Origin of the sequence: Klebsiella sp. CN_Kp066, from assembly GCF_040065135.1 — a bacterium.
GTDB lineage: Bacteria > Pseudomonadota > Gammaproteobacteria > Enterobacterales > Enterobacteriaceae > Klebsiella > Klebsiella oxytoca.
Genome location: NZ_JBEAIU010000023.1, coordinates 112243 through 167805 on the forward strand (window position 1 = coordinate 112243; position 55563 = coordinate 167805).

58 protein-coding genes and 3 pseudogenes (2 of these 61 cut by a window edge) are annotated in these 55563 nt (G+C 52.2%); 33 read left to right on the forward strand and 28 right to left on the reverse strand.

The genetic code is table 11. The annotated features are described in order from the left end of the window. A protein-coding gene (gene asr, locus ABLV75_RS03435) for an acid resistance repetitive basic protein Asr (RefSeq protein WP_023329776.1) crosses the window boundary here: on the reverse strand, window positions 1–326 show its 5' portion. 43 nt of this gene lie to the left of the window's left edge; only the first 326 of its 369 coding nucleotides appear in the window; the start codon lies at window positions 324–326; the stop codon falls past the left edge of the window. 173 nt (window positions 327–499) lie between these two features. After that, window positions 500–1987 carry a carboxypeptidase M32 gene (locus tag ABLV75_RS03440; RefSeq protein ID WP_017145780.1) on the reverse strand — a complete coding sequence of 496 codons (1488 nt, stop codon included), beginning with the start codon at window positions 1985–1987 and terminating at the stop codon, window positions 500–502. Between the two features lie 336 nt (window positions 1988–2323). Here ABLV75_RS03440 and ABLV75_RS03445 point away from each other — a divergent pair, with 336 nt between their 5' ends. Next, window positions 2324–2416: a hypothetical protein gene (locus ABLV75_RS03445; RefSeq protein WP_004102479.1), complete on the forward strand. Its 93-nt coding sequence runs from the start codon at window positions 2324–2326 to the stop codon at window positions 2414–2416. A 35-nt stretch (window positions 2417–2451) separates the two neighbouring features. Here ABLV75_RS03445 and ABLV75_RS03450 read toward each other — a convergent pair whose 3' ends face one another. Further along, window positions 2452–3702: an MFS transporter gene (locus tag ABLV75_RS03450; RefSeq protein WP_348854888.1), complete on the reverse strand. Its 1251-nt coding sequence runs from the start codon at window positions 3700–3702 to the stop codon at window positions 2452–2454. A 116-nt stretch (window positions 3703–3818) separates the two neighbouring features. On the opposite strand from ABLV75_RS03450, the gene ABLV75_RS03455 reads away from it, so the two are divergent. From ABLV75_RS03455 to bioD, 3 genes are all read left to right on the forward strand, one after another. Then, on the forward strand, window positions 3819–4712 hold the full coding sequence (locus ABLV75_RS03455; RefSeq protein WP_004102475.1) for a LysR family transcriptional regulator: 894 nt from the start codon (window positions 3819–3821) through the stop codon (window positions 4710–4712). Window positions 4713–4845: 133 nt separating this feature from the next. Beyond that, on the forward strand, window positions 4846–6066 hold the full coding sequence (gene mlc / locus ABLV75_RS03460; RefSeq protein ID WP_004102473.1) for a sugar metabolism global transcriptional regulator Mlc: 1221 nt from the start codon (window positions 4846–4848) through the stop codon (window positions 6064–6066). 127 nt (window positions 6067–6193) lie between these two features. After that, on the forward strand, window positions 6194–6889 hold the full coding sequence (bioD, locus tag ABLV75_RS03465; RefSeq protein ID WP_004102470.1) for a dethiobiotin synthase: 696 nt from the start codon (window positions 6194–6196) through the stop codon (window positions 6887–6889). Here the strand turns inward: bioD and clcB are convergent. The 6 genes from clcB to ABLV75_RS03495 all read right to left on the reverse strand — a co-directional run bounded on the left by clcB (window position 6842) and on the right by ABLV75_RS03495 (window position 13249). Then, a complete protein-coding gene (gene clcB, locus ABLV75_RS03470; RefSeq protein WP_049101156.1) occupies window positions 6842–8137 on the reverse strand; it encodes a voltage-gated ClC-type chloride channel ClcB in 1296 nt (431 codons plus the stop codon). The genes bioD and clcB overlap by 48 nt on opposite strands. A gap of 141 nt (window positions 8138–8278) precedes the next feature. Then, window positions 8279–8887, reverse strand: coding sequence for a Tat proofreading chaperone DmsD (gene dmsD / locus ABLV75_RS03475; RefSeq protein ID WP_049095544.1), 609 nt, complete (start codon window positions 8885–8887; stop codon window positions 8279–8281). A gap of 39 nt (window positions 8888–8926) precedes the next feature. Further along, on the reverse strand, window positions 8927–9784 hold the full coding sequence (locus tag ABLV75_RS03480) for a DmsC/YnfH family molybdoenzyme membrane anchor subunit (RefSeq protein ID WP_004113347.1): 858 nt from the start codon (window positions 9782–9784) through the stop codon (window positions 8927–8929). A 1-nt stretch (window position 9785) separates the two neighbouring features. Continuing rightward, window positions 9786–10403 (reverse strand): DMSO/selenate family reductase complex B subunit, encoded by a 618-nt coding sequence (locus ABLV75_RS03485; RefSeq protein ID WP_004102463.1) that lies wholly within the window; start codon window positions 10401–10403, stop codon window positions 9786–9788. A 10-nt stretch (window positions 10404–10413) separates the two neighbouring features. After that, entirely contained in the window at window positions 10414–12849 is a 2436-nt protein-coding gene (gene ynfE, locus ABLV75_RS03490) for a selenate/tellurate reductase subunit YnfE (protein ID WP_348854889.1), read from the reverse strand. Window positions 12850–12997: 148 nt separating this feature from the next. After that, window positions 12998–13249 carry a DUF1161 domain-containing protein gene (locus tag ABLV75_RS03495; protein WP_004102460.1) on the reverse strand — a complete coding sequence of 84 codons (252 nt, stop codon included), beginning with the start codon at window positions 13247–13249 and terminating at the stop codon, window positions 12998–13000. A gap of 102 nt (window positions 13250–13351) precedes the next feature. Between ABLV75_RS03495 and ABLV75_RS03500 the strand changes: the two genes are divergently transcribed. After that, complete coding sequence (locus ABLV75_RS03500; RefSeq protein WP_004102453.1) at window positions 13352–14062, forward strand: YnfC family lipoprotein; 711 nt, start codon at window positions 13352–13354, stop codon at window positions 14060–14062. Here the strand turns inward: ABLV75_RS03500 and speG are convergent. Together speG and ABLV75_RS03510 are read right to left on the reverse strand one after the other, a co-directional pair. Continuing rightward, on the reverse strand, window positions 14056–14616 hold the full coding sequence (speG, locus tag ABLV75_RS03505) for a spermidine N1-acetyltransferase (protein ID WP_004102449.1): 561 nt from the start codon (window positions 14614–14616) through the stop codon (window positions 14056–14058). The genes ABLV75_RS03500 and speG overlap by 7 nt on opposite strands. A gap of 60 nt (window positions 14617–14676) precedes the next feature. Further along, a complete protein-coding gene (locus ABLV75_RS03510; protein WP_004102447.1) occupies window positions 14677–15018 on the reverse strand; it encodes a DUF1283 family protein in 342 nt (113 codons plus the stop codon). Between the two features lie 136 nt (window positions 15019–15154). Here ABLV75_RS03510 and ABLV75_RS03515 point away from each other — a divergent pair, with 136 nt between their 5' ends. From ABLV75_RS03515 to ABLV75_RS03540, 6 genes are all read left to right on the forward strand, one after another. Then, window positions 15155–15481 (forward strand): YnfA family protein, encoded by a 327-nt coding sequence (locus ABLV75_RS03515; protein ID WP_004102445.1) that lies wholly within the window; start codon window positions 15155–15157, stop codon window positions 15479–15481. 210 nt (window positions 15482–15691) lie between these two features. After that, window positions 15692–16906: a starvation-sensing protein RspA gene (gene rspA / locus ABLV75_RS03520; protein WP_004113339.1), complete on the forward strand. Its 1215-nt coding sequence runs from the start codon at window positions 15692–15694 to the stop codon at window positions 16904–16906. Between the two features lie 15 nt (window positions 16907–16921). Further along, window positions 16922–17941, forward strand: coding sequence for a Zn-dependent oxidoreductase (locus ABLV75_RS03525; RefSeq protein WP_064356525.1), 1020 nt, complete (start codon window positions 16922–16924; stop codon window positions 17939–17941). Window positions 17942–17984: 43 nt separating this feature from the next. After that, window positions 17985–19361, forward strand: a complete 1377-nt coding sequence (locus ABLV75_RS03530) for an MFS transporter (protein ID WP_004102438.1) — start codon at window positions 17985–17987, stop codon at window positions 19359–19361. Between the two features lie 234 nt (window positions 19362–19595). Then, on the forward strand, window positions 19596–21059 hold the full coding sequence (locus tag ABLV75_RS03535) for a mannitol dehydrogenase family protein (protein ID WP_004113336.1): 1464 nt from the start codon (window positions 19596–19598) through the stop codon (window positions 21057–21059). Between the two features lie 268 nt (window positions 21060–21327). Then, window positions 21328–21759 carry a universal stress protein gene (locus ABLV75_RS03540; protein ID WP_004102436.1) on the forward strand — a complete coding sequence of 144 codons (432 nt, stop codon included), beginning with the start codon at window positions 21328–21330 and terminating at the stop codon, window positions 21757–21759. A gap of 51 nt (window positions 21760–21810) precedes the next feature. Here the strand turns inward: ABLV75_RS03540 and ABLV75_RS03545 are convergent, their stop codons facing one another. Together ABLV75_RS03545 and ydfG are read right to left on the reverse strand one after the other, a co-directional pair. After that, window positions 21811–22497, reverse strand: a complete 687-nt coding sequence (locus tag ABLV75_RS03545; RefSeq protein ID WP_004102435.1) for a GntR family transcriptional regulator — start codon at window positions 22495–22497, stop codon at window positions 21811–21813. An 89-nt stretch (window positions 22498–22586) separates the two neighbouring features. Further along, the gene (gene ydfG / locus ABLV75_RS03550) at window positions 22587–23336 is read right to left on the reverse strand and encodes a bifunctional NADP-dependent 3-hydroxy acid dehydrogenase/3-hydroxypropionate dehydrogenase YdfG (protein WP_004102434.1); all 750 of its coding nucleotides are present in this window, start codon (window positions 23334–23336) and stop codon (window positions 22587–22589) included. A 172-nt stretch (window positions 23337–23508) separates the two neighbouring features. On the opposite strand from ydfG, the gene dcp reads away from it, so the two are divergent. Further along, on the forward strand, window positions 23509–25551 hold the full coding sequence (gene dcp, locus ABLV75_RS03555) for a peptidyl-dipeptidase Dcp (RefSeq protein WP_004102433.1): 2043 nt from the start codon (window positions 23509–23511) through the stop codon (window positions 25549–25551). A gap of 274 nt (window positions 25552–25825) precedes the next feature. Here dcp and ABLV75_RS03560 read toward each other — a convergent pair. Beyond that, window positions 25826–26017 (reverse strand): annotated as a pseudogene (locus ABLV75_RS03560) (colicin-like pore-forming protein); the annotation flags it as partial. Window positions 26018–26479: 462 nt separating this feature from the next. Here ABLV75_RS03560 and ABLV75_RS03565 point away from each other — a divergent pair. The 4 genes and pseudogenes from ABLV75_RS03565 to ABLV75_RS03580 all read left to right on the forward strand — a co-directional run bounded on the left by ABLV75_RS03565 (window position 26480) and on the right by ABLV75_RS03580 (window position 28986). Continuing rightward, on the forward strand, window positions 26480–26926 hold the full coding sequence (locus ABLV75_RS03565; protein ID WP_348854890.1) for a DUF3290 domain-containing protein: 447 nt from the start codon (window positions 26480–26482) through the stop codon (window positions 26924–26926). 9 nt (window positions 26927–26935) lie between these two features. Then, on the forward strand, window positions 26936–27571 hold the full coding sequence (locus ABLV75_RS03570; protein WP_004102429.1) for a DUF421 domain-containing protein: 636 nt from the start codon (window positions 26936–26938) through the stop codon (window positions 27569–27571). Between the two features lie 362 nt (window positions 27572–27933). Further along, window positions 27934–28213, forward strand: a pseudogene (locus ABLV75_RS03575) (SAM-dependent methyltransferase); the annotation flags it as partial. A 419-nt stretch (window positions 28214–28632) separates the two neighbouring features. Beyond that, the gene (locus ABLV75_RS03580; RefSeq protein ID WP_004102427.1) at window positions 28633–28986 is read left to right on the forward strand and encodes a nuclear transport factor 2 family protein; all 354 of its coding nucleotides are present in this window, start codon (window positions 28633–28635) and stop codon (window positions 28984–28986) included. Window positions 28987–29341: 355 nt separating this feature from the next. On the opposite strand, the gene ABLV75_RS03585 is transcribed toward ABLV75_RS03580, so the two are convergent. After that, window positions 29342–29701 carry a hypothetical protein gene (locus ABLV75_RS03585; RefSeq protein ID WP_004102425.1) on the reverse strand — a complete coding sequence of 120 codons (360 nt, stop codon included), beginning with the start codon at window positions 29699–29701 and terminating at the stop codon, window positions 29342–29344. 524 nt (window positions 29702–30225) lie between these two features. Between ABLV75_RS03585 and ABLV75_RS03590 the strand changes: the two genes are divergently transcribed. After that, entirely contained in the window at window positions 30226–30633 is a 408-nt protein-coding gene (locus ABLV75_RS03590; RefSeq protein ID WP_004102423.1) for a DUF4354 family protein, read from the forward strand. Window positions 30634–31123: 490 nt separating this feature from the next. Here ABLV75_RS03590 and ABLV75_RS03595 read toward each other — a convergent pair whose 3' ends face one another. Continuing rightward, window positions 31124–31384 carry a hypothetical protein gene (locus ABLV75_RS03595; RefSeq protein WP_004102419.1) on the reverse strand — a complete coding sequence of 87 codons (261 nt, stop codon included), beginning with the start codon at window positions 31382–31384 and terminating at the stop codon, window positions 31124–31126. A gap of 136 nt (window positions 31385–31520) precedes the next feature. On the opposite strand from ABLV75_RS03595, the pseudogene ABLV75_RS03600 reads away from it, so the two are divergent. The 3 genes and pseudogenes from ABLV75_RS03600 to ABLV75_RS03610 form a co-directional block, all read left to right on the forward strand. Then, a pseudogene (locus ABLV75_RS03600) lies at window positions 31521–31652 on the forward strand (terminase small subunit); the annotation flags it as partial. Window positions 31653–31936: 284 nt separating this feature from the next. After that, entirely contained in the window at window positions 31937–32356 is a 420-nt protein-coding gene (locus tag ABLV75_RS03605; protein WP_004102417.1) for a translesion error-prone DNA polymerase V autoproteolytic subunit, read from the forward strand. Between the two features lies 1 nt (window position 32357). Next, a complete protein-coding gene (locus tag ABLV75_RS03610) occupies window positions 32358–33626 on the forward strand; it encodes a Y-family DNA polymerase (RefSeq protein ID WP_032728336.1) in 1269 nt (422 codons plus the stop codon). A gap of 94 nt (window positions 33627–33720) precedes the next feature. Here the strand turns inward: ABLV75_RS03610 and ABLV75_RS03615 are convergent, their stop codons facing one another. Both ABLV75_RS03615 and ABLV75_RS03620 read right to left on the reverse strand, forming a co-directional pair. Next, window positions 33721–34332: a hypothetical protein gene (locus tag ABLV75_RS03615; RefSeq protein ID WP_004102413.1), complete on the reverse strand. Its 612-nt coding sequence runs from the start codon at window positions 34330–34332 to the stop codon at window positions 33721–33723. 176 nt (window positions 34333–34508) lie between these two features. Next, window positions 34509–35180: an SOS response-associated peptidase gene (locus ABLV75_RS03620; RefSeq protein ID WP_004102410.1), complete on the reverse strand. Its 672-nt coding sequence runs from the start codon at window positions 35178–35180 to the stop codon at window positions 34509–34511. Between the two features lie 405 nt (window positions 35181–35585). Here ABLV75_RS03620 and ABLV75_RS03625 point away from each other — a divergent pair, with 405 nt between their 5' ends. Continuing rightward, window positions 35586–36146 carry a UDP-N-acetylglucosamine acyltransferase gene (locus ABLV75_RS03625; protein WP_004102408.1) on the forward strand — a complete coding sequence of 187 codons (561 nt, stop codon included), beginning with the start codon at window positions 35586–35588 and terminating at the stop codon, window positions 36144–36146. After that, a complete protein-coding gene (locus ABLV75_RS03630) occupies window positions 36143–36595 on the forward strand; it encodes a hypothetical protein (protein ID WP_004102406.1) in 453 nt (150 codons plus the stop codon). The genes ABLV75_RS03625 and ABLV75_RS03630 overlap by 4 nt, the downstream gene beginning before the upstream one ends. A gap of 226 nt (window positions 36596–36821) precedes the next feature. On the opposite strand, the gene ABLV75_RS03635 is transcribed toward ABLV75_RS03630, so the two are convergent. Both ABLV75_RS03635 and ABLV75_RS03640 read right to left on the reverse strand, forming a co-directional pair. Beyond that, a complete protein-coding gene (locus tag ABLV75_RS03635; protein ID WP_004102404.1) occupies window positions 36822–37304 on the reverse strand; it encodes a cold shock domain-containing protein in 483 nt (160 codons plus the stop codon). A 109-nt stretch (window positions 37305–37413) separates the two neighbouring features. Beyond that, on the reverse strand, window positions 37414–37953 hold the full coding sequence (locus tag ABLV75_RS03640) for a DUF2058 domain-containing protein (RefSeq protein ID WP_004102402.1): 540 nt from the start codon (window positions 37951–37953) through the stop codon (window positions 37414–37416). A 208-nt stretch (window positions 37954–38161) separates the two neighbouring features. On the opposite strand from ABLV75_RS03640, the gene ABLV75_RS03645 reads away from it, so the two are divergent. After that, window positions 38162–38473, forward strand: coding sequence for a hypothetical protein (locus ABLV75_RS03645; RefSeq protein WP_004102400.1), 312 nt, complete (start codon window positions 38162–38164; stop codon window positions 38471–38473). 233 nt (window positions 38474–38706) lie between these two features. Here the strand turns inward: ABLV75_RS03645 and ABLV75_RS03650 are convergent, their stop codons facing one another. Then, a complete protein-coding gene (locus ABLV75_RS03650) occupies window positions 38707–38979 on the reverse strand; it encodes a DUF883 family protein (protein WP_004102398.1) in 273 nt (90 codons plus the stop codon). Window positions 38980–39087: 108 nt separating this feature from the next. Then, window positions 39088–39414, reverse strand: coding sequence for a hypothetical protein (locus ABLV75_RS03655; RefSeq protein WP_004102397.1), 327 nt, complete (start codon window positions 39412–39414; stop codon window positions 39088–39090). A 275-nt stretch (window positions 39415–39689) separates the two neighbouring features. Here ABLV75_RS03655 and ABLV75_RS03660 point away from each other — a divergent pair, with 275 nt between their 5' ends. From ABLV75_RS03660 to ABLV75_RS03670, 3 genes are all read left to right on the forward strand, one after another. Further along, complete coding sequence (locus ABLV75_RS03660; protein ID WP_004102396.1) at window positions 39690–39944, forward strand: hypothetical protein; 255 nt, start codon at window positions 39690–39692, stop codon at window positions 39942–39944. Window positions 39945–39972: 28 nt separating this feature from the next. After that, window positions 39973–40233 carry a hypothetical protein gene (locus ABLV75_RS03665; protein WP_024274240.1) on the forward strand — a complete coding sequence of 87 codons (261 nt, stop codon included), beginning with the start codon at window positions 39973–39975 and terminating at the stop codon, window positions 40231–40233. 102 nt (window positions 40234–40335) lie between these two features. Further along, complete coding sequence (locus ABLV75_RS03670; protein WP_004102394.1) at window positions 40336–41424, forward strand: AAA family ATPase; 1089 nt, start codon at window positions 40336–40338, stop codon at window positions 41422–41424. A 73-nt stretch (window positions 41425–41497) separates the two neighbouring features. On the opposite strand, the gene ABLV75_RS03675 is transcribed toward ABLV75_RS03670, so the two are convergent. Further along, complete coding sequence (locus ABLV75_RS03675) at window positions 41498–42748, reverse strand: MFS transporter (protein ID WP_004102393.1); 1251 nt, start codon at window positions 42746–42748, stop codon at window positions 41498–41500. 55 nt (window positions 42749–42803) lie between these two features. Then, window positions 42804–45911, reverse strand: a complete 3108-nt coding sequence (locus ABLV75_RS03680) for a beta-galactosidase (RefSeq protein ID WP_032734536.1) — start codon at window positions 45909–45911, stop codon at window positions 42804–42806. A gap of 207 nt (window positions 45912–46118) precedes the next feature. Between ABLV75_RS03680 and ABLV75_RS03685 the strand changes: the two genes are divergently transcribed. From ABLV75_RS03685 to ABLV75_RS03705, 5 genes are all read left to right on the forward strand, one after another. After that, a complete protein-coding gene (locus ABLV75_RS03685) occupies window positions 46119–47189 on the forward strand; it encodes a LacI family DNA-binding transcriptional regulator (protein ID WP_004102389.1) in 1071 nt (356 codons plus the stop codon). A 389-nt stretch (window positions 47190–47578) separates the two neighbouring features. After that, complete coding sequence (locus ABLV75_RS03690) at window positions 47579–48037, forward strand: GNAT family N-acetyltransferase (RefSeq protein WP_004102387.1); 459 nt, start codon at window positions 47579–47581, stop codon at window positions 48035–48037. Between the two features lie 295 nt (window positions 48038–48332). Next, entirely contained in the window at window positions 48333–49562 is a 1230-nt protein-coding gene (locus tag ABLV75_RS03695; protein ID WP_004102385.1) for a diguanylate phosphodiesterase, read from the forward strand. Between the two features lie 320 nt (window positions 49563–49882). Then, window positions 49883–50860 carry a DUF1852 domain-containing protein gene (locus ABLV75_RS03700; protein WP_004102383.1) on the forward strand — a complete coding sequence of 326 codons (978 nt, stop codon included), beginning with the start codon at window positions 49883–49885 and terminating at the stop codon, window positions 50858–50860. A 27-nt stretch (window positions 50861–50887) separates the two neighbouring features. Next, window positions 50888–51919 (forward strand): methionine synthase, encoded by a 1032-nt coding sequence (locus tag ABLV75_RS03705; RefSeq protein ID WP_004102381.1) that lies wholly within the window; start codon window positions 50888–50890, stop codon window positions 51917–51919. Between the two features lie 237 nt (window positions 51920–52156). On the opposite strand, the gene ABLV75_RS03710 is transcribed toward ABLV75_RS03705, so the two are convergent. The 3 genes from ABLV75_RS03710 to ABLV75_RS03720 form a co-directional block, all read right to left on the reverse strand. Next, entirely contained in the window at window positions 52157–52435 is a 279-nt protein-coding gene (locus ABLV75_RS03710) for a hypothetical protein (protein ID WP_004102379.1), read from the reverse strand. A 606-nt stretch (window positions 52436–53041) separates the two neighbouring features. Beyond that, on the reverse strand, window positions 53042–53137 hold the full coding sequence (gene mgtS, locus ABLV75_RS03715) for a protein MgtS (RefSeq protein WP_004102377.1): 96 nt from the start codon (window positions 53135–53137) through the stop codon (window positions 53042–53044). Window positions 53138–53328: 191 nt separating this feature from the next. Continuing rightward, a complete protein-coding gene (locus tag ABLV75_RS03720) occupies window positions 53329–53463 on the reverse strand; it encodes a hypothetical protein (RefSeq protein WP_254925826.1) in 135 nt (44 codons plus the stop codon). A 242-nt stretch (window positions 53464–53705) separates the two neighbouring features. Between ABLV75_RS03720 and ABLV75_RS03725 the strand changes: the two genes are divergently transcribed. Then, window positions 53706–53831, forward strand: coding sequence for a hypothetical protein (locus ABLV75_RS03725; protein ID WP_004102372.1), 126 nt, complete (start codon window positions 53706–53708; stop codon window positions 53829–53831). Between the two features lie 339 nt (window positions 53832–54170). On the opposite strand, the gene ftrA is transcribed toward ABLV75_RS03725, so the two are convergent. After that, window positions 54171–55181 carry a transcriptional regulator FtrA gene (gene ftrA, locus ABLV75_RS03730; RefSeq protein ID WP_004102371.1) on the reverse strand — a complete coding sequence of 337 codons (1011 nt, stop codon included), beginning with the start codon at window positions 55179–55181 and terminating at the stop codon, window positions 54171–54173. Window positions 55182–55248: 67 nt separating this feature from the next. Here ftrA and ABLV75_RS03735 point away from each other — a divergent pair, with 67 nt between their 5' ends. Further along, on the forward strand, window positions 55249–55563 hold the 5' portion of the coding sequence (locus ABLV75_RS03735) for a rhodanese-like domain-containing protein (RefSeq protein ID WP_004102369.1). The gene runs 78 nt beyond the window's last position; 315 of the gene's 393 nt are visible here — the first part of the coding sequence; it begins with the start codon at window positions 55249–55251; its stop codon lies off the right edge, out of view.

Genomic DNA, 55563 nt, shown 5'->3' on the forward strand with positions numbered 1-55563 from the left:
GTGGTTTTGTGGTGCTTTTTCGCAGCCTGGGCTTTCTGAGCTACCGGTTTAGCGGCGGCCTTTTTGTGTTTTTTGGCGGCCTGAGCCTTCTGGGTGGCAGCCGGTTTAGCTTCTGCTTTCTTGTGCTTTTTAGCCGCCTGCGCTTTCTGCTCTGCAGCCGGTTTAACAGCGGCTTTATGGTGTTTCTTGTGATGGGTCGCTTTAGCGGTGGTGCTGTGAGTTGCAGCAGCCGGAGCCGGAGTGGCGGTGGTGGCGGCATCGGCAGCGAAAGCGACAGAAGACAGACCCATAGCAGCGGCAACGACCAGAGCTAATACTTTTTTCATTCTGATATCCTCGAAAAGGTTTCTTGTTTCAACCCCACTGCGGGGCCGTTGAAAGAACTATATGCTTGTCTTATCGAGGTTTCCGTGAGTGTTTGGTATCGGCGTGTAACCGTATGTACAACCTGCTCTCACCGGGGATAATTGGGCGCCGGGAGCGGCCCGACGCCCGTAGCTTACAGATACCGCGAGGTGAGGTGCTGGCGGAAAAAGTCGCTGTTAAGGTCTTCCCCGGTCGCATGCTGTATCAGCTGCGAGGTGGTGAAACGGCTGCCGTGCTGCCAGATATTCTGCCGCAGCCAATCGAAGAGGGCGGTAAAGTTACCGTTGGCGATATCGCTTTCTAGCTGCGGTAGCGCCCGTCTGGCGGAAGCCATCAGCTGAGCGGCGTACATAGCGCCCAGCGTGTAGGACGGGAAGTAGCCAAAACCGCCATCGGTCCAGTGGATATCCTGCATACAGCCGTCCCGATAGTTGCCGGTAGTAGACAGTCCCAGCCAGTGCTGCATTTTTTCATCCCACAGCGCCGGAATATCATCAACCTCGATATCGCCATCAATCAACGCACGTTCAATTTCGTAGCGCAGAATGACGTGCGCCGGATAGCTCACCTCGTCGGCGTCGACGCGGATAAAGCCCGGTTTGACGCGTTGATTCCAGGCGATAAAGTTGTCGCGGCTAAAGGCCGGCTGCTCGCCAAAGTACCGGCGTACCGTTGGCAGCAGGCGTTGCAGAAAGGCTTCGCTGCGGCCGAGCTGCATTTCGAAAAACAGGCTTTGCGACTCGTGGATTGCGGTAGAGCGGGCGAGAGCGATGGGCTGATCGATCCAGTTACGCGGTAGATTTTGTTCGTAGCGTGCGTGACCGGTTTCATGAATCACGCCAAACAGCGCGCTGAGCAGATCGTTCTCGTTGTAGCGCGTGGTGATACGCACGTCCTGGGGCACGCCGCCGCAGAAAGGGTGGGCGCTGATATCCAGCCGTCCGCCATCAAAATCAAAGCCCAGCACGCGCATCGCTTCCAGCCCCAGTTCGCGCTGGTCAGCAATCGGAAACGGCCCTTGAGGTTCGATGAGCGGCGTTTGCGCCTGCTTTTCAACCACTTTCTCCAGCAGCGTGGGAAGCCATGACTTGAGGTCAGCGAACAGCACATCAAGACGCGTACTGGTCATATCCGGTTCAAAAATATCCAGCAGCGCGTCATAGCGGGAGCAGCCTTTTGCCGCGGCGCGAATCTGCGCCTCTTCGCGGCTCAGCTTGACCACTTCCCGCAGGTTTTCAGCAAAACCCTGCCAGTCGTTCGCCGGACGCTGGCTGCGCCAGGCGTGCTCGCAGCGGCTACCCGCCAGCGATTTCGCTTCCACCAGGCTTTCCGGCAGCAGCGCCGCCTGCTCGTACTGGCGGGTCATCTCGCGCAGGTTTGCCTGCTCAGCATCGTTCAGCTCTTCCTGAAGCGCATTGCGCAGCCATTCGCCCACTTTTTTATCGGTCAGAATCTGATGTTGCAAAACGCCAAGCTCAGCCAGCGCTTCGCCGCGGGCCGCGCTGCCGCCGGGCGGCATCATGGTGAACATGTCCCAGCCGGCGATGGCGGAGAGATGCGAAAAGCGGGAAAGGCGCTGAAAGGTCTTTACAAGTGACTGATACGGCGAGCTTTTTTCCATATTGTCGGATCCTGTTGGCTGCGTTTGCATAGGTGAGAATGAGGAGTATTCCATCACAATTCCTTTACCTTTCCCACAATGAAAAACCGGGGTGATGCTGACCTGGACGTCAGGCAGCGCTGGAATTGACCATCTGACCACAGCTACCCTAATGGAGTAAGGTGGTACAGACGGGTAAGTGATTGCCCGGACGGTTCATCAGCATAATGTCATGATTAATCGATTGCGTATTTTATGTTTGGCTCGAAATAATCCGGATGTGCGCAAAATAGCAGTTTCTTTCTCTGTGGTCGGCTAAAATATAAACATAGACAGGCCGCTGATGTGAGGTGGATTATGAATCCGTTTACCTGGCTGTTTATCGCACTGCTTTCTATGGACGCCGTCAGAGAACTGATGGGCATGTCGTCGGTACTGGGAATGTGGTGAACTGCGTGGCCCGCTTCAGGCCACGCAAGCCCGCGTTACTTCAGGCGCTTGTGCAAACAGGCGCCGGTAAGCAGCGCAGCCAGCAGCATCAGCGCAATAAACCCGCCAACGCCGTTCCAGCCGTAATTATGCCAGAACACGCCGCCTAATGTCCCCGCCATGCTGGATCCCAGATAGTAGCTGAATAAATAGAGCGACGAGGCCTGGCCACGCGCGCGGCGGGCTCGTGGGCCGATCCAACTGCTGGCGACCGAGTGGGCTGCGAAAAATCCCGCAGAGAATAGCAGCATGCCGATGAAAATCAGCCACAGCGATGAGAATAACGTCATCAACAGCCCGCCGAGCATAACCGCCGTGGAAAACAACATCACCGGGCCGCGGCCATAGCGCACGGTCATCGCACCGGCTTTTGGCGAGCTCCATGTTCCGGTTAAATAGGCCACCGAAAGCAGGCCTACGACCGCCTGGCTTAATGACCACGGCGAGAGCATCAAGCGATAGCCAATATAGTTAAACAGAGTGACGAAGGACCCCATTAACAAAAAACCTTCGAGGAACAGCAGGGGCAGCCCGCGATCGCGCCAGTGCAGACGAAAGTTGATCAGCAGCGTTTTTGGTCGCAGCGAGGTCGGACGGAAGTGGCGCGATTCCGGCAGGATGCGCCAGAACATCAGTGCTGCGGCAAGGGCGAAGCCGCTAATGACCGCCAGCGCAATCCGCCAGCCGAAGAAATCGGTGAATACACCGGTCAGCAGACGACCGCTCATGCCGCCGATGGAGTTACCGCTGATATACAGCCCCATCGAGAACGCCACCACGCTGGGATGGATCTCTTCGCTCAGGTAGGTCATGCCGACCGCCGCCACGCCGCTCAGCGACAGACCAATCAGGGCGCGCATAATCAGGATCCCGTGCCAGCTGGACATCATCGTCGACAGCAGGGAGCAGCAGGAAGCCAGCACCAGCGCCGTCACCATTACCTGCTTGCGGCCAATCGCGTCAGAGAGCGGGCCGGTAAACAGCAGGCCGACCGCCAGCATGGCGGTGGAGATGGACAACGAGATACTGCTGCTGGCCGGTGAGACGCCGAATTCAGTGGAGAGCACGGGCAGGATCGGCTGAACACAATAAAGCAGCGCGAAAGTCGCCAGTCCGGCAGAAAAGAGCGCAAGCGTAACGCGAATAAATTGCGGAGTGCCGCGTTTGATAAACTGGTTTGGCTGAGGAGCGATGGTGTCGCTGACGTCGCTTGCCGGGACGGTGTCAGCGGTAGTTGTACGGCTCACGGAAAAATCCTTGCTGATATACAGAGTTAAATGACCTTGCAGGGCACTTATTAAGGGTATGAAAATGTAAATATTCTGTCTAATATATTAATAATCTCAAATAAGACGTTTTAAATATGAATATTGAGCTGCGTCATCTGCGCTACTTTATTGCGGTGGCGGAAGAACTCCATTTTGGTCATGCGGCGGCGCGGTTGAACATATCTCAGCCGCCGCTTAGCCAGCAGATTCAAATCCTTGAGCAGCAAATTGGCGCACGTCTGTTTGCTCGTACCAACCGCAGCGTTAGCCTGACGGATGCCGGCAAGCAGTTTCTCGCCGATAGCCGGCAGATCCTCTCGCAGGTGGAAGATGCCGCCGCGCGGGCCGCTCGTCTTCACCACGGCGAGACCGGCGAACTACGCATTGGCTTTACTTCGTCAGCTCCCTTTATTAAGGCGGTATCGGACACGTTGTCGACCTTCCGCCATCGCTATCCGGATGTGCATATTCAGACGCGGGAAACCAACACTCGCGAGCAGATTGTGCCGCTAAACGAAGGGGCGCTGGACCTGGGGCTGATGCGTAACACCCAACTGCCGGAAACGCTGGTCTGGGAAAGAGTGCTGCGTGAACCGCTGCTGGCGATGGTGCCCCGGGACCATCCGCTGGCGAGCCAGCCTGGCGTTAGCCTGCGGGAGCTGGCGCGGGAGCCGTTCGTCTTTTTTGATCCTCATGTTGGTACCGGACTGTATGACGATATTCTGGGGTTAATGCGCCGCTACGACCTGACGCCGGTCATCACCCAGGAGGTGGGGGAAGCCATGACCATTATCGGCCTGGTTGCCGCCGGGCTTGGCGTGTCGATTTTACCGGCCTCATTCCGGCGGGTTCAGCTGTCGGAAATGTGCTGGTTGCCCATCGAAGAGCAGGATGCGGTCTCGGAAATGTGGCTGGTATGGTCTAAGCATCGTGAGCAGGGTCAGGCGGCGCGCCGTTTTCGCGAATCGCTGCTGGCCAGCGCCAGGTGATGCATTTAAGACAAATCAGGGCTAAAAATGTGCGGTAAATCACAAGGCTAAGTAAAAATTTGACGAGTACCGTTGAAGTGCTTCACCATAGCCCTCAGTTTATTTCGAAGCGCGAAAATAAAGGGAGTCAACGGTGGTAGCGGACAGTCAGCCAGGCCATATCGATCAAATAAAGCAGACCAACGCGGGCGCAGTTTATCGCCTGATTGATCAGCTTGGCCCGGTGTCGCGCATCGACCTCTCGCGCTTCGCGCAGCTCGCGCCTGCCAGTATCACTAAAATCGTCCGCGAAATGCTGGAAGCGCATCTGGTTCAGGAAACGGAAATCCAGGAGCCTGGAAGCCGTGGAAGGCCCGCCGTAGGGTTGATGGTGGAAACCGAAGCCTGGCACTACCTCTCAATCCGCATCAGCCGCGGCGAAATCCACCTCGCGCTTCGCGATCTGAGCAGCGCGCTGGTGGTGGAAGAGCAGCTGGAGCTGGCATTACAACACGTCCAGCCCTTTGCGACGCGGCTCCTCGATCACGTAGACCAGTTCTTTATTCGTCACCAAAAGAAGCTGGAGCGTTTAACCGCCATTGCCGTCACTATGCCGGGAATTATCGACACCGAGCACGGTATTATTCACCGGATGCCATTTTATGAAGACGTTAAGGATATGCCGCTGGGCGAGATTTTAGCCAATCATACCGGCGTATCGGTCTATATTCAGCACGACATCAGCGCCTGGACCATGGCCGAATCGCTGTTTGGCGCCTCCAGGGGGGCGCGCGATGTGATTCAGGTGGTTATCGATCACAACGTGGGGGCGGGGGTGATCACCGACGGTCGTCTGCTGCACGCGGGCAGCAGCAGTCTGGTTGAAATCGGCCACACTCAGGTCGACCCGTATGGGAAACGCTGCTATTGCGGCAACCATGGCTGTCTGGAAACCATTGCCAGCGTCGAGAGCGTGCTGGAACTGGCGCAGATCCGCATGGCCAAGTCGATGAGCTCAATGCTGCATCAGCAGCCGCTCAGCGTCGAGTGGCTATGTGAGGCCGCGCTGCAGGGGGATTTACTTGCCCGCGACATTATCAGCGGCGTCGGGAACCACGTTGGGCGGATTCTGGCGATTATGGTTAACCTCTTTAACCCGCAGAAAATCCTTATCGGTTCACCTTTCAACCTCGCCGCTGATATTTTATTTCCGGCAATATCTGATTGCATTCGACAACAATCGTTACCGGCCTACAGCCGACATATTGCCGTTGAAAGCACGCAGTTTTCTAACCGGGGGACGATGGCTGGTGCGGCTCTGGTAAAGGATGCCCTCTATAACGGATCGTTGCTCATACGACTGTTACAGGGTTAACATTTTTTCATATTCACACCAAAAATTGCGCTATCTCAAGCCCGCCCTCGATGGCATCGCGTAGACTTTTTCCACAGTTGATTATTTCTCTCCCGTATATTTCATCAACATAACTGTGGGGTTAGTGATGTTTAAGCGTTTCTTCATAACAGGTACTGACACTTCTGTCGGCAAGACAGTCGTTTCCCGTGCGCTGTTGCAGGCACTCGCTGCCAGCGGCAAAAGCGTAGCCGGGTACAAGCCTGTGGCGAAGGGCAGTAAAGAGACGCCGGACGGACTGCGGAACAAAGATGCGCTGGTTTTACAGAGCGTGTCATCGCTGGTGTTACCGTATGATGCTGTCAATCCCATCGCGTTAAGCGAAGATGAAAGCAGCGTGGCGCATAGTTGCCCAATCAACTACGGTCTGTTGTCGGACGGCCTGCAGCGCATGAGCGCGCAGGTTGAGCATGTGGTAGTCGAAGGTACCGGAGGCTGGCGCAGCCTGATGAACGATCTGCGTCCGCTGTCGGAGTGGGTGGTACAGGAACAGCTGCCGGTGCTGATGGTGGTGGGGATTCAGGAAGGCTGCATCAACCATGCCTTGCTGACCGCACAGGCTATCGCTAACGACGGCCTGCCGCTGATTGGCTGGGTTGCCAATCGTATTAATCCGGGCCTGGCGCATTATGCTGAAATTATCGATGTGCTGAGCAAAAAACTGCCAGCGCCGCTCATCGGTGAATTGCCTTACTTGCCGCGCGCGGAACAGCGCGAACTGAGCCAGTATATCGACTTATCGATGCTCGGCGAGATGATGGCGGTAGATAGAATCCCGGCGTAACGTCCGCGACAGCACCGATGCCAGTACGCTGGCAATCAATAAACCGGGCAGTAAAACGTACTGTCCGGTCATTTCACAAATCATCAGCGTGGACATAATCGGCGCATGGGTTGTCGCCGCCAGAAACGCCGCCATGCCGGTTAAGCCTATCATTATCGCGATCTCCTGGTAATCAGGTAGCCACAGTCCCGTCAGGCTGGCGAACAGCATGCCGATCCCCAGGCCAACAAACAGCGTTGGCGTAAACACCCCCCCCGGCGCGCCGGAACCGCTGCTGGCCAGCACGGCGAGCAGCTTGCAGACAAAGACAAGAATGATAGCGCTGAAGAGCGGCGGCGAAAGCAGATAGCTTTGTACGACACTGTAGCCATTTCCCCAGACGGCCGGCGCGAGAAGCGAGAGCAGGCCGACAATAAGCCCGCCCAGCGCCAGCTGCCAGGGGGGCGACAGACGCAGCCGGACAAAGCACTGATGGCTATAGCTCATCAGCCAGATAAACAGCGGCCCGCAAAGCCCGGCCAGCAAACCCGTTGCCAGCATTAACCCATAGTGGGTCGCGCGCAGGGTGGCGTGAAACTCAACGTGGTAGAGCGGCGCCGAACTTCCGTTCAGCAGATTGGTGAGCAGCAGGGCGGTTACCGCAGCAATGACGACCGGACCAAGCGACGCCAGCATCAGAGTGCCGAATAAGATCTCGGCGATAAACAGGCTGCCGGCAAGCGGCGCATGGTATGCGCTGGCCATCCCGGCGGCGGCGCCGCAGGCGACCCACAGCTTCCACTCATCTTTTGGCGTAAACCGGCGGGCGAACAGCGAGGCGGCCAGCGCGGCCAGCAGGATCATCGCCCCTTCCCGGCCAATAGCGCTGCCGGTGGTGACCACCAGCAGAGAGGCCAGCGATTTTACCAGGCTGGCCGGGGTATCAAACCCGCCGTCGCCGGTCTCGAGAGCTTCCATGTAGTCGGTTGGCGCGTGCGGACGTTCAACACTGCGGCGCTGCCAGAACCATAGCAGGGCGCCTGCGGCAAGGCCGCCCAGCATTGGCGTTAACAGCCGACGCCATCCGGGCATAGACTCAGCGGCGTTCACCAGACTTCCGCTGTCATTGCTCAGAAACAGGCTTTCCAGTCCCGCCATTGCATGGCGGAACAGGGCAACCGCGAGGGCGGCGAAGACGCCGACCAGCATGGCAATGACCAGACGGCGAAACATAACCTGGACATCAGGATAAGCGTGAAGACGATGCATTAGCGAATACGATTAGCGAAACAGATGGCTTATTTTCTCTGGATATAAAGATATAAGCAAAAGCGATAAGTGCGAATGAAGCGGAAAGGTGACATTGTCACTTGCAGGTGATGCCCGGCTGGCGGGCATCAGCTGAGGGAGTTAACGGTAGAGCGGTTTCTCGGCCACCGCACAGGGCAGCCGCGCCTGCCATTGCGCCAGCGTCTCTTGCGCCAGCTGGCCAAGAGCCTGATAAAAAGGCTGATTCGCCTCGGCCACAAATACGCTCAGAAAGCGGCCGGACCACGGGAGGAGATGCCAGGCCAGAAGCTGGTTAAAGGCCTCATCCTGAGCAGATTCGCACAGCCAGGCTGCCAGCAGTAGCAGGGTGCCAAAGTGGTCTTCCGGCTCCGAACGTTGTTCGGACAGCGCGATGCCGGTTACCCGCATCCATTCACGAAGCGCCAGCGTTGAGTCGCCAAACAACACGCTTTCTTTATCCAGCCAGACGGAGCCCCACGGCGGCGCAGGCAGCGCCCACGGACCGATAAACAGCCGCTGCCAGGCTTCCGGTAGCGGTTCATCGTCCTCGCGAGCGAACAGCGCCGCCAGGCCGTCCGTCACCGCGTAGGGCCACTGACTTCGCCAGCTGCCGTCACGCAGGGCCGCAACCAGCGGAGCAGCCTGCTCGCTGTCCGGCGCAAAAGAGAACAGAGCGCCCAGCGTGCGGGCGCTGAGTGCGACAGCGTCGCGGTCTTGCGATTGCATCATACCATTCCTTACAGCAGAGGGGGCCGCAGCACCCGTTTATTAACCGGCAATTGCCGTACCCACGGTCATATGGAGACCATAAAACAGGCCGCGGCCGATAAACTCGCCGAGCATCACCAGTGCCAGTCCGAGCAGCAAGCTGGCGATGCGCGGATTCTGGCGTCTTGCCAGCGGGCAGATCCAGCAGCCGAGACCCAGCGCCAAAAGAACTAACCGCAGGATTTGTAGCCAGCCATAATAAGGCAGCAGTGCGCTGGCCTGCTGTACGGAGCTGTGGATCTCCGCCAGCTCGCTGTTCTGCAATATGACGACCGCCAGGCTTGCCAGCAGCGCGAGCACGCTCATCGAAGCGAAAACTCTGCCGTTAAACGGCACGTTGGCTACGCGCAGCAGCAGGGCGGCGAAAAGCGGCCCGCACAGCACCATCGTCAGGAAGAATGCGGCGGTGGTATAGGCATTATACCAGGTCGGCACGGTATCAATCTGGTACACCATGGTCATCTCAAGGACGAACAGGCAGCCGAGCAGCATAGTCAGCAGGAGCCAGGCTTTCGCCAGAACCCGCGGCATTTTCCCGAGAATCGTCACCAGCCACCAGAAACCCCCGACGGCGAAAAATAGTGCGCCGCTGGCAATTTCATTGCTTAACGCCGATGATCCCACCCGGTTAAGGGCGTTAAATGCCCGCAGCGGCGAGCCGAGGTGGATGATTGATGCGAGAAAGCCAATCCCCATTATCAGCCAGATAAAAAACATGCCCCGCACCAGGCGCTGCCGGGCTTCGGAGTTGTTATTCAGCGAAAGCCAGCCCAGCCCGCTGACGATAATCGCCCCTGCGACGCTTTGCCCCAGCACCGTAAACAGCACCAGCGGCCATTCATGCCATCCGTTTCCCATTTTATACCTCCTTCGGGTTGGCCAAATAGCCGGTGGTATCGCCGCACGGACGCGCATTGGCGTTCGGTTTGATCACGATACTCGGCCTGGTGAAGTGCGCAGACGGCAGCGGAGCGACGGCGGCCAGCTGACCGTGTTTTTCGCGGAGTTCTTCGATGGGGCCAAAGTCGAGAGCCCTCAGCGGGCAGGACTCGACGCATATCGGTTTTTTACCTTCGGCGACCCGGTCATAGCAGCCGTCGCATTTAGTCATATGGCCTTTTGCCGCGTTGTACTGCGGCGCACCGTACGGGCAGGCCATATGGCAGTAGCGACAGCCGATGCATACCTCTTCGTTCACTACCACGAAACCGTCATCGCGCTTGTGCATGGCGCCGCTGGGACATACTTTCGTGCAGGCCGGATCTGCGCAGTGGTTGCAGGCGATTGACAGGTAATAGGCGAAGACGTTTTGCTGCCACACGCCGTTATCTTCCTGCCAGTCGCCGCCCGCGTATTCGTAGATGCGGCGAAAGCTGACATCAGGCGTTAAGTTTTTATAATCCTTACAGGCCAGCTCGCAGGTCTTACAGCCCGTGCAGCGGGCGGAGTCGATAAAAAATCCATACTGAGCGCTCATGGTTTACTCCTTAAACCTTCTCGATTTCGACCAGATTGGTGTGCTGCGGGTTGCCCTTAGCCAGCGGCGAAGGGCGGTGTGTCGTCAGCGTATTGATACACGAGCCGCGATCGATACGATCGCCGTTCATATTGGCATCATGCCAGGCCCCCTGGCCCATCGCCGACACGCCGGGCATGATGCGCGGGGTCACCTTGGCCGGGATCCGCAGTTCGCCGCGGGCGTTGAATACGCGCACCATATCGCCGTTCTTGATCCCGCGTTTTTCGGCGTCCAGAGGATTTAGCCACACCTCCTGACGGCAGGCTGCCTGAAGTATATCCACATTGCCGTAGCTTGAGTGGGTGCGCGCCTTGTAGTGGAAGCCGAACATTTGCAGCGGGAACTTCTCGCGTAAAGGATCATCCCAGCCTTCAAAGGTTGAGGCGTAGACCGGCAGCGGGCTAATGGTTTCGTCCTTTTCGAGCTGCCAGTTTGCGGCGATCTCCGCCAGACGGCTGGAGTAAATCTCGATTTTACCCGACGGGGTTTTTAACGGATTGGCGGCCGGGTCTTTACGGAAGTCGCGATAGGCGACAAAGTGGCCGTTGGGGTCTCTACGTTTATAAATCCCCATCTTTTTCAGTTCGTCATAGCTCGGGAGCGCCGGGTCTTTCGCCAGCATTTTCGCGTACAAATGCTGCAGCCACTGCTCCTGGGTACGGCCTTCGGTAAACTTCTGGTGGACATCCTCGCCAAGCCGTTTTGCCACTTCGCTAAGGATCCAGTAGATAGGTTTGCGCTCAAATTTGGCGGAGGTGACCGGCTGAATGAAAATGAGATAACCCATATTGCCGGCGTAATCGTTGGGAATAATATCTTCCTGCTCGACGGTCATCAGGTCCGGCAGCAGAATATCGGCATATTTGGCCGATGAAGTCATAAAGTTTTCGATAACCACGATCATCTCGCATTTGCTTTCATCCTGCAGGATCTCGTAGGTTTTATTGATATCCGAGTGCTGGTTGATGATGGTGTTGCCGGCATAGTTCCAGAGGAATTTAATTGGCACATCCAGCTTCTCTTTGCCGCGTACGCCGTCGCGGGTGGCGGTCATTTCCGGGCCGCGAGCGATGGCGTCGGTCCAGCTAAAGCAGGAGATGGCGGTTTTAATCGGATTGGTCAGCACCGGCAGGCGTTCAATAGTAATGGTATAGGTGGATTCGCGGGCGCCGCTGTTGCCGCCGTTAATGCCGACGTTGCCGGTCAGTATCGGCAGCATGGCGATCGCTCGGGCCGACAGTTCACCGTTAGCCTGGCGCTGCGGTCCCCATCCCTGGCAAATATAAGCCGGTTTCGTGCTGCCGATTTCCCGGGCCAGCTTGATGATGCGGTCGACGGGAATGCCGGTGATCCGCGATGCCCATTGTGGGGTTTTCGCCGTGCCGTCGTCACCCTCGCCGAGAATATACGCTTTGTAATGCCCGTTCGCCGGGGCGTCTGCCGGCAGCGTTTTCTCATCGTAACCGACGCAGTATTTATCGAGGAATGGCTGATCGACCAGATTTTCATTAATCAGCACCCAGGCGATGCCGGCCACCAGCGCGGCGTCGGTGCCGGGGCGAATCGGGATCCATTCATCTTCCCGCCCGGCGGCGGTATCGGTATAGCGCGGGTCGATAACGATCATTCGCGCGTTAGAGCGCTCGCGCGCCTGTTCTAAATAATAAGTGATGCCGCCACCGCTCATGCGGGTTTCTGCCGGGTTATTACCGAACATCACTACCAGCTTGCTGTTTTCAATATCGGAGGTGCTGTTGCCATCATTGCTGCCGTAGGTGTAGGGCATGGCGCAGGCAATTTGCGCTGTACTGTAGGTTCCGTACTGATTCAATGAGCCGCCGTAGCAGTTCATCAGGCGCATTACCGGTGAGGCGGTGGGTGACGAACGCGTCATGTTGCCGCCGACAATCCCCGAAGAGTAGTTAATATAAACGGCTTCGTTGCCATAATCTTTGACGATGCGTTTGAGATTACCGGCAATCGTATCCAGCGCCTCTTCCCAGCTAATGCGGACAAACTTGCCTTCGCCGCGTTTACCGACGCGCTTCATGGGATAATTAAGGCGATCGGGATGATTAATGCGCCGGCGAATGGAACGGCCGCGCAGGCAGGCACGCACCTGGTGATCGCCATAAATATCCGCGCCGGTATTGTCGGTTTCGACCCAGACGACTTCATCGTCACGCACGTGTGAACGCAGCGCGCAGCGGCTGCCGCAGTTGACCGAGCAGGCCCCCCAGACAATCCGTTCTTCACCGCGCGTAGCGTCTTGCACCGCGGCGGCGGCATTGCGCAGGCTGAAAGGCAGCGATAAACCGCCGGCGGCGAGGGCCAGCGAACCAAGGGCGGTCGATTTGATTAGCGTTCGGCGGGTAAGGCCGTCGGTATGTTCCTGGTTAGACATTGCTCACTCCATGATTTTGTTATAATGGCGTAATGCCAACGCCTGCTTAATGTTGGCGTGGAGAGTGAGGGATCTTACTTAAAACGGAGTAGAGAGATCTTATCCCCGGTCAACCAAGGGATAAGACTTCTCCAGTCATGCGGCGAGGTTACTGCGCGCCGCTGTCGCGGGTGTAGATGATTTTAAAGGTATCGTTAGCGCAGTGGCCGACCACCTGCTCGCCGGGCCGATCGGGCTGGTCGTTCGGGACGATCGCCAGGCTAAAGCCCGATTCCGGGACGCCGTTGTTGATGATTTTCTGCTGAATATCGCTTTTTACCCGCTCGCAGGAATCCGGCGCCGCGAAAGCAGCTGTCGAACCCAGAAGCAGGGCCGCACAGAGCCAGGGGGATAGTTTCATCATAAACTCCTTATTGACGTTATCCAGAATTAAGCATAGCAGAAGTGGTGTAAACAATTGTATTTGCTAATATGATTGTACTATGCACAAAAGGAATCGCGCGTGAAAAAACGGTTTTTGCTGTTACTGGCTGTCGGAGCGCTTAGCGCCTGCGATGAAAAGGGAGCTCCTCAGGCCTTCACTCCCGAAATGGCCAGTTTTTCTAACGAATTTGAGTTCGATCCGCTGCGTGGGCCGGTGAAAGAGTTTAGCCAGACGCTGTATGACGAACATGATGAAGTGGTGAAGTGGGTTAAAGGGCGTTTATCCAGCGAAGGGTGCTTTGACCTGCTGGCATTTGAAGACCTGGAGAACAAAACCGGCGCGGCGCTGGTGCTGGACGCGAACTACTATCTGGATGCGCAAAGCCAGGAAAAACGCCTGCGTTTGCAAGGAAAATGCCAGCTGGCGGAAATGCCTTCGGCGGGCGTGTCGTGGGAAACCGATGATAACGGATTTGTTGTGACCGCTCGCGGCAAGGAGAGCACCGCGACCTACCGCTATGATAGCGAAGGCTATCCGCTGGGTAAAACGACCACCGCTAAAGGCGAGCGTTTTACGGTAAGCTCAACGCCGTCGTCCGATCCGCGCAAAAAGATGGACTACACCGCAGTGAGCATCTTTAATGACCGCACGCTGGGCAACGTAAGTCAGACCTGCGATTACGACGACCACGACAACCCGGTAAGCTGTGAGCTTAAGGTTGTCGACGACAGCGTACAGCCTGCGCTGATCCGCCACTACACCATCAAAAGCACCATTGACTATTACTGAGCCGTCGGTTTCAGCAGCGTCTGGCCCTGTGGTTTATGCTCGGCCAGATACTGGTGCTGGAACAGGCACATACGGATGGTATTGCGATATTCACCGTTAATAAAGAATTCGTGGATCAGTTCACCTTCCACCATAAATCCGAGCTTGCGGTAGATGTGGATCGCTTTTTCATTTTCTTTATCGACGATAAGGTAGAGCTTATATAAGTTGAGCACCATAAAGCCGTAATCCATGGCGAGCTTAGCGGCGCGGGTGGCCAGTCCTTTGCCCTGATAATCAGGGGAGATGATGATCTGAAACTCAGCGCGACGGTGCACGTGGTTGATTTCAACCAGCTCAACCAGTCCGGCCTTTTCGCCGTCGCATTCAATAACAAAGCGGCGTTCGCTCTGATCGTGAATGTGCTTGTCGTACAGGTCGGAAAGTTCAACAAAGGCTTCATAGGGCTCTTCAAACCAGTAGCGCATAACGCTGGCGTTGTTGTCGAGCTGGTGGACAAAGCGGAGGTCTTCGCGCTCAAGCGGGCGGAGTTTGACGTGATAAGCGTCAGTCATGGGAATACCTGTGTGTTATAGCGAAGTTTTACTGATTATGGCGCCCGCAGGCGCCATACATTACGGAGTAATAGTGCGGCCAGTGCGGCGGTCAAGGCAGCGCAGGGTGTTAGGTTCCCAGTACGCGTTGACGTTCGCGCTCTTCTGGCAGTTGTCCTGGGCATCAAAAGCCACGTCGGCTTTGTCCCACTCTTTTTCGGCGCGCTTGTTGACCTTCTGACGTAAAGAGCGGGTGTCGTTCCACTGCTCTTTTTCCATCGCGGCCTGCTGGCGGCTCTGGGCGCTGTCGCCGGACTCAATGACCAGCTTGTCCGTTTTGGCGAACGACGATGCGGTAAAGACCATCGCGCTCAGCGCCAGCAGGGCGGTCAGACACCAGCGTTTGTTCAGTGTTGTGTTCATCACGATTTCCTTTAAGTGATCCCCGTGGTGTGAGTTTACTACATCTCCTTTCGACGGCATACCCGACAAAATAGAGTTAACGACGGCCATTATTGCGTAGAATGAGTTAACGCTTGCTCAACTTACGACGTTTTAAATGGTAAAAACCACGCTGCTTTTCTTTGCCACCGCGCTGTGCGAAATCATTGGCTGCTATTTACCGTGGCTATGGTTAAAACGTGGGGCGACGCCCTGGCTACTGATTCCGACCGGCCTGGCGTTGGCGCTTTTTGTCTGGCTGTTGACGCTGCACCCGGAGGCAAGTGGACGGGTGTACGCCGCTTATGGCGGGGTATATGTTTGCACCGCTCTGCTGTGGTTGCGTTTCGTCGATGGCGTCAAACTGAGCCATTATGATTGGGCCGGGGCGCTGGTTGCGCTGTGCGGCATGCTGATAATTGTGGCCGGCTGGGGACGCGCTTAGCCCTTCTTTTCTGTTAAAAAAGCCGGGGTAAATACCGCTATCCCGGCCTCTTTGTCTTGTGCATTAGCCCATTCCTTCTCCGTTTATACCCTCCCTGACCGCGCTGAGATAATGTGATCTGTCGCGTCTTTTTCGATCGTTATACTTGTATGGTAGTAGGTCTGATGTTTTAATTTTGTTCACTAACCGCATAGAAGTAAGGAAGAAGAAATGAAGATCGTTGCCGCTGAAGTTTTCGTCACCTGCCCGGGACGCAACTTCGTCACCCTTAAGATCACCACTGATGATGGTATCGTCGGTTTAGGTGACGCGACGCTAAACGGCCGCGAGCTGTCCGTTGCATCGTATCTGCGGGATCACCTCTGCCCGCAGCTGATTGGCCGCGATGCGCACCGCATAGAAGATATCTGGCAGTTTTTCTACAAGGGCGCCTACTGGCGTCGCGGCCCGGTCACGATGTCGGCGATTTCCGCTATCGATATGGCGCTGTGGGATATCAAAGCGAAGGCTGCGGGTATGCCGCTGTATCAGCTGCTGGGCGGGGCTTCGCGGGAAGGGGTCATGGTTTATTGCCATACCACCGGCCACTCTATTGACGAAGTGCTGGACGACTACGCGCGCCATAAAGAGATGGGGTTTAAAGCGATTCGCGTGCAGTGCGGCGTGCCGGGAATGAAAACCACTTACGGTATGGCGAAAGGTAAAGGCCAGGCCTACGAACCGGCAACGAAAGGCCAGTGGCCGGAAGAACAGCTATGGTCCACCGAAAAGTATCTCGATTTCACTCCGCGCCTGTTTGCCGCCGTGCGCGAAAAGTTTGGTTTTGACGAGCATCTGCTGCACGACATGCACCATCGCCTGACGCCGATCGAAGCGGCGCGTTTTGGCAAAAGCATTGAAGAGTACCGCCTGTTCTGGATGGAAGACCCGACCCCGGCAGAAAACCAGGAGTGCTTCCGTTTAATTCGTCAGCATACCGTCACGCCGATTGCCGTTGGAGAAGTGTTCAACAGCATCTGGGACTGTAAACAGCTGATTGAAGAGCAGCTGATTGACTATATCCGTACCACCATCACTCACGCAGGCGGGATTACAGGAATGCGCCGGATTGCCGATTTCGCCTCGCTTTATCAGGTGCGCACCGGCTCGCACGGGCCGTCCGATCTCTCTCCGGTCTGCATGGCCGCCGCGCTGCATTTCGACCTGTGGGTACCGAATTTCGGCGTACAGGAATATATGGGCTACTCCGAGCAGATGCTGGAAGTTTTCCCGCATAGCTGGACATTTGATAACGGCTATATGCACCCGGGGGAAAAACCAGGACTCGGTATCGAATTTGATGAAAAACTGGCCGCGAAATACCCCTATGAACCGGCTTATCTGCCTGTCGCACGTCTGGAAGACGGCACGTTGTGGAACTGGTAACGAAGGAAATAACAAATGAAAAGTATCGTAATTCGTCAGCCGAATGAACTGGTGATTGAAGAGCGTCCGCTCCCGCAACCTGCCGCAGGAGAAGTACGGGTTAAGGTGAAACTGGCGGGAATATGCGGTTCCGATAGCCATATTTACCGTGGACATAATCCGTTTGCCAAATACCCGCGGGTGATAGGCCATGAATTTTTTTGCGTTATCGACGCCATTGGCGAGGGCGTTACCGACAAAGCCATCGGCCAGCGCGTGAGCGTTGATCCGGTCATTAGCTGCGGTCATTGCTACCCCTGTTCCGTGGGCAAGCCGAACGTCTGCACTTCGTTAGTGGTGCTTGGCGTGCATCGGGACGGGGGGTTTAGCGAATACGCGGTGGTGCCGGCGAAAAATGCCTGGCGGGTGCCTGACAACGTTTCCGACAAGGATGCGGTGATGATTGAGCCTTTCACTATTGCGGCCAACGTTACCGGGCACGTTTCGCCGACCGACCAGGATATTGCGCTGGTATACGGCGCGGGTCCTATGGGCCTGACGACCATACAGGTGCTGAAGCGGGTGTACCGCGTTAAGCAGGTTATCGTTGTCGACCGCATCGATGAACGCCTGCAGATGGCCGAGCGTAACGGAGCGGATTGGGTAATTAACAACAGCAATGAGCCTCTGGCTGACACGCTGAAGGCGCAGGGGATCCTTCCGACGCTGATCATTGATGCGGCCTGCCATCCCTCTATTTTACAAGAGGCGGTTACCCTGGCCTCGCCGGCGGCAAGAATTGTCTTGATGGGCTTCTCGACTGAGCCTTCGCAGGTGGCGCAGCAAGGAATTACGGGCAAAGAACTGTCGATTTTCTCATCGCGGCTTAACGCCAATAAATTCCCCGTGGTCATTGATTGGTTAGAACAAGGGTTAATTGATCCGCAGGAGTTGATTACCCACGAATTTGCGTATCAACACGTTGTTGACGCTCTTGAGCTTTTTGAAAATGACAGAAAACGTTGCTGCAAGGTTTTATTAACCTTCGGGCAATAATAACAGGTGCGGACTTTGTACCCTACAATTAGAGATAATCATTATGACTACCGTTAAAAATGAGAGAACCACTTCCGATCTCATTCGTGCAGCCGTATCTGGTTGGTTAGGTACTGCGCTGGAGTTTATGGATTTCCAGCTCTATTCCCTGGGCGCAGCGCTGGTTTTCCACGAGATATTTTTCCCGGAGCAATCTGCCGCTATGGCGCTTATTCTGGCGATGGGCACGTACGGCGCAGGCTATATTGCGCGCATCGTCGGCGCCTTTATTTTCGGTAAAATGGGCGACCGTATTGGGCGTAAGAAAGTCCTGTTTATTACCATCACGATGATGGGTATTTGCACTACGCTCATTGGCGTGCTGCCAACCTATGCGCAGGTGGGGATTTTAGCGCCGGTATTGCTGGTCACATTACGCATTATTCAGGGACTGGGCGCGGGCGCTGAAATATCCGGTGCGGGCACCATGCTGGCGGAATATGCGCCGAAAGGTAAGCGCGGAATTATCTCTTCGCTGGTAGCGATGGGAACCAACTGCGGTACCTTAAGCGCTACGGCTATCTGGGCGGTGATGTTCTTCGTGCTGGATCGCGAACAGCTCGTCGCGTGGGGATGGCGTGTGCCGTTCCTCGCCAGCGTAGTGGTGATGATCTTTGCCATCTGGCTGCGCCTCAATCTGAAAGAAAGCCCGGTATTTGAAAAGGTGAGTGAAGAAGGCAGTCTGCAAAATGGAGTGGCCGCTCAGGAAGGCTCCTTCAGCGCAATGCTGAAAAGTAAGTCTTTCTGGCTGGCCACGGGGCTGCGCTTTGGGCAGGCCGGAAATTCAGGGCTGTTGCAAACGTTCCTGGCGGGCTATCTGGTTCAAACCTTAATGTTTGATAAAGGTATCCCCACCGATGCGCTAATGATCAGCTCCGTGATTGGTTTTATCACCATTCCATTCCTGGGCTGGCTGTCAGATAAAGTAGGGCGCCGCATCCCTTATATTATCATCAATATTTCAGCCATTATTCTGGCCTGGCCGATGCTGTCGATTATTGTTGATAAAAGCTACAGCGCGAGCACCATTATGGCGTCATTAATCGTTATTCATAACGTCGCTGTATTAGGCCTGTTTGCGCTGGAAAATATTACGATGGCTGAAATATTCGGCTCACGTAACCGCTTTACCCGCATGGCAATCTCTAAAGAGGCGGGTGGTTTAGTCGCGGTTGGCTTTGGTCCTGTTCTGGCCGGTATCTTCTGTAATATGACCGGTTCATGGATGCCCATTGTTGTTATGCTGGTGTGCTACTCAATCATCGGCTTAATTTCTGCCATCCTGATGCCTGAAGTTCGCGATCGCGATCTGAGCTTGCTGAATGATGCAGCGGATTGCGCACCGCAGAATAAAGCGGTGGGCAACGGACAATATATTTAAGCAGCATACATTCCGCACCGAATGATGATAGCCAAAAATAACAATCTGCCGGGCCTTTAGCCCGGCATTTTTCACGCTTTTAGTGCGTGAAATAGCACGGTAAATAACCCAATCTGTCTTGTATGGTAGTTGATAAAGGTCAAGGATATCATACCGGTTGCATGAGAGGGTTTATATCAACAGCCCATTCTCACTTCATGTGGGGATCCAGAAATCATAAATATGAGAGCCACCATGGAAAATATGCTTTTAACAGCGCATGCCACGCTGCCATCCTACGATCGTAACCGTCTCGTTCCGCGCATTGTCCATCTGGGCTTTGGCGCATTTCATCGCGCGCATCAGGCCGTATATACAGATATTCTGGCGACGGAGCACGACAGCGACTGGGGTTATATTGAGGTAAACCTGATCGGCGGCGAACAGCAGATTGCCGACCTGCAGCAGCAGGATTTACTTTATACCGTCGCGGAAATGTCGGCCGATGCCTGGACCGCTCGCGTTGTTGGCGTGGTTAAGCAGGCGATACATGCCCAGGTGGATGGCCTGGAAAGCGTCCTGGCGAAAATGTGCGAGCCCCAGGTCGCGATTGTGTCACTGACCATTACTGAAAAGGGCTACTGCCACTCTCCGGCCAGCGGCCAGCTGCAGCTGGACCATCCGTTAATTGCTGCCGATTTACAACATCCTCATCAACCGAAATCTGCGCCGGGCGTGGTGGTTGAAGCGCTGGCGCGGCGCAAAGCAGCAGGACTGCCGCCGTTCAGCGTCATGTCCTGCGATAATATGCCGGAAAACGGTCACGTAATGCGTAATGTCGTCTGCGCCTATGCTAACGCTGTCGATGCTGAGTTAGCCGAGTGGATTGCGCGTAATGTCACTTTTCCCTCCACTATGGTGGACCGCATCGTTCCGGCGGTAACGGCCGATACATTAGAGAAAATTGAGCAGCTTACCGGCGTTCGTGACCCGGCGGGCGTCGCCTGTGAGCCGTTTCGCCAGTGGGTCATCGAAGATAACTTTGTCGCCGGTCGTCCAGAATGGGAGAAAGCCGGCGCCGAACTGGTCTCTGACGTGCTGCCGTTTGAAGAGATGAAGCTGCGTATGCTAAACGGCAGCCACTCTTTCCTTGCCTGGCTGGGCTATCTGGCCGGCTACCAGCATATTAATGACTGCATGCTGGACGACAACTATCGCCGCGCCGCGCATGCGCTGATGATGACTGAGCAGGCGCCGACGCTAAGCGTGCAGGGCGTTGATCTGGCACGCTATGCCGGCCTGTTGATCGATCGCTATAGCAACCCGGCGCTGCAGCACCGTACCTGGCAGATAGCCATGGACGGCAGTCAGAAGCTACCGCAGCGGATGCTGGATTCGATTCGCTGGCACCTGGTTCATGGCAGCGACTTTACGCTGCTGGCGATGGGCGTTGCCGGCTGGATGCGCTACGTCAGCGGGGTGGACGACCGGGGGCAGGAAATTGAAATTTCCGATCCGCTATTGCCGATCATCCAGCAGACTGTCCAAAATAGCGCGGACGGAGAAGAGCGGGTTAAAGCGCTGATGGGCATTGAGGCTATTTTCGGCCAGGACCTGAGCCAGGAGCCCCGGTTTGTTAATGAGGTCACGCGCGCTTATCTGTCGCTGAAAAAACACGGAGCCAAAGCGACCGTTGCCGCCTGGGCTCAGGAGAACTAAACATGGTGCCGCCGATGATGGCGGCATTACTGTTACATACCATTTCTGAACACTATTTTTATGTTCAGGGAGGGCTGTTTAAATAATAAATCTTGATCCAGATCGTTGAATATACATAACTTTATCTAACAACAGTTAAGTATAAATAATTGGCGTTTATTTTAATCTCTAAAGTATTTATTTGGGTGATTTATCATTCACCTGCTGAAGTAACTATGGCATGATGAGTTAACTTACTAAGTTTCCTCAGAAAAAAGGAGAACGGTCTATGTACAAAAAAATTTTGTTGCCAGTAGACGTTTTTGAAATGGATTTAAGTGATAAGGCGGTGCGTCATGCCGAGTTTTTGGCCTCAGCGGATGAAGGTGAAATAACGCTGCTCAACGTTCTGCCGAACAGCAGTAGCTCAATATTGCGCGGCTTTGCGGCTGATATACGTAAGTTTGAAGCCTATATGCGCGAGGAGTCGGAGAAAAAAATGAAGACGATATCCCGTCTGTTCTCGATTCCCGCCGGGCGAATTCACTCCAGAGTGGTGTTTGGCAACGTACGTGATGAAATCCTGGCGGTGAGCAGTAATGAAGAATTTGATGTTATCGTTATTGGCTCCCGTAAACCGGGAATATCAACCCATCTGTTGGGCTCTAACGCCGAGTCGATTTTACGCCACGCCAAAATACCGGTTTTGGTTGTCAGATAATACCGATCATTTTGTTTCTGGCGGCAGAGAAACGTTCTGCCGCTACGCATTTTACTCTTCGCTAAACCAGTCGCTATTTTCCTGACGTACCAGCAGCACGGATTCGCTAATTTCTTGCAGATGCAGGCTCATCGCCTTTTCAACCGCATCCGGGTTGCGGGCCACCAGCGGCTGGAAAATATCATAATGCTGGCGCAGCATCATATCGGGAGGAGTGACGTGATCGAGGCTCATGTAGCGCACCCGGTCAATGGTGGCTTTAATGTTTTCAACGGTATCCCAGGCGAGCTGGCAGTCGGCAATTTGCGAAAGCTTCTGATGAAACTCATCATCCAGCTGGAAAAAATCGGTTAACTGCTGGCGCTCAACCGCCGTGCGCTGCTGATTAAGATTTTGCTCAAGCTGGTAGAGCTGCTCATCATTCACCATTCCGGCAGCGCGTCGCACCACGGCGCATTCGATAGCCTGGCGGACAAAACAACCGTTGCGTACCTGCGAGAGAGAGATCTTATTTACGTAGCTGCCGCGCTGCGGACGGATCTGGATCAGGCCATTTTCAGCCAGTTTTATAAAGGCTTCGCGCACCGGCTGGCGAGAAACGTCAAAGCGCACGGAGACTTCTTTCTCCGAAAGCGGGGTTCCGGGCGGAATCAGACAATGGACGATATCCCGACGAAGGATACGATAAATTTGCTGATTTACGGGCTGTGTCGGATTCAGTTGAGCTTCTGCGGCCATTGATGGTTACTTTTTATAAGGTAGTTGCGCTATTTTACGGGATTTTTACCGTCCAGCCCAGACCCGGCCTGCAGGCCGGGTCACGGAGCTTAGCCCTGACGGTGAACGTTCAGTCCGGCAAAACTTTGGCTGACCGGCATCATTTCCAGGGTGTTGATGTTGACGTGTTTTGGCAGGTTCGCGACCCACCAGACCGCTTCGGTGACGTCTTCCGGCGTCAGGGCTTCGGTATTCTCGTAGGCTTTACCCGCCTTCGCGTCGTCACCTTTAAAGCGCACGTTAGAGAATTCGGTTCCGCCAACCAGGCCCGGTTCAATATCGGTCACGCGCAGGGCCGTACCGTGCAGGTCTGTACGCAGGTTCAGGCTGAACTGGCGCACAAACGCCTTGGTCGCGCCGTAGACGTTACCGCCTGCATATGGCCACGCGCCGGCGACCGAGCCGATGTTAATGATATGGCCGCGATTACGTTCAACCATTCCCGGCAGAACGGCGCGGGTCATATAAACCAGCCCTTTGTTATTGGTGTCAATCATGTCTTCCCAGTCTTCAATGCTGGCTTTATGGGCGGGTTCAAGACCCAGCGCAAGCCCGGCATTATTGACGAGAACATCAATCGCCTGCCAGTCAGCCGGCAGCCCGGCAATCATCTCTTCGATGGCTGCGCGATTGCGTACGTCCAGCTGGGCGGTATAAAGATTCTCGCCCAGCTCATCCTTAAGAGTTTTCAGGCGTTCTTCGCGACGCCCGGTGGCAATCACTTTGTGACCGTTAGCGATAAAACGGCGAGTAATGCTTTCACCAAAACCCGCGGTTGCTCCGGTAACCAGGATAATCATCTTACTGTTCCTCAACGCTTTTTGTGTCTTCATACCATAGCACGCGATCCCGGCGACGGGTAATGGAAATCATCAGTCAGACGTTGTCGATCGCGGCGATACACAGAGTATTGATTGCGGTCAATCAATGAGTTGCCTAATCTTACAGGATAATCGTTTTCAGGAGATGAAGATGTCGGAGAACAATCCTTTTTTCAGCGTTAGCCTGCTGCCTTATCAGGCGCCGCGTTTCGATCTGGTTGACGTCAGCCATTACCGACCCGCCTTCGACGAAGGCGTTCGTCGCCAGCGTAAAGAAATTGCCGCTATCGTTAATAACCCGCAGCCGGCTGATTTTGCCAATACCCTGGAGGCCCTGGAGCAGAGCGGTCAGCTGCTGGCGCGGGTAACCAACGTCTTTTTTGCGATGGCAGGCGCGGAGACTAACCCGACCATTCAGGCCCTCGATGAGCAGTTTTCCGCCGAGCTGGCTGAACTGGCTAACGATATCTGGCTCAACGATGCTCTTTTTCAGCGGGTGAAGCTGGTGTGGGAGCGGCGAGAATCGCTCTCCCTTGACGCCGAGTCCAGACGTCTCCTTGAGGTAACCTGGCAACGCTTTACCCTTGCGGGAGCCACGCTTGCGGAAGAGCAAAAAGCGGCGCTGCGCGCGCTGAATACCGAAGCGGCGGCGCTGCAAAGCCAGTTCCAACAGCGCCTGCTGGCGGCGGTAAAATCGGGTGGCCTGGCGGTGGATTATGTTCATCAGCTCACAGGTCTCAGCGATGATGAGATAAGCGCAGCGGCAGAAGCCGCGCAGGAGAAAGGGTTAAGCGGACGCTGGCTGCTTTCTCTGCTCAATACCACCCAGCAGCCTGCGCTGCTTTCGTTGCAGGATCGGCAAACGCGAGAAAATCTTTTTGCAGCTGGCTGGACGCGAAATCAGAAGGGCGATGCGAATGACACACGCGAGCTGGTGCTGCGGTTGACGGCAATCCGCGCGCGCAAAGCGCAACTGCTGGGCGCAGATGACTTTGCCAGCTGGTCGATGGCCGATCAGATGGCGGGCGCCCCGGCAGAGGCGTTTGCCTTTATGCGGCGAATCGCTCCGGCGGCGCGGGCGCGAGCCGAACAGGAGCTGGCGGATATTCAGCAGGTTATCGATCAGGAAGGCGGCGACTTCCGCGCGGCAGCGTGGGACTGGCTCTATTACGCAGAACAGGTGCGCCGGGCGAAATTTGCTATCGATGAAGCACAGCTTAAGCCCTATTTTGCTCTCGAGCGCGTTCTGCGTGATGGCGTATTCTGGGCAGCGACACAGCTGTTTGGCATTCGCTTTGTGGAACGATTCGATATCCCGGTTTATCACCCTGACGTGCGGGTCTGGGAAATCATCGACGCTAGCGGCGAGGGTATCGCACTTTTTTATGGCGACTATTTCTCGCGGGATAGCAAAAGCGGCGGGGCGTGGATGGGCGTATTTGTCGAACAATCCACCCTGCGTGCGCAGCATCCGGTTATCTACAACGTCTGTAACTATCAGAAACCGAAAGCCGGGCACAGCGCGTTGCTTTCCTGGGATGAAGTTATCACTTTATTTCACGAGTTTGGCCATACGCTGCACGGGCTGTTTGCCAGCCAGAAGTACGCCAGCCTGTCGGGAACCAATACGCCACGCGATTTTGTTGAGTTTCCTTCGCAGATTTATGAACATTGGGCCAGCGAGCCGCAGGTGTTTGCCCACTATGCGCGGCATTACCAAACCGGCGAGGCCATGCCGGCAGCGCTTCGCGACAGCATGTTCCGCGCGGCGAAGTTTAATAAAGGCTACGATATGAGTGAGCTGCTCGCGGCGGCGCTGCTGGATATGCACTGGCACAGCGTAGCCGTGGATAAGCTACCCGATGACGTTGATACTTTTGAAGCCGCAGCCCTGCATGCGGAGAAAATGGATCTTCCCGCCGTGCCGCCACGCTATCGTAGCAGCTACTTTTCGCATATTTTCGGCGGCGGCTACGCCGCGGGTTATTACGCCTATCTGTGGACGCAGATGCTGGCGGATGACGGCTACCAGTGGTTCGTTGAGCAGGGTGGTTTAACTCGTGAAAACGGCCAGCGCTTCCGCGAAGCGATTTTGTCTCGCGGCAATAGTACTGATTTAGCAGAACTTTATCGCCAGTGGCGCGGACACGATCCGCAGATTGAGCCGATGCTGGAAAACCGCGGGCTGAGTTAGTCGCGCGTTTTGACGAGTAGAAGAAGACCGGGCGCAGTTCAGCAGAGCCCGGTTTTTTGTCTATTTTTCTTCCCCAAAATCCCGCCAAAACTTTTCCCCAAAATATCATGAGGCATGCCCCATTTGATGCCACTGAAACCAATAAATTGACTTTGTATTATATATTTGATTTCTTATCTGCGATTCCTTTGGCATCGCTTGCAGAGTTCTGCAATCGAAGGAAGCCATTATAAAATAATAATAGCTTTGTATTGGTTACAAAACAAAATTGGTGTTAAATAGCGATAATTTTGTTAGCTTCTTCTACGATGGTATCGTTAACGATAGCACCAATTCCAGCCATAATTAAGCCACATCCCAGCACTCCTACCGGATCAGACAAAACGGCGGCAAAAGCTAATGCTGCGAGATGCGTGGCGGCTAAATCGATAGCGATTGTCTGCACTTTAACAAAGAAAGGGTGCCAGTTATCAGTCTCAACTCAGCGCCCGGTTCTCAAGGTACAGGTCGGCAAACTTGTTGGCCGACTGATTATGGCGGAGGATCTCTAAATGTGAATGGCACGATTATGCGGGATACTTACATCAATAGCCTCAAAATGTTCATTTCCGGCACAAGGCTTTCAGCAGGGAGTCCCAGACTTATTTGTGAAGATCTTTGCAAAATGGATGGTCAATTTTGAAGATCCTTCGGCTGCGCGCTTGAACCTTTGATTAAGTTGTTCATTCCAAATAAAAATGCTCCATGAGCCAACACCCCCCATATGCAGATACTTAATCCATCAATGCTCCACTTACGGCTTAAAAGATAATGACAAATTGCAGCTGATGGCTGATAATTACAGGTTGTTAAGTAACATCATGGCTGTAAGAGGCTATGCGTTACTATAACGAAAATGGGGTATTGAAGGTTTAGGGATTATAAATTTATGAGATTTTATGGCATCGATTATCTACAAATGCAGTCTAATATCAATGATTATTTAAAATACATTATTATATTTAGTACATTATTTATCCTGATCGTTGTTTTTAGCCTGTATATGCGCCATCGTTTACAAACTAAATACCGTGACTTAACGATCATTGCGTTCTTATTTTTACTCTTCATTTCTGGTGTTCAGTATGCAGATTATACCGATAGCCAAAATATACACTCCAGGTCATCACAAATGGTCAACTTTATTAGATTGTTGTCACAAGAAAAAAAAGTGAGTGTTAATTCTATATTCTCCAGTTCAGTACAACTTTCGGATGGCATTATCGTTAAAATTAATGATTTTTATTATCGTGTCAACTTAAGTCTGGATCAAACAACATACAGCCTGGTAGAGGTTTCGTTAGTAACCCCAGATGTTGAAATCGTGAAAAACTGAGGAATAGAAATGATAATTTATACACCTATCATAATAAAGTTGGGACTGGGAATACTGTGCTTAATTGTTCAAATAAATCTCATGGGAAAGGGAAATCTGGCCCCTTCATCCGCAATGGATCAGGTTCAGAACTATGTGCTGGGGGGGATTATTGGTGGCGTAATTTACAATGAATCAATAACAGTACTACAATTTGTTCTGGTATTAATTATATGGACTTTTCTGGTTTTTGTTCTTAAGTTTTTAAAAGAAAATAATCGGTTAGTAAAAAGAATTCTTGATGGAAAGCCTATTACTTTGGTTCATAATGGAAGTGTCAATGTTAAGGAATGTTTACGCAATGGTGTTTCAGCTAATGATTTGATGTTCAAATTAAGAGCAAGTGGTATTTATGAAATAGAACAGCTTAAACGAGTGATACTTGAACAAAATGGTCAGTTAACCATTATACAAAATGGTGATGAAAATATACGTTATCCAATCATAGTGGATGGTTTGGCCAACCATGATCTGCTCGAAATCCTTAACAAGAATAGTGACTGGTTAGAAAACGAAGTTATAAAGCAAGGCTTCAATAAAATCAGTGAAGTGTATTTAGGTGAGTATTTATCAGGTAGAATCAATTTATACGGATATGAAAAATAAAACCCAAAACTAATGCCCTTGTTATCAGCATCCAACTGATATTGGTGATTTTTTGTAGAGGGGTAAGTATCAGGAGGCTGCCATTTCTGGTGTACCTCTATCTCAGGTCTTTAGCATCAACATCCGCTTCTGACGTATAGCGGACGTTTTCAAAGCTATAGGCTATTGGTAGCATCATCAGTTCTGGCCATTTTTTTCATGTTACTAACCGTGCGAACAGGGCGCCAGGTGAAATGGTTTGCTGACAGAGCGCCATTTGCAATTATCTTCCCCGCTTATCAGAGAACTTCATTTTGGTGAGATCGCCGCGTCTTTGTATGGTGACTATCGCCATCAGCATGGGGTTTTGAACACAAAGGGCCATGTTGTTGTGCCTCCCTGAACATGACGAGCGCGGCATATTCAGCGATATCCATGCCGAGCGGCATGCCCTTTGTGATGGCCGACAGTTGGTTATAATCCCCGATATTATCGCCGATTTTCGCAGGTTACCTTTTGAAGCCTCATCGTTTTCTGTGGTGGTTTTTGATCCCCCACATCTTGAACGTGTCGGACCAAACGGATGGCACGGTAAAAAAATATGGAAAGCTGGATTGGGACAACTGGGGAGATGATCTACGCGCTGGCGTTAGAGAGGCATTTTGAGTACTGAATCCTCATGGTGTTTTAATTTTTGGCCTGGTTTTAAATAAATGTTGAAGTTGATAGTTTTTGGTGATATACCATAATAATAGTATATTTAAAGATTCAGAGGCCATATTATGGCAAATGTTAAATCTTTGATTTCAGATAGTTAAAAACCATCAGTATCTCAACAAGAGCCGTTGCTTTGATATCTAAAAGAAATGCTCGTATTAGGTTCAAAAATAGATCAAGTAGTTCAATGCAATATATTCCGTGCTTTTGCAAGAGCAATGGATTTTAAAGCTCGAGAACCTGTATGCGTTTAATGTATACATTGTCTTGAAATTAATTGTAAAAGTAGTATGCATTAATGAAATTAGATTTTTTTATATTGCAAATTAAAATAAAAATTATCACATACCGAGGAGTTAAAGTATATGAAGCCAAAAGAAGTACTTTGCCAATGGGTTGACGCATTTAATAATGCAGATATAGAAACCATCTCAGAATTATATGATGATAATGCAATAAACCATCAGGTTGCCAATGAGCCAGTTGTTGGGAAAGAGGCTATAAAGAAAATGTTTGAACAAGATTTTTCTTACGCACAAATGGTTTGTATCGTTGAAAACATTTTCGAAGATGGGCAATGGGCAATTTTAGAGTGGCGTGACCCATTCGGTTTGAGAGGTTGCGGTTTTTTTCAAATAGTAAATAATAAAATTTTATTTCAAAGAGGCTACTGGGATAAGCTATCTTTCTTGAAATTGCGCAATTTACCTATGGAATAAAATAAATATTTACCCTATGTGAATAGTTTGCAAATTTCTTAAAATTTTCGTTAAGGGAAGTGTAATAACTTCCCTTTATAAATTGTTATAATATCAACTCTGTATTAAAACATAGCCTAATTTTAAGTGGAACGAGATTGCTGGCTGGGTTATGGCATTGATTATCGCGAGCTGCGCGCCTGCGACTATGGTGCCCCAACGATAACTGACCAAATTCCGAACCGGAGCTACCGGGCAGCAAGTAACGGATCCGTTGCCGACGGTAACCGTAGGGACATCAAAACGCCCGGCGGGAATGGTCATGCGTGGGGGATTGTCGAGGCAGATTTTTCTTCCCCAAAATCAATCTTTATCCTTAAGACACCCTTTTACACTGTGCAATTATTGATGAAATAGCTTCATACATATCCTTGTTATGGCGGGCATAATAAAAACTTACGGTGCTTTGCTTTCCGCTAAAATCTGCTATATCGACCCATGCTACGGTGTTTCCTCCTGCGTCCAGAATGTTATATCTATAGGAACCGTCTGGCAGCGAGTCATCCTGTTGCATCAATAAGTCGTTGTTCACCGCTGCGGATTGTAAGCATGACGCGACTTCATTTTTATAACCATTAAAATAACTCGTGCGTAATTCTGGATGTATCCCGACAAGGCCGGGGTCCACACAGCCGGTCAGGGTGATAAATATAAATGCTAATAATGATATCTTCATTGGGAATAAACTCCTGATATGAGGCTTTAGGGTAAGCCGCAAAAAATAACTATGCAAATGTTTACCTTTAGTATCTTGATATTATCAATTGTTGTAATTGTGTTATTTAAAAAAGCAAATTTAAATAACATCCGTGGTTGTCAATTCCTATATTTGTTATGTTTATCATCCATTGAATAAAAATATATGGGGCAGGTCACAATCAATGATGATTTTTACTTAGTCAGATACTGATTTCCATGCTTATAATTTAACTGGTGAGTTCCGTAATTCAATGGCTAATACATTTTGTTACAAAAGCAGGCAGTCATCTCATGCTTTATAATAAAATATCAAACGTCCCTCTTTTCTTATTTAAATGTTCTGTGTGATGTGCGCCCACATCAAAATGTGAGTTTTTATAAGATTTAAGCTAAAGGGATGAAATAAGCGATAAATGTATTGTAAATAGCATGAGTGTGACTTAACCTTGCTGTGTTGTCATGTTAGTACCTGTTCTTAAGTTTTTAGCGTGAGGGATTATAATGTTCTCCAGGAAAATTAAAATTTTTAGTCTGTTTCTATCTTTAATGGCCGCCGGTCAGGCGATTTCCGCCGTTAAGTCCCCAGACGTCACTGTCTATGCGCAGAAAGAGGGGGCCGGAAGTGTATGGAACAGCGTGACGGGGAAAGCTGAGCATTTGCTATCATATCAGGTTACGGTTAACAACAACTCCAGTGAACCTTTGGTTCCTGGTAAAGATAATAAAATGTGTTTTTACCTCGATGATAATATGGGGAAAACCTTAATGGGGCATGGGATACAGTTAGAACTTTTATCCCCATATAAGCCAGGAGAGTCCCGCACTGGCGTCATTTACTTTTCCAGTACTGAACCCGATATGCTGTCATTACCTTATGTCAAACTTGGTTTAGGTTCCCAGTGTAAATAACTCTTTTTTAGGATTATTAATGTCGGATAAACAGGTCAGGGGATTTACCTTTAGCGGCCTGTTTTTCTTTAATATAAATAATTAAAGCAAAACAGATTGCTCTCCCTTTTTTATCCTTCCTTTTCCTCGCCAGCAAAGTATAAGCATGCGGCGGGCTTCCGGGTTAACCGACTGGATTAAGCAGATAGTGGACCAGGGCTGCCGGTGATTCGTTGAGCAGGGCAGTTTAACGCGAGAAAACGGCCAGAGCTTGCGCGAGGCGGTGTTGTCTCGCGGCAACAGAACTGATCTAATTTAGCTGAGCGTTATCGCCAGTAGCGCGGGCAGGATCCTGATATTGAGCCGGTGCCGGAAAACCGCGGGCTGAGTGAGTCGATCGCTTTATCAAGTCAAAGAGAACCGGGTGCCAGAGCCCGGTTTTTGTTTGTTTTCTTCTCCAGCGTCACCCCTTAAACGCATCAATATTGGCCTGGAGATTCTGTTGGGGGGGCTAAAATGCATGCGCATTCGATTTAACCTTAGCAATAAACTTCTCCGTAAGGGACAGCCCTTCGATGATTTCCTTATCTACTACAGCAATTCCATACTGGATGATTAACTCAAGTAGCCCTTCATAGCTCTGTATGAGCTCCTGAAGGCTGTTGAGCGTTTTGCGATCGGAAACTGAGGGGCTCCGGGAATTCGCAGTCGTTTGATTAACAATCCACTCGAGGTTGGCTTTAATTATTTCTATATCATTGTAACTATACATATTTCATGGGCTTAAATCCTCATTTCAAGATTTTTTTGAGAAAACGTGTTTCTGCCTTCATAGAATGAAGCTGTTGAATAACATTCAAGAACGCTATTACTGAAGGTGTCGATGGCCTGGTCAGACTGGGGGTGAGCTGCAGAAGCGGTTCCTGTTGAATAGCGCTGCTACTGGCATATCCCGTGAAGAAGGGCGCGATGCGCATTATCTTAATTATGCAACGGTTCGCCGATATATCAAGAAATGCACGGTACAAACTGCGGAAAAGTCATTTTCCCTGCGGGATCAGTTTGCTCACCTGCGAACCGTATGCAAGAGCTGCAGGTGAGCAATTTGCTATGAAGGCAGAACCATAGCGACAAAATTTTATCGTCGCACTGCTGGCAAAACCAACAAACAGTTTATCGCCGGGAACACTTTAGGACTTACCTTACTCGTTACATCAATATGTTACGACAGTGAGGTAAATTGATAGACGGAACCTATATTGATATGTCGCCGGGTTAAATCTACTGTATGTATAAACAGTACTTATGTGAGCGGATACTTACAATGATTTTTTACACCCCAGCAGAGCTGCGAGAAGTCCTTTCACTTCCGCTATACAGTTGTCTCGTTCAATGTGGTTTTCCGAGCCCCGCTCAGGATTATGTTGAACAACGAATCGACCTGAACGAACTGTTAGTCAATCACCCCTCAGCGACGTATTTTGTCAAAGCTGCGGGCGATAGCATGAAGGATGCGGGCATTGGTGAGGGGGATCTTCTGGTCGTGGATAGCTCAAGAACTGCAGTCCATGGCGATATCGTGATTGCCGCGGTGGACGGGGAGTTCACCGTTAAGAAGCTGCAGCTTCATCCACGGGTTCAGCTCAATCCGATGAATATCGCTTATACCCCCATCGTCGTGGGTAGCGAGGACACGCTGGATGTATTCGGTGTGGTGACGTATATCATCAAAGCGGCTGGCTGAGATGTTCGCCCTGTGTGACGTGAACTCATTTTATGCCAGCTGTGAGACGGTGTTCAGACCCGATTTAAAAGGGCGGCCGGTGGTTGTCCTTTCCAATAACGATGGCTGTGTGATTGCGCGCAGCGTAGAAGCTAAAGCCGCCGGGATAACGATGGGAGAACCGTTTTTCAAACAAAAGGATCTTTTCAGACGGGCTGGCGTAGTTTGCTTCAGCAGCAATTACGAGCTTTACGCGGATATGTCCAACCGCGTGATGACAACGCTTGAGGAGATGTTGCCGCGGGTAGAGATTTACAGCATTGATGAGGCTTTTTGCGATCTAACGGGGGTGCGAAACTGCCGTGACCTGACGGAGTTTGGTAAAGAGATCCGCGCTACGGTTCTTAAGCGTACGCATCTGACCGTTGGCGTTGGCATTGCCCAAACGAAAACCCTTGCTAAGCTCGCCAATCATGCGGCTAAAAAATGGCAAAGGCAGACGGGCGGCGTGGTTGATTTGTCGAACGTTGAGCGTCAGCGCCGGCTGTTGGCCCTGGTTCCCGTGGAGGATGTCTGGGGCGTTGGCAGACGCATCAGTAAGAAACTGAATACGATGGGCATCAAAACGGCTCTGGATCTCTCAGAGCAGAGCGCATGGGTTATCCGAAAACATTTTAATGTCGTACTGGAGCGAACGGTAAGAGAACTTCGCGGCGAGCCCTGCCTTGAGCTGGAAGAATTCCCGCCGGCAAAGCAGGAGATCGTCTGCAGCCGATCTTTCGGCGAACGCGTCACCGAGTATGAGCAGGTGCGTCAGGCGATCTGCAGCTATGCCGCCCGCGCGGCTGAAAAGCTGCGCGGTGAGCATCAGTACTGCCGCTTTATTTCGACGTTCGTGAAGACTTCCCCCTTTGCACTGAATGAGCCTTACTATGGCAACAGCGCCCAGGTGATGCTTCTCATCCCCACGCAGGATTCCCGCGACATTATCCATGCGGCGGTAAAGTGCCTGGATAAAATCTGGCGCGATGGCCACCGCTATCAGAAAGCTGGCGTCATGCTCGGCGACTTTTTTAGCCAGGGCGTCGCGCAGTTAAACCTGTTTGATGACAACGCCCCGCGGCATAACAGCGGCAAGCTTATGGAAGTGCTCGATCATCTCAACTCGCAAGAGGGAAGAGGCACCCTTTATTTTGCCGGGCAGGGTATTCAGACCGCATGGCAAATGAAAAGAGAGATGCTTTCGCCGCGTTACACCACGAGATACAGCGATTTGCTTCAGGTCAGGTGATAGGGAGAACGCCGCAACTCTATACCATTCCTTTCTTAGCAAGTTGCCTGGTTGAGCTCGCAGCTCGGATAACACGCCAATATCAGCGCAGGGTTCAGGTTGATTCCTGCCCCAGGGTTCCGCGAAAATTGCAGTAATAACCAATAGAGGCGGTGAGACAAAGCATATAACCGAATGATTCGCTGCCTTCCTCAACGACATTTTTTACAACCCGAACGTAACCGTCATCGAGTATGGCCTGCCATAAACCTTGCATACCGAAGAGTCGGGAGAAGACCAGAATAGCCAGCAGCCCGCTGATTAACATGCCGTACCCGGGCGTACGGGTATATTGTGTAAGCTGTTCCATGGTCTGACGATAATGAATAAGTGGATTAATTAAGGCTGCCAGAGCGGCAATCAGCGCAAACCACACCCAACTCCCGTGAGAAATAAGATCAAAAAGGGCGTCCAGCTCACGAATTAGCATGGCAAGGAAAAAGCCGCCAATAAGAATATTGCAGTAGCGCATGGATTTATACTGCTTCGCCAGCAGAAAATGAATAACAACAATGGTAGCTAACACCAACTCCTGAACAATTTCAGTGAGTGATAATTCCGAAATATTATAATCCCAATAATGTATATCGACCCACAGGCAAAGTACCACAAATGCGCAGGTACAAGCCGCGCCAAGGAAGAAGAAAAAGCTTTTAAGTACAGTCATTAACATCACCAATTTTGATTATGGCGAATATGATAGGTGACGTTAATGTAAATTCTGTTCACTTTGTGCTGTATAATAACCTTTCTTTAACACATAATGCGGATTAGCTTATTCTGGGTGATATATTTTACGAACATGGAACGATCGCGCCTGTAAGAGGTATATGCAGATTGTGCTTAGCTGAGTGCTTGTATCAATTCCGGTCCCTGGTTTTTCACATTACCTACCGCTCGCGATACCGGGTGGCAGGCGAAATGGTCTGCGGAAACCGCCCCGTCGGCAATAATCTCTTCCGCTTCTTTCCCACCGACATCCTGGCGCATCCATTTCCTGGCAGCTTCAGGCTCCAGCACTAACGGGCGGCGGTCGTGAATATCGACAAGGCCTCGATCGGCGGCGGACGTGACGATAAGAAACCCTTCCGCTTCATCGCCGCGTTCGAAAGGTACGCTGCCGATCGCCGCCATGAATAGAGGCTTACCGTCTTTACGATGGATGAAGTAGGGTTGTTTTTTATCGCCTTCACGCTTCCACTCGAACCAACCGTCGGCAAAGCAAATCGCCCGGCCATGCTGCCATAGCGGTTTAAACATTCTGCTGGTGGCCGCGGTTTCGGCACGAGCGTTAATAAGCGCGGGTTTGTCCCACCACCCGGGGGCATAGCCCCAGTGTACCGGATCGAGGTGCAGCCGTTCGTTACGTTCGCTGAGCAACAGAACTTTGGTACCGGGCGCCACGTTATAGCGTCCTATAGGCTGCGGATCATAAGCAATGTCGCGCTCGGCTTCTTCAGCCAGATAGGTCAGATATTCTTCCCTGGTTTGTGATTGAGCAAAACGTCCGCACATAGCTACCTCTAATCGGATATCAGATTTTAAGTATAGGTCAGTATGCTTCTCCTCTATTTTCAACGGCGCCGTGGCCGCAATCGCGGCGGACCTGGCCCTCTCGAAGTTCGTTGAGCAGGGCCCGGTTTATGGCGCAAATATCCGCTACTCAATCCCTTTAAAAAATTAAAACCTGAGAAAGTTCTGAATAAATTAGTGTCTATCTTTCAGTATCCTGCGCGCTTTTATCTGATTGCAGTGATAAATGTTGTGAGCGTAGCCGAGAGCCCAAAAAGCGATGGCAAAATCCATTTAACGTCCACGCCAGAGATAATGTTTATCCTATTATTTAACTAACTGATTAAAATCAATATATCTGGATTATTTATTACGTTAGGATGACCTTACAACTAACGGGGATAAATAATGAAAAAACTACTCTTAATTGCTGTTGTTATTGGGTCTTTAACAGGATGTGCCAGCGTTCCACCTCTGAATTTTTCTACACCTGGCGTTGGCGTTAGCCAGAAGAAAATTGATGCACAGCTAAAATCACTCACGGTTTCGCTTGCGCGTCCCGATGAGCAGAAAGGCGATATCGTCGCGGGGATGGAAACCATTACCCCCATTTGGCGAGACTCGTTACAAGAGGCGCTCGATAGAATGGCGATCTTTAAAGATAACTCTGCTAATACGGTGAGCCTTAACGTGAAAGTCTTAGCGATTGACGTTCCGAGCTTTGGCATGGCCATGACAACGAAAGCCGTTGCGCGTTATGAGGTAATTAACCGCTCTAATGGCGATATTATTTATACGCAAGATATCGAATCTACTGGAACTGTGCCTGCATCCTATGCCTTCGTGGGCGTTGTTCGCGCCCGTGAATCAATAAACCGCGCGGTACAAAACAATATTACGCAGTTCTTACAAGCGTTAGAAAGCATTGAACTCTCCCGCCCGATGTTCCCTTCGAAGGTAGATAAATGAGACGGGTCGCTTTAATCACGATGCTCACGTTGTTAGGGGGGTGTGCGCAGGATATTTCCCCGAATAGCTATTCCGTGGGTTCGGTAGGCATGGTGAATCGCTCTATTGCCGGCACTATCATTAGCGCGCGACCGGTCGATATTCGTGGCACATCCGCTTTGGGCGGTGCTGCGGGTACGGCCGCGGGAGCGGCTGCAGGGTCTGCAATTGGAGGAGGCACTCGCGCGAATATTGTCGGCGCTATTGGCGGGGCGGTTGTCGGGGGGCTAACCGGCGCAGCGCTTGAAGCTTCTGCGACAAAACAGACGGGGATGGAATATGTTATCGAAACGGAAAACGGTAATCTGATGACCGTTGTACAAGGTAATACCCCCTTGTTTGTCGAAGGTAATAAGATACTCGTACTATACGGCAGTCCTTCACGTATCATTGCCGATCCTCGGCATTGATACAGCAATGAACGCCGGGCGTAGAGCCTGATAGCTGCCAGTTAAGCGTATTGAAGGTAGCCGCAACCTGCGCGTTGCGGCTGTTTTTTGCGGCTTACAGAAGAGCCAAACCTGCGCCACTGTCCCGGTACCCGGCTGCACAACACCAGTTCGGGAAACGTCAGGCTGCATGGGCAGGCGGGCGGCAGAAAGTGAGCTCTGCCCCGGCTTTCTTCACCGAAGGATCTTACACCTTAAGCAGTTTCACCGTGGCGTCGATGTCTATCTCATCTTCCGTGAAGATGAGCGTGGTGCCCTGGAAGGTGGTGATGGCCAGCTTTTTGACCGAGCGCATTTCCCCGGGCTTAGCGGCTGATTTTGGCCTGATATTTCCCATCAGCAGGCCCACGGAGAGGACCGCGTTCTCTTTATCAATGCGGGTGTCGGCAGGCTCCTCCTCGTTATAAACCAGGTAAGATTTTATCGACGTGAGCTTAATCCGCTCGCCTGCGATATAGATATATTTGCTTTCCGGGAGGACCTTCACGGCGTACGCTGACAAACCCTTGTTATTGGTTGTGGGTTCGAAAGTGACCGCCGCATCCTTTTTAATCAGCTCAGGGTTGGCAACCTTAATCACATGAAAGTAGCGATTATCGCCGTTTTCATCTTTGATAAATCCAAAACCTTTATCTTTAAACCACGTTGTGATCGTTCCGTTCATCGCCATTACCGCCTGGTTAATCGTTTATCTACTCAATTTTTTGCCGCGCGCAGTGTAAAGCACATTGCCCGCGCAGACTACGTCTAAATCTTTTGCCTGAGCGGGCTAACGCGATTTACCACATCAAATCATCAGGTACTTTAAAATCAGCATACGGATCGTCTTCATCCTGCTCTTCCGCGCTGAGCGCGCTGTTTAAGACAATGCTGCTGGCGTCGCGCTGGGCGATCTTATCGGCTACGCTTGCCGGGATAATCGCGTATTTGCTCTCGCCGTCGCTATCACCCGCCAGGCGCGCAATGGCGAGGCGACCGCTTATCAGCTGTGCCTGGGTCAGTTTATCCACGGTGATTTTTTTAATGAAATTGTTATCCGTGAAATTAAAATCAATATTGCCTTTAGAAATATCGATTTTATTCATCTCGATGAGCTGTTTGACCTGCGCTTTATATTCTTTCGATAACGCTGCCTGCTTTTGCTGCTCGCTAAGCTGTTTATCCCGCTCCAGCTGCGCTTTCTTATTCTCTTCCACCGCCTCTCTGGCCTCGCGCGCCTGAACGCGTGACTTTTTCGCCGTTCTTTGAACCTTGGCCATCTTTTTGCTGGTCACTAAGCCGGCTTTTAGCATCTGCTCTTGTAAGGTGAGTTTTGTCATCTCGTTTCTGAATCCGCTGAATAATTTGTGGGATTATACCTGTAATTTTAGCGGATGTGTCAGCGTGCAGGGTTGGGCCTGGGGATAGAAGCAGAAACGGCAGCAAAAAAGGGCGTCGACGCAATAGTGTGAAATGAATAAAAAATCACACAGTGGCGATTTTATTTGCTATAAATTCATTTTTATTGATTTTATATGGAGTCTGTCGATGATTGTCAGAACCTGGCATGGTTGTGTTCCCGTTGCGTTTGGCGATGCGTTTGCGGGGCATTTGCAGGCAACCGGAGTGCAGCATTCGCGGAGCATTGCCGGCAACGCGGGCGCCTTCGTCAGGCGGGAAACGCAGGGGGAGTGGGAACACTTCTTTCTGGCGACCTACTGGAACGATCTGGATGCTATCATCGCTTTTGCCGGTGAAGAGTACCATGTCGCCGTCACCTATGCCGATGATGAGCAATTCCAGCTGCTGTCCGATCCGTACGTTTTCCAGTTTGAGGTGGCTGCGGTGGTGGGAATTTAAGGGCGCTTTAAGGATTTCTTGCAGCAATACCCCACGTTCAGGCTCTCAACGCTTCTGATGGCTGACAAACCGCATAGGGGAGAAATAGCCCGGTAGCGGCAAGCGCTTTACCGGGCCGGTGAAGAGTGCGTAACCTGATAACACTCCGGTGTTTCTCAGCTATTGGCGGGCTGGAATAGGGGAAAGGTGTAAAACCGGCTTGCCATCAGTTTTCAGGCCCGCAGGCTGGAGAATTACTTCCGTCCTGCCAACAGACCAATGACCAGGCCGATAGCGCCGGCGGCCAGCAGTCCGGTTAACGGATTTTCCCTGACGCGCTCGGAGACCTCTGAAACGGCATCCGAAGCCTGAGCGGCGTATTTACGGGCCGCGCCTTTTAGCTGATGTTTCGGCGAATCTACCGCATCACCAAACTGCTGCTGGGCTTCCCCGGCAAATTCATTGACTTTATTGCCCACTTTATCGGCCAGATTCTGCGCGTCGTTTTCATACTCTTGTGATGACATGAGACTCTCCTTTCGTTTGACTTATTTAAGTCTAGTGGCTAACAGGCGAAGTACCAATGTTCGGGCCGCGGCGAGCGTCACTCCAGGAATTTTCCCTAGCGTGAGCGCTTACACGCTACCGTGTTTTTGCAGTACGCCTTTATCGTCGAAGGTAAACAAAATTGATTGCCCTAATCCGTTCTGGCAAACGACGCCATCGGCATGAGTTTTATCGGTGATCCCCTGACAGGCCATATTGCTGACATAAGGACGAATCTGGCATTTGAGGGTTTTACCATCCTCAATAATCAGCTGCTTCGATTTGCTAATCGCTTCTGGCGCGGGAGTCGGGCAGGTACCTTCGCCCCAGTTAACGCCGTGATGTTTATCGAACGCCGAGCAGCCCTGTAATAGCCCCGCGCCAGCCAGAAGAAGTATCAGAGGGAGTTTTGTCATTGTATAATCCTGATGGTTATTTTCGTTTTCAGTATAGAGCGGTGCTCCTGTAAAAAACTTCGCCAGAATTGGTGGTATTCCTGTTATTTCAATTGATTGAGATAATTCTTAGATATAAGATCCCTCGGGCGCTGGGGCTGGAAACGTCGCAATTCATAAATAAGAACTATTGATGTTCACAATTCCTCTTTTTTCCTTCATCATTTGTCAGCTTTTACTACTAATAATCAGCGCTTAGCTCAGCATGAGAAATACATTTTTGACTCAAGGCCGGTATGAACTATAAGAAAGTACTGAAGAATACGTTACTGCTTGCTCCCGTGGCGCTCCTGAGTCTGCAAATGCCCGCCTGGGGCGCAGATGTGACGAAAACGGCGACCTGCCAGAAGGCGCCGCCTGCGGTGGACAAAGAAGGCGTGCCGTTACCGCCCGTTGTTGGTAAAGAGGGCGCGCGTCCGGCTTCCCCGAAAGGCTCGTCCGGCCAGGGCGGCGCAGCGGCCAACTGTCAGCCAGCGGCCATCGAAAATTAATCATTGACCTCAACCCGGGAGAGACATGGTGCACCCGTTAATTAAGGTGATGCTGGTTGGAGGGAAAGGCGACGGCCTGATGGTCAGCGTTGCCGATAACGCGACGGAGATTTCCGTGACGCCTGCGCAGTATGGCGCGAAATCCGGTCAGCCGCTGAGCTACAGAATCGTATCGCAGACCATTGATGATGAACGCTATTTTTTCGGCGTTTTCAACGAGAGCCATGAGGATACGGAAAAACTCAAAAGAGTCGCGCTAACTCGCGGCATGAAAAAACTCTTCGGCTAAGCAGGTTCCGGGCGATCGCTTGTCGTCCGGTCTCCTCATATTTCGTTTTCCTTTTGCCTCCGATACAGTAGAGCGAAACGCTTCTATCAGTTTCGGGAATTTATGATTAACCATATCCGGATAAAAAATTTCAGATCGGTCAGGGATATTGAGCTGGAACTCGGCGCGCTGAATATCGTCTTTGGCCCCAACGGCTGCGGCAAATCCAACATTTATAAAGCCATCCATCTGTTAACCGCCTGCGCCGATGGAAAGTTCTCCGGTTATATCAGCGATGAAGGCGGCCTGGAGAACATTATGTGGTCCGGGCCGAGCGCGCCGAACGATCGCTTTCCGCGGCGGCTGCAGATTGCCTGCCTGACCGATGAGTTTGACTACCAGCTGCAGGTAGGTTTCCCGGAAAAACTGCCGTATCCGACTCAGTTCCAGCTGGATCCCATCGTTAAAGAGGAGTCTATCTGGCTGGCAGGATTTTCCCGACGCCCTTCATCGCGCGTGCTGGAACGCAAAAACCAGGCGGCGTTCCTGGTTGACGTCAATGGTGAAAAAAGCACTTTTACCGACGCGATTTATGAGAATGAATCGATTTTTGGCCAACTGGGCGAGCCGCACCGCTTTCCTGAAGTCTCCAGGGTCAGGGAAACCATGCGCCACTGGCGCTTTTATCACGAATTCAATATAGGCAGACTCTCGCCGTTGCGTCATCCGACGGTAGGTTACCGCTCGCCGGTGCTGGACAGCGATGGGCACAACCTTGCCGCCGCTTTTCAGACCATCGTGGAAATCGGCGCCGAAGAGCTGCTGCATGAGATCCTCGGCGAAGCGTTCCCGGAGTGTACATTTTACTGTGAAAATGAGAATTCGCGTTTCTCGATAAAGATGCGCCGCAATGGCGTCTGGCGACCTTTACTGGCGGCGGAAATGTCCGATGGCACGCTGCGTTTCCTGTGCCTGGCGGTGGCGCTGCTGAGCCCGCGTCCGCCGGCATTTCTGGCTATTAACGAGCCGGAAAACAGCCTGCATCGTCAAATGTTCCCCGCGCTGGCCCGGCTGATTGTCGAAGCCTCCCGCTATAGCCAAATCTGGCTAACCAGCCACTCCGCGGAGCTGGCTGAGCTGGTTTCATCCATGGCGGAAGCCCGGATTTACGGGCGGGAAAATAGCGATGGGGAAACGCGGATCGCCAGCTAGCGGCAACTGACTTATTCGGTGTAGTAACGGTGTATTGCCGAAGCGCCGCCGGAGGGTTTCCGGCGGCCTGATGTTATGCCGCGGCCGGGAGCAGGGTTTTGCTGCCTTTCAGGGTGAACAGCGAGATGAGGGTAAAGCTCAGGGTAATACAGCCCAGGATCAGATAGGCCTGATGGAAGCCGACGGTATCATACATCCGTCCTACCCACGCCGAGAGCACAACGCCTGACAGCTGTTTTGATAAATTGAAACCGATCAGGAACAGGGTCGCCGAGAGCTTCGGGTTAAATGCCGAAGAGATATATTTAAAGGTGCCGACCAGCAGGAACGGGATCTCGAACATATGCAGCATTTTTAAAATGATCACTTCCACCGCCGAGTTAGCGAAAGACGATCCTAAAATGCGTACTGACATAATCATCCCGGCAATTAGCAGGGCGTTTTTAGCGCCAATCCGGTTAATAATCGCCGGGGCGCAGAACATGATTAGCGCGTTAAGTAATTCCCCACCGGTGGTGACGAAGCCGAATACTTCAGTGCCGCGCTGGGGGCTGGAGAAAAAGCCCTTAAAGAAGTTGGCGAACTGCTGGTCAAAAACGTCATAGACGCTGGCGACGCCAACGACATAAATAATAAAGCCCCAGAAGCGCGGCATCCGCAAAAGCTCTGCGGCGGTGCGCATGGAGAAAGCCTGACGGTTGGCGCCCAGGGCATCGATAACCTCGGCGCTGTTGCTGCTCTCCGGCTTTGATACCCACAGCAGTACGCCGAGGATCAGAGCGAAACCGGAGGCGATCCAGAACGTAATGTTCGGGTCGATACTAAATAAAATGCCGGTGATTGACGCGCACAGCGCCCAGCCGACGCAGCCGGAGACGCGGACTTTACCGTATTCAAAACGGTTGGCGCGGCTGACGCGTTCAATATAGGCTTCTACCGCCCCGGAGCCGCTGGAAAAGACGATCCCCAGATAAATCCCGCCCACCAGCGCGCCCGCGATGATATTCATCTGCAGCAGCGGCGAAAAGACGAAAATAAAAAAGGGGGCAAACAGGATTAACAAAATCGTAATCGTCCACAGCAGATGCTTGCGCAGACCGAGCTTATCCGAAATCAGGCCAAAAATCGGCTGGAAGATTATCGCGAATAGCGAAATAGAGGAGAAGACGATCCCCGTCTCGGTTTTGGTTAGATGGTTAACTTCCGCCAGCCACACCGGGAAAAAGGGAAAATAGGCTGACATGATGAAATAGTAGAAGAAAAAGAACAGCATGAAATATATAAAATTATGCCGTTCTCGTGGCGCCAGTTCAGAGAGTTTCATTGTGAATATTCCATATTATTATGCCTGTAAGGTTGGGGGCTTGCGCCCCCGATTATTATTGGAAGTGAATCGTTAACTGATATTGCCATTGTGTCTCAAGCAGCAGCCATTGCTGTAGTACGCTGGGCGTCCAGGAGTCATCGCCGCCGATGCCCATGTGCTGAGCGTCGAGGGTGATCCAGACGCCGTTTTCCGGCTTCATCCAGTGCCAGTGATCGGTCTCCATTAACTGCGTGGTGCCATAGGGCTGTACGGAGAAGTGGAAGTTGCCTCCCACGTGCCAGCGCCCCCAGTCCAGCGTTTTGCTGTCGCAGCGCAGGCCGTTTTCCGTCGGGAAAATGTACGGCGTGGTCATCTCCTCCAGCGGCAGCTGCCAGCGGGAGAAGCAGGCGCTGGTGCGGCGGTCCGGATAGTTCTCATGCGGACCGTAGCCGAGCCAGGATACCGGTTGGTGCTGGTCCGGAACCTGGAAATTCAGCCCGATGCGCGGCAGCGGCGGCAGGGTGCCGGCACGTTCGCCATCGACCGCCAGATGCAGCTTGCCTTCGCTATCAAATGTCATCCGCCAGTGGCTGACAATCACCGCTTCGTCGCCGCGCAGATAGTGCCAGCGGCTATCGATAACCACTTCATGGGCCAGGCGCTGAGCGTCGCACTGGACGCAGCGGGCGCTGAGCTCGTAAAGTCCGGCGCTTTTCCAGCGCTCTACCCAGGCGTTAGGGTCAATACGCTCCACTTCGCTGACGCCAATGTCGTTATCCAGCGGTGCGCGCACAAACTGGTCGCGCAGCGGGGTCAGCAGCTGTTCCACGCCGTCCACCTGCCAGTGGGTTAACAGACCGCTTTGCCGATCGATGGTCCATTGCTGCGAGCCGCTGCGGACAATCCAGGCCGCGTCGCTGCTCTCCAGCGCTGGCGCAATATCGGCAGACCGAGGGCCGCGTAGCGCCAGCGGCGCGGCGAGCGGGAACTGCTGCCACGCAACGCGATGCCCTGCGTCGGACCAGACGGTGGCCTGGGGCTGGACCACCTCCAGCGTCAACCACACCTCTTCCGCGCCGGCGGGCAGCGTCAGCGCATCGCACAACGTCAGCTCACTCTGGCCCTCCGGGCAAAGCGCCAGCTTCACGCTACCCTCAGCAAAAGTTTCACCCGCGGCCTGAACCTGCCAGCGCAGCTCTTCGTTATCGGTGGCGCGGAACAGATATTCGCTGCTGAGGCGGATACGCAGCGGGGATTGCGCGAGCAGCGCAAACTGGAAGTACTGCTGCGCATGTTTGGCCTCGATTAAGGAAGGATGCGCGCGGCGGTCGGGGAACACCAGACCGTTCATGCAGAACTGGCGATCGTTCGGTTTGTCGCCAAAATCACCGCCGTAGGCCCAGCCAACGCTGCCGTCGTCGAAGGTTTTACTGATGGCCTGATCCGCCCAGTCCCAGATAAACCCGCCCTGCAGGCGAGGATAGTCGCGAAATGCCTGCCAGTAATCAGCAAAGTTGCCGAGGCTGTTACCCATCGCATGGGCGTATTCGCAGAGGATCAGCGGGCGTTGTTCTCCAGGCAGACTGATCCACTTTTTGATTCCCCATTTCGGCACCGTCGGAATCGGCTGGTCGCGGTCAACGCGGGCGTACATCGGGCAGATAATATCAGTGGTGGTGCTGTCGGCGCCGCCGCCTTCGTACTGTACCGGGCGAGAGGGATCGTTGCGCTTCAGCCAGTGATACATCGCTTCATGGTTACCGCCGCCGCCGGACTCATTCCCCAGTGACCAGATAATAATGGACGGATGGTTGCGGTTGCTTTGCAGCATTCGACTGACGCGGGCGCTGAAGGCCGGTAGCCAGGCCGGATCGTCGGATATTCGATTCATCGGCACCATGCCGTGGGTTTCTATATTGGCCTCATCAACGACGTACAGGCCGTAGCGGTTGCACAGCTCGTACCAGCGTGGGGTGTTTGGATAATGCGAGCAGCGTACGGCGTTAAAGTTGTTCTGCTTCATCAACAGAATATCCTGCACCATATCCTCTTCGGTAACGACCTGTCCGCGCTGGTGGTGATGCTCGTGACGGTTGACGCCGCGGATCAGCAGCGGTTTGCCGTTCAACAGCAGCAGGCCGTTTTTGATTTCAACGCGGCGGAAACCGATATCCCAGGCTTCGGCCTCAATCGGTTCATCGCCGCGCCACAGCGACACGACCGCCCGATAGCAGTCTGGCGTTTCCGCGCTCCATAGCGCCGGACGTTCTACCGGCAGACGAATGGCCGCGCGCTCCGCATAGTTTCCGCGCTCATCGATAATCGGCGAACCGGGCGACTGCTGGTGGCTGGCGACCAGGCGATCGTCATCCCACAGTTCGACTTTCACCGTCAGCTCCTCCAGCAGCGCGACCGGTGAGGCGACGCTTAAGTTCACCAGCAGTTCGGCATCGCGGTAGAGGGCATCCAGCTGCGGCGTAAGCTGGACGTCGCAGAGGTGCAGCGTCGGTTTATTCAGCAGCCAGACCGAACGGAAGATACCGCTCATGCGCCACATATCCTGATCCTCAAGCCAGGTTCCCGCGCTCCAGCGCATCACCATCACGCAGATACGGTTATCGCCCGGCTGAAGATAGGGGGAGAGATCGAAGGCCGCTGGCAGGCGACTATCCTGCGAATAACCGACCCATTCGCCGTTGCACCACAGATGAAACGCGGAGTTGACGCCATCGAAGATAATCTGCGTCTGGCCGTCGGCCCGCCAGCTCTCATCAACGCGAAAGGTCAATGAGTAGCAACCGGTCGGGTTCTCTTGCGGAACGCGCGGCGGGGTGGTGTCGATAGGGTAGCGAACGTTGGTATAGATGGGCGCATCGTAGCCCTGCATTTGCCAGTTTGAGGGTACCGGCGTACTGCGGCTGTCCGGCAGATCGTCTTCCAGCCAGCGGGCATCCACGTCAAACGGGCTGCGGGCCCAGGAGAATTGCCACTGGCCGTCAAGCCGACGGCGGAACGCGGAGGGCTGGTTTTTCCGCGCCGCGTCGGTATCGCGCCAGCTGGCGAAAGTCGGGTGGGCCGGTAAACGGTTGAGATGGGTAATGGTCTGGTTCTGCCAGTCCTCGCGGGCGAGAATCTGATGGAACGTGGCTCCTGCGGCGGAAATAGAGTGGTGTTGTTGCATACGCATTCCTGACGGATAAGTGATAAAAATGTCGTTCGCTAGACAATATGATTTTGTTATCAGTTATTTTCGCTATAGCCGCAATATTGGCGAAAATGAAACCCACTGGCGATCACGAAAAGCTGGGAAAACAGCTGATTTTTGTCGTCTTTTAAACATAAAATGTTAGCGGACGACATTGAGGTTTTGATTCAGAAGGAGTGCACTATGCAGCGTCGCCTGGCAACGCTTGACGATGTGGCCCGTGAGGCCGGCGTTTCTCAGCAAACGGTCTCCCGGGTGCTGAATAATCCTGGGGTGGTGTCCGAACGAACTCGCGAAAAAGTGATCCGCGCGATGCAGACGCTGCGCTATGTACCAAACCGCTCCGCGCAGCTGCTGGCGGGTAAGTCCGCGCCGTCGATTGGGCTGATTACCGCCTCGCTGACGCTGCACGCGCCTTCGCAAATCGCCGCGGCGGTGAAAAGCTATGCTGGTTTGCATCAGCTTGAGGTCTCAATTGCGATGCCGGTGCAGGTCGATTACGCGTCTCTGCAGGCGCGACTCAATGAGTTTCGCGCCCAGCATATTCGCGGAGCGATTATCAGCCTGCCGCTGGAAAGTAGTCTTGCGGAGCGTCTGGTGGCGGAGAATCCAGATATAGCCTGCATGTTTCTCGATGTTTCGCCGGAGGCCGACGTTTGCGGCGTGCGTTTCGATCATCGTGATGGATGTGGCGCCTGCGTGCGGCATTTGTGGGACGCCGGACACCGCGAGTTCGGACTGCTTGCCGGGCCGGAAAGCTCGATCTCGGCGCGAATGCGGCTCAGCAGCTGGCGCGAGGCGCTGCACCGCCTGGGCGTCAGTAATGCGGTAACGGTGTTTGGCGACTGGAGTGCCGCCAGCGGCTGGAGTAAAACGTTCGAGCTGCTGCATCAGCATCCGCGCATTAGCGCGATCGTGGTCGCTAACGATCAAATGGCGCTCGGGGTGCTGAGCGCGCTGGCGCAGCTTTATCGTACCGGCAGCCAGGCCATCTCGGTGACCGGTTATGATGACACGGCGGACAGCCTCTACTTCCAGCCGCCGCTGACCACCGTCGCCCAGGATTTCAACGTGCTGGGGAAAAGGGCGGTCGAGCTGCTGATCAAGCTTATGGCTGCCCCACAGCTGAAAATTCGCGAACTGCTGCCCACCCGCCTGATTATCCGCCAGTCCACCTGGCCCGTTACGGGGAACGGGGAGGGGGAGAAAGATGAGCTGATTAGTCAACTTAAGGCGCTGGTGGAAAAGCTATGAGCGCCACCGCCGTTTAGCTTTCATTGAAGTAGCCTGTGGTAGCGTACCGATTAGAGACGTAGACAGAGCTGCTCGTGCTCTGCACGTAAAAATGCAAAATACAATCTATCCATGCAAGCATTCATTCACCGCCAGTCACATGGCGGTTTTTTTTGCCCATTTTTTGCCGACGGAAAACGTTCTGATTTTATTTAATTCTGCTGGCTGGCGGGTTAACCGCCTGCTGCAAGCATAAATGCGCTGGTTTTTCCGCAGGGTATCAGAAGATTTCCCGAGGCCATAGTTTTTACCACAGCATAATATGCTATTGGCCTGGCGGGCCGGCCTCTCTTTTTTCAGCGTCGTTCAGCTATGCTGAAAGCCAGGGCTGGCGAGTTTAGGGCAATATCATGATGGTATTAAAAGAGAAAGAGCACCTGGAGTCTGTTGACTGGCGCAGGGTTGCGGAGATCATTGCCGATGCGGGACTTAATCAGCGCGATGTGGCATTGGTTGAACGGGCGTTTCGTCATAGTACTTTTTGCTGGTTTGGCTATGAAAAGGGTCAGCTGGTCGCCGTTGCCCGCGCGATTAGCGATCTGACCTGGTGCAGCTATCTTGCGGATGTTGCGGTGGCCCCGAACTGCCAGGGGAAGGGATACGGGAAGTTGCTGATGCAGGCGGTCAGCGAGCGGCTGCGGCCGTTTGGCAAAACCTTTATCTATTCGGTGGTGGATAAAGTCGGCTTCTACCGCCGTTTTGGTTTTGAAATGCTGACAACGGGTATGGTCTGCGCCAGCGCCGAGAGTCTACTGCGCATGCGCGAGCAGGGATATATTTGTCAGGACAGCGACACTAGCCAGCTTTAGCCGCTTCATCTTGCTCTTTATATTTTTCATGCCATTGCGGCCTGATAAACAGAAAACAAATAGCCTGGATGCATTTTTTATATTTCTGAATCTACCAGGGTCCTCATCGGATATTGTAAATTTATTTTTGGCTTTAAGAGGTTTTTATTAGCGGTGGGGGCGTGTATTTTTTACATTAAGGATAAGTCTCCAGTTGGATTTGTGGATGGATGCAAAATATTATAAATAAGCTGTGTTTAAAAGTGAAAGTGTGTTACACAGTCTCTTTTCTCCTGGCAAAAATCTGGATGGGATTATGCTGACAACCCTGATTTACAGAAGTCAGATACCTTTAACTCATGAAATTAATCTCTCTTTGCTGGTTGAAAAAGCGAATGTTAATAACATGTCTCATGGCGTTTCAGGCATTCTTCTTTTTAAAGATAATGTTATCCTTCAAGTGCTTGAAGGTGACGAAAGTATTCTGGAGCAGCTCTTCAGCAAGATTAAACACGACAGCCGACACTTTGGTGTCGTCGAGCTGATGCGAGATTACGCCCCGCGCAGGCGCTTCGAAAACGTCGGTATGATGTACTTTGATCTGGATACGCTAGAAGCCGATGCCGTGCTGAAAACCGTTCGCCAGCTAAGCAAGTTGAAGAGCTATCTTCTGACGGAAGAGCGCGTTTATAAATTTATTCATACGTTTATAACGCAAAAAAGAGCTCTCCCGGTTTCCCAGTATTTCCAGCCTGAAAAATGGTCAGTTATCCCACAAAGATCGCCTTTTCATACACCTGAACGCTCCCCAGTTGATACTCAATGCTGCCAGTTTGCATTTCAGCCCATTATTGAGCCCCTGGCCGGTCATATCACTTCACTGGAAGCGCTTATTCGTAATAAAGATGGTGGGAGTCCGGCGAGCTTTTTTGCTTCAATCGACCATAATAAACGTTATGAAATTGACCTCAACTCTAAATCGGTGGCTTTCGCGCTGGCAAAAGAAATAGACATCGGCGATCATAAAATATCCATTAATATTCTGCCGATGTCTTTGGTGGTGGTTCCCGATGCCGTGGAATTCCTGCTGCAGGAAATTAAAAAGTATGGGTTGATGCCTGAACAGGTTATCGTAGAAGTGACTGAAGACGAAATGATCTCCGGTTTCAGCCAGTTTAGTAGTGCGATTAAAAAACTGCGCGTCTCCGGAATGGGGCTGGCTATTGATGATTTTGGTGCCGGTTATGCCGGACTGTCGTTGTTAACCAAAATCCAGCCTGACAAAGTCAAAATCGATCGTGAGATTATTACCAATATCCACCTGAGCGGCCCTAAGCAGGCCGTCGTCCGTTCTATCATCAGCTGCTGTCATGAGCTGGAAATTGCGGTGGTGGCGGAAGGGATTGAACGTATCGAAGAGTGGTGCTGGCTTGAATCCGCGGGTATCAAGCGTTTTCAGGGGTTCTTGTTTGCCCTGCCCGAACTGAACGGCGTAGGAGAGATACGCTGGCCGGTGAACACAGCGGATAGCCTCGTACAGGCGTAAAAACGTGTTATCTTCGCGCGGCCTTCCGATCGCCGCGCTTCGATTTATGCGGCCCGGTAGCGGCCATCTGAGCGCCTGCGCCCGCCGCGAATCCTCTCAATCCCCGCCTACAGCGATGCTGAACCAGGCTGTGAGCCAGATCATGAAAATGGCTCATGTTGCAATGAAATTAAGTCGCTTTCCCTCCTTGCGGGGCTCTGGCATAAATTAGCTAATATTAACTTATTGGCAACATGAAGAGTGCTGGCGAGCAAATCCGTTAACGCCGGGAATTCGTCCGATAATCACTTTTCATTGCAAAACCAGGATGCCAGATCGCCATGAATAAAGATTTTACGTTTACCATTAAAAGCACACTGTTTGATGAAAACTATAACCCCTCGGAAAGTACGCGTATTACGACCAACTTTGCTAATCTGGCTCGCGGCAAAAATCGGCAGGAGAATTTGCGCAACACCTTAATCATGATAGACAATCGGTTCAATACGCTGGCGCACTGGGATAATCCCAAAAGCGATCGCTACTCTGTTGCGTTGAATATTATTTCCGTGGAAATGGTTATTGAAGAGACTGGAATCACCTTTCCGGCGATTGAGATATTGCAAACCACAATTATTGATAAAAGAACGGGTGAGCGTATTGAAGGCATCGTTGGCAATAATTTCTCCTCGTATGTTCGCGACTATGACTTCAGCGTATTGCTACCGGACCATAATAAACAACGTTCTGGCTTTAGCATCCCAGATGATTTTGGCAACTTGCACGGGAAGATCTTTAAGCATTTCGTTCATTCCGCCGAATATAAAGCCAATTTCAAAAAGCCGCCGGTGATCTGCCTCAGCGTGTCCAGTAAAGACACCTATCAGCAGACCGGAAACCGCCATCCGGTATTAGGCCTTGAGTATCGGCCTAACGCCTCGTCTTTGACCGAGCAGTATTTTGCAAAAATGGGCCTGCAGGTCCGCTATTTTATGCCGAAAAACAGCGTAGCGCCTTTGGCATTTTATTTTACCGGAGATTTACTGAGCGATTACAGCAGCCTTGAGCTGATGAGTACCATCAGCACGATGGAGACGTTCCAGAAGATATACCGGCCTGAGATCTACAACGCTAACTCCGCAGCAGGCCTGTGCTATCAGCCCGATCTGAATCATCAGGATCATTCGTTAACCAAAATAGTTTATGACCGGGAAGAGCGTAGCCAGCTGGCTATAGAGCAGGGGAAGTTTACTGAAGAGCACTTTATCAAACCGTATAAAAATATTCTTGAGCAGTGGTCTGCTCATTCCGCTCTTTAATCCATCGCAGATATAAGGCTATTTATAATGAAAAAATTACTTCCTACTTCAACGGCCGGCAGCTTACCGAAACCTTCCTGGCTTGCAGAGCCTGAGAAACTATGGTCTGCATGGAAACTCGAAAGCCAGGAATTAATCGACGGGAAAAAAGATGCGCTGAGTTTGTCCTTATTCGATCAGCTACGCGCCGGCATTGATATCGTCAGCGATGGCGAACAAACGCGCCAGCACTTTGTCACCACGTTTATTGAGCACCTCAGCGGCGTGGATTTCGCAAAGCGCGAAGTCGTCAAAATCCGTAATCGTTATGATGCAAGCGTCCCGACCGTCGTGGGGGCCGTCGAGCGGCAAAAGCCCGTTTTTGTTGAAGATGCGCGTTTTTTACGTCAGCTTACCAAACAGCCGATCAAATGGGCGCTCCCCGGGCCGATGACTATGATTGATACGCTCTATGACGATCACTATAAGAGCCGCGAAAAACTCGCCTGGGAATTTGCGAAAATACTCAATCAGGAAGCCAAAGAGTTGGAGGCCGCCGGCGTTGATATTATTCAGTTTGACGAGCCCGCCTTTAACGTATTCTTTGACGAGGTCAATGACTGGGGGATCTCGGCATTAGAAAGAGCCGTTGAAGGACTCAAATGCGAAACCGCGGTGCATATCTGCTATGGATATGGCATCAAAGCCAATACCGACTGGAAAAAGACGCTGGGGACGGAGTGGAGACAGTATGAAGAAGCGTTTCCTCAACTGCAAACCTCCAGTATCGATATCATTTCGCTGGAATGCCATAACTCGCATGTTCCCATGGATCTGCTTGAACTGATTCGCGGTAAAAAAGTGATGGTGGGCGCTATCGACGTGGCGACCAATGCGATCGAAACGCCGGAGGAGGTCGCCGCAACCTTACGTAAGGCGCTGCAGTTTGTTGATGCCGATAAGCTTTATCCTTCAACCAACTGCGGTATGGCGCCGCTATCGCGGCGGGTCGCAACCGGCAAGCTCAATGCGTTAAGCGCCGGGGCGGAAATTATTCGCAGGGAACTTCAGGGTAAATAGCACCCAGAGCTGTGCGCGTGGCGGTATAATCTGCGCGTTAATCACTGACTCATGTCTGGCCCTGAATTAACCGTTTGTTGTCAAACCGCCATCGAGCCGCAAAAGGGCAGGTAAGCATTGCCGCTGCTGACTATCCGATATTCAGCGCAGGGAATAGCGGCAATGCGATATTTCTGACGTAGTGATTAACTGCTGAGCGATGAACCTGCAGGATAAATCAATAAGTAGCGCCCGGCGCTACTTAAAATATTTATCCAGCGGATCGTGATGACGGTATTTTCTAAAGAAAAATAGCCAGTAGACAAAACCCAGGCTAGCGCCCAGCCCGGCAAACTGCAGATAAAGAATTTTACGCAGATCAAGAAGGTTCAAAAATGAATACGAGCCTTGCCACATATCAACAATCCCGCCGTTTATCACCAGGTCCGTGAACAGCGCCAGTGCCGGCAGGGCAACAGCGTAGGCCGCCATAAGGTATAACAGTGCTGCCAGCCTCATTTTGGTATTGATACGCATATTTCTCCCTCCTTGCCAGTAATCAACAAGTATAACATGGCTCATCACGAGCCTGTCTGCGGTCAGCGATATTTAAATCTGATACCTCGGATTAAAGTTATGGGTTAAGGAGGCTCTGGCTGATGCTGCAATGTGGGTTGCAGGTTGGGGCGTTGGTAAGGTTGTAGCCCCCGCTATCATGTTATGGGAAAAAAAGATATAGACTTAGATATCCTTCAAGGGAGTTTATCGCAAATAAGAAGCGTGTCCACTCATGGTGCCTTTTTTAAAGCAAGGGATAGGTCTGTATATTATGAATCTCAGCTTATACATGAGTTTTACTTACTGTTGAAGTATGATGATTTTAATGATTTAGATATTTGCTTTTTAAATAAAAATGCTCGCTGGTACTATGAGGACTGTAGTGAAAAGAAAAGTTTCTTATACGAGCATCAATTAAAGAGAATTTCTTCTCTGTTCTCTTTGGTTCCGGAGGAAATGAGAAATAAACTTGAATGGCACGGGCCAGAGGTTAAATAGCTTTACCAAGAAAAATCACGCTAACAAAAACGCCCCCTGGTGCATCAGCAGCAGGGGGCGTTTACGGGTGGGGATTATCGTCGTTCATCAGTCATCCCATTTGTGGCTTAGATACGCGGCAAGAAATCCAAAGAACAGAATGGTTCCCAGAACTGCCATAAATACATGCATATTTCCCAGCATGATTAACCTCCATTAGTTTTGCTATGCGCTAAATTGTCCTCATTGAACAGGTTTACGGTTGTTGAACATATCTTAACTTGCGCAATCTAAACAAATGCTTAACAAATTGCCCAAAGTGACTATTTCACAGACCAAAAAGCCGCCTATCGGTCAGGCTGTATACTCTTTTGATGCTGCAACGGGCTAAGCATCTACTGCTGGCGGAATTGATGGCGCAGGATACAGCCATTGGCGAAACCACACAGAGCAGCAGGAAATTGGTAATTAACAAGCACAAGCGGTAAAAAAATACTTTTTAAATAATCTTTAACGATATCAATACTCATATTAAAAATTACCTCATTGAATAGCGATTTACTCAATAACTCCTTAGCTATAATTCATTCTGCACTATAGTTAACGAGTAGCACAACGCTACATATGCTAATGGAGTTTCCTATGAAATCTTCAACTGTAAATTCAGAAAAAGACCAGCCAAAACAGCCGAAAAAAATGCCTGAAGATGATAAAGGCAGCCAGAAACCGAACAAAAGCAAATAGCCCTTTCACACGTTGTTTAGGAGGCATTATGGTAGAACGCCCAGATATTACTGAACCGCTACCGGGTACTGACCCTTTACCTGACGAAGATTTACCTGAAAGTCCGGACGTAAACGATCCGGTAGTTCCTGAAGACCCGGATGTCATTAAATAACGGCTGTCTGGATATTCAAAAAACCGCCTTTTATTTCGGGCGGTTTATTTCTTTTAAGCTCATCTCCGCAGACTGATTTATATCGATAAAAGACGACGACAATTGCGGTGGTTTTCACTTTGCTTTTGAATGAATAACCGCGTAGTCGCTTTCGGTCGGTATCAATATGCCGGCACGATTTTTCCGGCCAGGCTTATCGTTCACTGGCCATAGAATATGAATTGACGGCCCAGTGTCTCGCACTAGCGATATGCGCGTATCTAAGATGACACGTGAAGTATTAGAGCCCGCAAAACAATCATTTATCACATTCCCCCGAGCGACAATATCGCTGATAAATTACGCTCGGTTTGTTTCACTCTGCATTGTCTTTCGATACTGCAACGGGCTAAGCGCATACTGCTGGCGGAAGTGATGGCGCAGGGTGCTGGCATTCGCGAAACCGCAAAGCTCGGCAATCTGCTCAACGCTCAGGCGGCTGTGGGTTAAATGCTGGGTCGCGCGCAGCAGTCGCTCATCAAGCAGCCAGCGGGCAGGGGTTTTACCGGTAGCGTCTTCAAAACGGCGTAAAAAGGTCCGTGAGCCCATACCGGCTCTTTCCGCCAGCGATGCCACGGTATGGTTGGCGGCGAGATTCTGGTGCAGAAAATCGAATAATAGTCCGAGTCGCTGGCTTTCTCGCGCTTTGGCTACCGGCCGAACAATCTGCTGCGCCTGTCCGCCGTCGCGATGGGGGGACACCACTAAACGCCGCGCGACAATATTCGCCGCATCAATACCGAAGTCCTCGCGCACCAGATGCAGACATAAATCGATTCCTGCGGCGCTGCCTGCGGAGGTCATCACGCCCTCAGCGCCGACGTACAGCACGTCATCAATGACTTCAATCAGCGGAAAACGCGCCCGCAGCTGATCGGTGTAGCGCCAGTGGGTGGTCGCCTGGCGGCCGTTAAGCAACCCGGCAGCGGCCAGAACGAACACCCCGGAGCAGATCGAAATTATCCGGCAGCCCCGCGCATAGGCGGCAACCAATGCCTGGCACAGGTCAGGCGGCACAGGGGAATCGATACTGCGCCAGCCGGGCACTACGATCGTGTCCGCTTCGCTTAACAACGACATGCCGCCGTCGGTCATCAGACGTATCCCGCCGGTTGCCCGCAGCTCGCCTTCATCCACCGCGGCCACGGCGAAACGATACCAGCGCTCGCCCATTTCCGGACGCGGCAGGCCGAAGATCTCTACCGCGACGCCAAATTCAAAGGTACACAGGCCATCGTAGGCGAGGGCAACCACCCGGTGGCGTGACAACGTCACTGATGGGATTGTCATGATTTCAGCGTTTTCAGTCATGGTTATCGGCAGATGTCGTGCAGGCGGTTAATTAAAGTAGTGGTACCACAGACAAGGAGAAGATGCCATGAGTGTTGTAACCGCGATTACCCCCGCCAGCTCTACCGATGCCGCCGCCTGGTTTCGTCATAAGCTAAGCCTCGAAACTGACTGCGCCGATGTCTACAGCGCGATGCGCGAAGAAGACGTGGATTTTGTTCTGCTACATGTCGTCGGCAGTGAGGAAACCTTTGCCCGTCGTCATCTGCCGGGGGCCCTGCATTTACCGCACCGACAAATTGATGCAACCCGAATGGCGCAGTGGCCTGAGGATACGCTGTTTGTGGTTTACTGCGCCGGGCCGCATTGCAACGGAGCAGATGTTGCCGCCATGAAGCTGGCG

Excerpts from the sequence above, each read along its gene's own strand:
- ABLV75_RS03650 (WP_004102398.1), bottom strand. The coding sequence starts at position 38,979 with ATGTCATCACAAGAGTATGAAAACGACGCGCAGAATCTGGCCGATAAA.
- ABLV75_RS03690 (WP_004102387.1), top strand. The coding sequence starts at position 47,579 with ATGATGGTATTAAAAGAGAAAGAGCACCTGGAGTCTGTTGACTGGCGC.
- ABLV75_RS03610 (WP_032728336.1), top strand. The coding sequence starts at position 32,358 with ATGTTCGCCCTGTGTGACGTGAACTCATTTTATGCCAGCTGTGAGACG.
- ABLV75_RS03525 (WP_064356525.1), top strand. The coding sequence starts at position 16,922 with ATGAAAAGTATCGTAATTCGTCAGCCGAATGAACTGGTGATTGAAGAG.
- clcB (WP_049101156.1), bottom strand. The coding sequence starts at position 8,137 with ATGCATCGTCTTCACGCTTATCCTGATGTCCAGGTTATGTTTCGCCGT.
- bioD (WP_004102470.1), top strand. The coding sequence starts at position 6,194 with ATGTTTAAGCGTTTCTTCATAACAGGTACTGACACTTCTGTCGGCAAG.
- ABLV75_RS03590 (WP_004102423.1), top strand. The coding sequence starts at position 30,226 with ATGTTCTCCAGGAAAATTAAAATTTTTAGTCTGTTTCTATCTTTAATG.
- ABLV75_RS03570 (WP_004102429.1), top strand. The coding sequence starts at position 26,936 with ATGATAATTTATACACCTATCATAATAAAGTTGGGACTGGGAATACTG.
- ABLV75_RS03495 (WP_004102460.1), bottom strand. The coding sequence starts at position 13,249 with ATGAAACTATCCCCCTGGCTCTGTGCGGCCCTGCTTCTGGGTTCGACA.
- ABLV75_RS03620 (WP_004102410.1), bottom strand. The coding sequence starts at position 35,180 with ATGTGCGGACGTTTTGCTCAATCACAAACCAGGGAAGAATATCTGACC.
- ABLV75_RS03540 (WP_004102436.1), top strand. The coding sequence starts at position 21,328 with ATGTACAAAAAAATTTTGTTGCCAGTAGACGTTTTTGAAATGGATTTA.
- ABLV75_RS03660 (WP_004102396.1), top strand. The coding sequence starts at position 39,690 with ATGAACTATAAGAAAGTACTGAAGAATACGTTACTGCTTGCTCCCGTG.
- mgtS (WP_004102377.1), bottom strand. The coding sequence starts at position 53,137 with ATGCTGGGAAATATGCATGTATTTATGGCAGTTCTGGGAACCATTCTG.
- ABLV75_RS03455 (WP_004102475.1), top strand. The coding sequence starts at position 3,819 with ATGAATATTGAGCTGCGTCATCTGCGCTACTTTATTGCGGTGGCGGAA.
- ynfE (WP_348854889.1), bottom strand. The coding sequence starts at position 12,849 with ATGTCTAACCAGGAACATACCGACGGCCTTACCCGCCGAACGCTAATC.
- ABLV75_RS03655 (WP_004102397.1), bottom strand. The coding sequence starts at position 39,414 with ATGACAAAACTCCCTCTGATACTTCTTCTGGCTGGCGCGGGGCTATTA.
- ABLV75_RS03480 (WP_004113347.1), bottom strand. The coding sequence starts at position 9,784 with ATGGGAAACGGATGGCATGAATGGCCGCTGGTGCTGTTTACGGTGCTG.
- ABLV75_RS03485 (WP_004102463.1), bottom strand. The coding sequence starts at position 10,403 with ATGAGCGCTCAGTATGGATTTTTTATCGACTCCGCCCGCTGCACGGGC.
- ABLV75_RS03680 (WP_032734536.1), bottom strand. The coding sequence starts at position 45,911 with ATGCAACAACACCACTCTATTTCCGCCGCAGGAGCCACGTTCCATCAG.
- ABLV75_RS03640 (WP_004102402.1), bottom strand. The coding sequence starts at position 37,953 with ATGACAAAACTCACCTTACAAGAGCAGATGCTAAAAGCCGGCTTAGTG.
- ABLV75_RS03635 (WP_004102404.1), bottom strand. The coding sequence starts at position 37,304 with ATGGCGATGAACGGAACGATCACAACGTGGTTTAAAGATAAAGGTTTT.
- ABLV75_RS03615 (WP_004102413.1), bottom strand. The coding sequence starts at position 34,332 with ATGACTGTACTTAAAAGCTTTTTCTTCTTCCTTGGCGCGGCTTGTACC.
- dmsD (WP_049095544.1), bottom strand. The coding sequence starts at position 8,887 with ATGATGCAATCGCAAGACCGCGACGCTGTCGCACTCAGCGCCCGCACG.
- ABLV75_RS03515 (WP_004102445.1), top strand. The coding sequence starts at position 15,155 with ATGGTAAAAACCACGCTGCTTTTCTTTGCCACCGCGCTGTGCGAAATC.
- ABLV75_RS03695 (WP_004102385.1), top strand. The coding sequence starts at position 48,333 with ATGCTGACAACCCTGATTTACAGAAGTCAGATACCTTTAACTCATGAA.
- ABLV75_RS03710 (WP_004102379.1), bottom strand. The coding sequence starts at position 52,435 with ATGCGTATCAATACCAAAATGAGGCTGGCAGCACTGTTATACCTTATG.
- ABLV75_RS03685 (WP_004102389.1), top strand. The coding sequence starts at position 46,119 with ATGCAGCGTCGCCTGGCAACGCTTGACGATGTGGCCCGTGAGGCCGGC.
- ABLV75_RS03720 (WP_254925826.1), bottom strand. The coding sequence starts at position 53,463 with ATGAGTATTGATATCGTTAAAGATTATTTAAAAAGTATTTTTTTACCG.
- ABLV75_RS03605 (WP_004102417.1), top strand. The coding sequence starts at position 31,937 with ATGATTTTTTACACCCCAGCAGAGCTGCGAGAAGTCCTTTCACTTCCG.
- ABLV75_RS03585 (WP_004102425.1), bottom strand. The coding sequence starts at position 29,701 with ATGAAGATATCATTATTAGCATTTATATTTATCACCCTGACCGGCTGT.
- ABLV75_RS03545 (WP_004102435.1), bottom strand. The coding sequence starts at position 22,497 with ATGGCCGCAGAAGCTCAACTGAATCCGACACAGCCCGTAAATCAGCAA.
- ABLV75_RS03700 (WP_004102383.1), top strand. The coding sequence starts at position 49,883 with ATGAATAAAGATTTTACGTTTACCATTAAAAGCACACTGTTTGATGAA.
- ABLV75_RS03595 (WP_004102419.1), bottom strand. The coding sequence starts at position 31,384 with ATGTATAGTTACAATGATATAGAAATAATTAAAGCCAACCTCGAGTGG.
- ABLV75_RS03630 (WP_004102406.1), top strand. The coding sequence starts at position 36,143 with ATGAGACGGGTCGCTTTAATCACGATGCTCACGTTGTTAGGGGGGTGT.
- ABLV75_RS03580 (WP_004102427.1), top strand. The coding sequence starts at position 28,633 with ATGAAGCCAAAAGAAGTACTTTGCCAATGGGTTGACGCATTTAATAAT.
- ABLV75_RS03670 (WP_004102394.1), top strand. The coding sequence starts at position 40,336 with ATGATTAACCATATCCGGATAAAAAATTTCAGATCGGTCAGGGATATT.
- ABLV75_RS03675 (WP_004102393.1), bottom strand. The coding sequence starts at position 42,748 with ATGAAACTCTCTGAACTGGCGCCACGAGAACGGCATAATTTTATATAT.
- ftrA (WP_004102371.1), bottom strand. The coding sequence starts at position 55,181 with ATGACTGAAAACGCTGAAATCATGACAATCCCATCAGTGACGTTGTCA.
- ABLV75_RS03705 (WP_004102381.1), top strand. The coding sequence starts at position 50,888 with ATGAAAAAATTACTTCCTACTTCAACGGCCGGCAGCTTACCGAAACCT.
- ABLV75_RS03625 (WP_004102408.1), top strand. The coding sequence starts at position 35,586 with ATGAAAAAACTACTCTTAATTGCTGTTGTTATTGGGTCTTTAACAGGA.
- speG (WP_004102449.1), bottom strand. The coding sequence starts at position 14,616 with ATGACTGACGCTTATCACGTCAAACTCCGCCCGCTTGAGCGCGAAGAC.
- ABLV75_RS03510 (WP_004102447.1), bottom strand. The coding sequence starts at position 15,018 with ATGAACACAACACTGAACAAACGCTGGTGTCTGACCGCCCTGCTGGCG.
- ydfG (WP_004102434.1), bottom strand. The coding sequence starts at position 23,336 with ATGATTATCCTGGTTACCGGAGCAACCGCGGGTTTTGGTGAAAGCATT.
- ABLV75_RS03535 (WP_004113336.1), top strand. The coding sequence starts at position 19,596 with ATGGAAAATATGCTTTTAACAGCGCATGCCACGCTGCCATCCTACGAT.
- ABLV75_RS03445 (WP_004102479.1), top strand. The coding sequence starts at position 2,324 with ATGAATCCGTTTACCTGGCTGTTTATCGCACTGCTTTCTATGGACGCC.
- ABLV75_RS03530 (WP_004102438.1), top strand. The coding sequence starts at position 17,985 with ATGACTACCGTTAAAAATGAGAGAACCACTTCCGATCTCATTCGTGCA.
- ABLV75_RS03565 (WP_348854890.1), top strand. The coding sequence starts at position 26,480 with ATGAGATTTTATGGCATCGATTATCTACAAATGCAGTCTAATATCAAT.
- ABLV75_RS03725 (WP_004102372.1), top strand. The coding sequence starts at position 53,706 with ATGGTAGAACGCCCAGATATTACTGAACCGCTACCGGGTACTGACCCT.
- dcp (WP_004102433.1), top strand. The coding sequence starts at position 23,509 with ATGTCGGAGAACAATCCTTTTTTCAGCGTTAGCCTGCTGCCTTATCAG.
- ABLV75_RS03440 (WP_017145780.1), bottom strand. The coding sequence starts at position 1,987 with ATGGAAAAAAGCTCGCCGTATCAGTCACTTGTAAAGACCTTTCAGCGC.
- ABLV75_RS03645 (WP_004102400.1), top strand. The coding sequence starts at position 38,162 with ATGATTGTCAGAACCTGGCATGGTTGTGTTCCCGTTGCGTTTGGCGAT.
- rspA (WP_004113339.1), top strand. The coding sequence starts at position 15,692 with ATGAAGATCGTTGCCGCTGAAGTTTTCGTCACCTGCCCGGGACGCAAC.